The 57,671-nt window shown below is 42.5% G+C and carries 58 protein-coding genes, 1 riboswitch and 2 other annotated features (2 of these 61 cut by a window edge); of the genes, 7 read left to right on the plus strand and 51 right to left on the minus strand.

Annotated elements, in window-relative coordinates; translation table 11 throughout:
* The 6 genes from tgt to SB660_RS09075 all read right to left on the minus strand — a co-directional run.
* Positions 1 to 999, minus strand: the 5' portion of a protein-coding gene (gene tgt / locus SB660_RS09050) for a tRNA guanosine(34) transglycosylase Tgt (RefSeq protein WP_003216540.1). It extends 147 nt beyond the left edge of the window; the window shows 999 of its 1,146 coding nt (coding positions 1–999); the start codon lies at positions 997 to 999; its stop codon lies beyond the left edge, outside the window.
* Between the two features lie 30 nt (positions 1,000 to 1,029).
* The gene (gene queA / locus SB660_RS09055) at positions 1,030 to 2,058 is read right to left on the minus strand and encodes a tRNA preQ1(34) S-adenosylmethionine ribosyltransferase-isomerase QueA (protein ID WP_169056884.1); all 1,029 of its coding nucleotides are present in this window, start codon (positions 2,056 to 2,058) and stop codon (positions 1,030 to 1,032) included.
* Positions 2,059 to 2,092: 34 nt separating this feature from the next.
* The gene (locus tag SB660_RS09060; RefSeq protein WP_012010741.1) at positions 2,093 to 2,293 is read right to left on the minus strand and encodes a DUF2905 domain-containing protein; all 201 of its coding nucleotides are present in this window, start codon (positions 2,291 to 2,293) and stop codon (positions 2,093 to 2,095) included.
* Complete coding sequence (ruvB, locus tag SB660_RS09065) at positions 2,286 to 3,290, minus strand: Holliday junction branch migration DNA helicase RuvB (RefSeq protein WP_050943663.1); 1,005 nt, start codon at positions 3,288 to 3,290, stop codon at positions 2,286 to 2,288. The genes SB660_RS09060 and ruvB overlap by 8 nt, the downstream gene beginning before the upstream one ends.
* Before the next feature lie 11 nt (positions 3,291 to 3,301).
* A complete protein-coding gene (gene ruvA / locus SB660_RS09070) occupies positions 3,302 to 3,907 on the minus strand; it encodes a Holliday junction branch migration protein RuvA (RefSeq protein WP_058014551.1) in 606 nt (201 codons plus the stop codon).
* Positions 3,908 to 4,055: 148 nt separating this feature from the next.
* Positions 4,056 to 4,556 (minus strand): intercompartmental signaling factor BofC, encoded by a 501-nt coding sequence (locus SB660_RS09075; RefSeq protein WP_176372696.1) that lies wholly within the window; start codon positions 4,554 to 4,556, stop codon positions 4,056 to 4,058.
* A gap of 238 nt (positions 4,557 to 4,794) precedes the next feature.
* Here SB660_RS09075 and SB660_RS09080 point away from each other — a divergent pair, with 238 nt between their 5' ends.
* Positions 4,795 to 5,439 carry a protein kinase family protein gene (locus SB660_RS09080; protein WP_410582210.1) on the plus strand — a complete coding sequence of 215 codons (645 nt, stop codon included), beginning with the start codon at positions 4,795 to 4,797 and terminating at the stop codon, positions 5,437 to 5,439.
* 33 nt (positions 5,440 to 5,472) lie between these two features.
* Here the strand turns inward: SB660_RS09080 and SB660_RS09085 are convergent, their stop codons facing one another.
* Complete coding sequence (locus SB660_RS09085) at positions 5,473 to 5,655, minus strand: hypothetical protein (RefSeq protein ID WP_003216799.1); 183 nt, start codon at positions 5,653 to 5,655, stop codon at positions 5,473 to 5,475.
* A gap of 192 nt (positions 5,656 to 5,847) precedes the next feature.
* On the opposite strand from SB660_RS09085, the gene SB660_RS09090 reads away from it, so the two are divergent.
* Positions 5,848 to 5,994, plus strand: a complete 147-nt coding sequence (locus SB660_RS09090) for a hypothetical protein (RefSeq protein ID WP_180310435.1) — start codon at positions 5,848 to 5,850, stop codon at positions 5,992 to 5,994.
* Between the two features lie 35 nt (positions 5,995 to 6,029).
* Here SB660_RS09090 and thiC read toward each other — a convergent pair whose 3' ends face one another.
* Positions 6,030 to 7,790, minus strand: coding sequence for a phosphomethylpyrimidine synthase ThiC (thiC, locus tag SB660_RS09095; protein WP_061408803.1), 1,761 nt, complete (start codon positions 7,788 to 7,790; stop codon positions 6,030 to 6,032).
* 128 nt (positions 7,791 to 7,918) lie between these two features.
* Positions 7,919 to 8,027: riboswitch (TPP riboswitch) on the minus strand.
* Between the two features lie 237 nt (positions 8,028 to 8,264).
* Between thiC and SB660_RS09100 the strand changes: the two genes are divergently transcribed.
* Complete coding sequence (locus tag SB660_RS09100; RefSeq protein ID WP_410582213.1) at positions 8,265 to 8,897, plus strand: LysE family transporter; 633 nt, start codon at positions 8,265 to 8,267, stop codon at positions 8,895 to 8,897.
* Between the two features lie 46 nt (positions 8,898 to 8,943).
* Here the strand turns inward: SB660_RS09100 and SB660_RS09105 are convergent, their stop codons facing one another.
* The 5 genes from SB660_RS09105 to nadB all read right to left on the minus strand — a co-directional run bounded on the left by SB660_RS09105 (position 8,944) and on the right by nadB (position 14,637).
* Positions 8,944 to 9,561, minus strand: a complete 618-nt coding sequence (locus SB660_RS09105; RefSeq protein WP_058014548.1) for a YhcN/YlaJ family sporulation lipoprotein — start codon at positions 9,559 to 9,561, stop codon at positions 8,944 to 8,946.
* A 133-nt stretch (positions 9,562 to 9,694) separates the two neighbouring features.
* Positions 9,695 to 10,990: a SafA/ExsA family spore coat assembly protein gene (safA, locus tag SB660_RS09110; protein ID WP_410582215.1), complete on the minus strand. Its 1,296-nt coding sequence runs from the start codon at positions 10,988 to 10,990 to the stop codon at positions 9,695 to 9,697.
* Between the two features lie 131 nt (positions 10,991 to 11,121).
* Entirely contained in the window at positions 11,122 to 12,231 is a 1,110-nt protein-coding gene (nadA, locus tag SB660_RS09115) for a quinolinate synthase NadA (protein WP_410582217.1), read from the minus strand.
* Positions 12,218 to 13,081 carry a carboxylating nicotinate-nucleotide diphosphorylase gene (nadC, locus tag SB660_RS09120; RefSeq protein ID WP_410582219.1) on the minus strand — a complete coding sequence of 288 codons (864 nt, stop codon included), beginning with the start codon at positions 13,079 to 13,081 and terminating at the stop codon, positions 12,218 to 12,220. Before nadC ends, nadA begins: the two co-directional genes overlap by 14 nt.
* Positions 13,063 to 14,637, minus strand: a complete 1,575-nt coding sequence (gene nadB, locus SB660_RS09125) for an L-aspartate oxidase (protein ID WP_410582221.1) — start codon at positions 14,635 to 14,637, stop codon at positions 13,063 to 13,065. Before nadB ends, nadC begins: the two co-directional genes overlap by 19 nt.
* Positions 14,638 to 14,731: 94 nt before the next feature.
* Between nadB and SB660_RS09130 the strand changes: the two genes are divergently transcribed.
* Together SB660_RS09130 and SB660_RS09135 are read left to right on the plus strand one after the other, a co-directional pair.
* A complete protein-coding gene (locus SB660_RS09130; protein ID WP_410582223.1) occupies positions 14,732 to 15,874 on the plus strand; it encodes an IscS subfamily cysteine desulfurase in 1,143 nt (380 codons plus the stop codon).
* A 3-nt stretch (positions 15,875 to 15,877) separates the two neighbouring features.
* Positions 15,878 to 16,420: a transcription repressor NadR gene (locus tag SB660_RS09135; RefSeq protein ID WP_058014543.1), complete on the plus strand. Its 543-nt coding sequence runs from the start codon at positions 15,878 to 15,880 to the stop codon at positions 16,418 to 16,420.
* A 228-nt stretch (positions 16,421 to 16,648) separates the two neighbouring features.
* On the opposite strand, the gene pheA is transcribed toward SB660_RS09135, so the two are convergent.
* The 20 genes from pheA to SB660_RS09235 form a co-directional block, all read right to left on the minus strand.
* On the minus strand, positions 16,649 to 17,527 hold the full coding sequence (gene pheA / locus SB660_RS09140) for a prephenate dehydratase (protein ID WP_410582225.1): 879 nt from the start codon (positions 17,525 to 17,527) through the stop codon (positions 16,649 to 16,651).
* 18 nt (positions 17,528 to 17,545) lie between these two features.
* Positions 17,546 to 17,989, minus strand: coding sequence for an ACT domain-containing protein (locus tag SB660_RS09145; RefSeq protein WP_003216269.1), 444 nt, complete (start codon positions 17,987 to 17,989; stop codon positions 17,546 to 17,548).
* Between the two features lie 55 nt (positions 17,990 to 18,044).
* Entirely contained in the window at positions 18,045 to 19,331 is a 1,287-nt protein-coding gene (gene obgE / locus SB660_RS09150; RefSeq protein WP_012010757.1) for a GTPase ObgE, read from the minus strand.
* A gap of 30 nt (positions 19,332 to 19,361) precedes the next feature.
* Positions 19,362 to 19,946, minus strand: a complete 585-nt coding sequence (locus SB660_RS09155; protein ID WP_058014541.1) for a sporulation initiation phosphotransferase B — start codon at positions 19,944 to 19,946, stop codon at positions 19,362 to 19,364.
* A gap of 255 nt (positions 19,947 to 20,201) precedes the next feature.
* Positions 20,202 to 20,486, minus strand: coding sequence for a 50S ribosomal protein L27 (rpmA, locus tag SB660_RS09160; protein WP_003216586.1), 285 nt, complete (start codon positions 20,484 to 20,486; stop codon positions 20,202 to 20,204).
* Positions 20,487 to 20,498: 12 nt separating this feature from the next.
* Positions 20,499 to 20,837: a ribosomal-processing cysteine protease Prp gene (locus SB660_RS09165; RefSeq protein WP_003216478.1), complete on the minus strand. Its 339-nt coding sequence runs from the start codon at positions 20,835 to 20,837 to the stop codon at positions 20,499 to 20,501.
* Between the two features lie 14 nt (positions 20,838 to 20,851).
* A complete protein-coding gene (gene rplU / locus SB660_RS09170) occupies positions 20,852 to 21,160 on the minus strand; it encodes a 50S ribosomal protein L21 (RefSeq protein WP_003216781.1) in 309 nt (102 codons plus the stop codon).
* Between the two features lie 12 nt (positions 21,161 to 21,172).
* Positions 21,173 to 21,245 (minus strand) — a sequence feature (ribosomal protein L21 leader region).
* Between the two features lie 66 nt (positions 21,246 to 21,311).
* Positions 21,312 to 22,181, minus strand: a complete 870-nt coding sequence (locus SB660_RS09175; RefSeq protein WP_410582229.1) for a M50 family metallopeptidase — start codon at positions 22,179 to 22,181, stop codon at positions 21,312 to 21,314.
* Positions 22,174 to 22,965, minus strand: a complete 792-nt coding sequence (locus SB660_RS09180; protein WP_061408822.1) for a M23 family metallopeptidase — start codon at positions 22,963 to 22,965, stop codon at positions 22,174 to 22,176. The genes SB660_RS09175 and SB660_RS09180 overlap by 8 nt, the downstream gene beginning before the upstream one ends.
* A gap of 112 nt (positions 22,966 to 23,077) precedes the next feature.
* Positions 23,078 to 23,881: a septum site-determining protein MinD gene (minD, locus tag SB660_RS09185; protein WP_003216504.1), complete on the minus strand. Its 804-nt coding sequence runs from the start codon at positions 23,879 to 23,881 to the stop codon at positions 23,078 to 23,080.
* A gap of 2 nt (positions 23,882 to 23,883) precedes the next feature.
* Positions 23,884 to 24,567: a septum site-determining protein MinC gene (gene minC / locus SB660_RS09190; RefSeq protein WP_034661644.1), complete on the minus strand. Its 684-nt coding sequence runs from the start codon at positions 24,565 to 24,567 to the stop codon at positions 23,884 to 23,886.
* A 54-nt stretch (positions 24,568 to 24,621) separates the two neighbouring features.
* A complete protein-coding gene (gene mreD / locus SB660_RS09195) occupies positions 24,622 to 25,140 on the minus strand; it encodes a rod shape-determining protein MreD (RefSeq protein ID WP_034661648.1) in 519 nt (172 codons plus the stop codon).
* Positions 25,137 to 26,036: a rod shape-determining protein MreC gene (mreC, locus tag SB660_RS09200; RefSeq protein ID WP_058014537.1), complete on the minus strand. Its 900-nt coding sequence runs from the start codon at positions 26,034 to 26,036 to the stop codon at positions 25,137 to 25,139. The genes mreD and mreC overlap by 4 nt, the downstream gene beginning before the upstream one ends.
* Positions 26,037 to 26,063: 27 nt before the next feature.
* A complete protein-coding gene (locus SB660_RS09205) occupies positions 26,064 to 27,083 on the minus strand; it encodes a rod shape-determining protein (RefSeq protein ID WP_012010766.1) in 1,020 nt (339 codons plus the stop codon).
* A 90-nt stretch (positions 27,084 to 27,173) separates the two neighbouring features.
* The gene (gene radC, locus SB660_RS09210) at positions 27,174 to 27,848 is read right to left on the minus strand and encodes a RadC family protein (RefSeq protein WP_034662037.1); all 675 of its coding nucleotides are present in this window, start codon (positions 27,846 to 27,848) and stop codon (positions 27,174 to 27,176) included.
* 48 nt (positions 27,849 to 27,896) lie between these two features.
* The gene (locus SB660_RS09215) at positions 27,897 to 28,466 is read right to left on the minus strand and encodes a Maf family protein (protein ID WP_410582233.1); all 570 of its coding nucleotides are present in this window, start codon (positions 28,464 to 28,466) and stop codon (positions 27,897 to 27,899) included.
* A 177-nt stretch (positions 28,467 to 28,643) separates the two neighbouring features.
* Complete coding sequence (locus SB660_RS09220; protein ID WP_180310425.1) at positions 28,644 to 29,663, minus strand: SPOR domain-containing protein; 1,020 nt, start codon at positions 29,661 to 29,663, stop codon at positions 28,644 to 28,646.
* Between the two features lie 168 nt (positions 29,664 to 29,831).
* The gene (locus tag SB660_RS09225; RefSeq protein ID WP_410582235.1) at positions 29,832 to 30,551 is read right to left on the minus strand and encodes a prepilin peptidase; all 720 of its coding nucleotides are present in this window, start codon (positions 30,549 to 30,551) and stop codon (positions 29,832 to 29,834) included.
* A gap of 147 nt (positions 30,552 to 30,698) precedes the next feature.
* Complete coding sequence (locus SB660_RS09230) at positions 30,699 to 31,997, minus strand: bifunctional folylpolyglutamate synthase/dihydrofolate synthase (protein WP_180310781.1); 1,299 nt, start codon at positions 31,995 to 31,997, stop codon at positions 30,699 to 30,701.
* A gap of 71 nt (positions 31,998 to 32,068) precedes the next feature.
* Entirely contained in the window at positions 32,069 to 34,711 is a 2,643-nt protein-coding gene (locus tag SB660_RS09235) for a valine--tRNA ligase (RefSeq protein ID WP_180310423.1), read from the minus strand.
* Between the two features lie 58 nt (positions 34,712 to 34,769).
* Positions 34,770 to 34,999 (minus strand) — a binding site (T-box leader).
* A gap of 168 nt (positions 35,000 to 35,167) precedes the next feature.
* Here SB660_RS09235 and SB660_RS09240 point away from each other — a divergent pair.
* Complete coding sequence (locus SB660_RS09240) at positions 35,168 to 35,356, plus strand: hypothetical protein (RefSeq protein ID WP_003216497.1); 189 nt, start codon at positions 35,168 to 35,170, stop codon at positions 35,354 to 35,356.
* 46 nt (positions 35,357 to 35,402) lie between these two features.
* Here SB660_RS09240 and ysxE read toward each other — a convergent pair whose 3' ends face one another.
* The 8 genes from ysxE to hemA form a co-directional block, all read right to left on the minus strand.
* A complete protein-coding gene (gene ysxE / locus SB660_RS09245; protein WP_058014531.1) occupies positions 35,403 to 36,434 on the minus strand; it encodes a spore coat protein YsxE in 1,032 nt (343 codons plus the stop codon).
* 37 nt (positions 36,435 to 36,471) lie between these two features.
* Entirely contained in the window at positions 36,472 to 37,740 is a 1,269-nt protein-coding gene (locus SB660_RS09250; protein WP_410582239.1) for a LysM peptidoglycan-binding domain-containing protein, read from the minus strand.
* A gap of 136 nt (positions 37,741 to 37,876) precedes the next feature.
* Positions 37,877 to 39,166 (minus strand): glutamate-1-semialdehyde 2,1-aminomutase, encoded by a 1,290-nt coding sequence (gene hemL, locus SB660_RS09255; protein WP_268496776.1) that lies wholly within the window; start codon positions 39,164 to 39,166, stop codon positions 37,877 to 37,879.
* 27 nt (positions 39,167 to 39,193) lie between these two features.
* Positions 39,194 to 40,165, minus strand: a complete 972-nt coding sequence (hemB, locus tag SB660_RS09260) for a porphobilinogen synthase (RefSeq protein ID WP_034661673.1) — start codon at positions 40,163 to 40,165, stop codon at positions 39,194 to 39,196.
* On the minus strand, positions 40,162 to 40,953 hold the full coding sequence (locus tag SB660_RS09265; protein ID WP_410582241.1) for a uroporphyrinogen-III synthase: 792 nt from the start codon (positions 40,951 to 40,953) through the stop codon (positions 40,162 to 40,164). The genes hemB and SB660_RS09265 overlap by 4 nt, the downstream gene beginning before the upstream one ends.
* Positions 40,950 to 41,885 carry a hydroxymethylbilane synthase gene (hemC, locus tag SB660_RS09270; RefSeq protein WP_180310419.1) on the minus strand — a complete coding sequence of 312 codons (936 nt, stop codon included), beginning with the start codon at positions 41,883 to 41,885 and terminating at the stop codon, positions 40,950 to 40,952. Before hemC ends, SB660_RS09265 begins: the two co-directional genes overlap by 4 nt.
* A 41-nt stretch (positions 41,886 to 41,926) precedes the next feature.
* Positions 41,927 to 42,757 (minus strand): cytochrome c biogenesis protein, encoded by an 831-nt coding sequence (locus tag SB660_RS09275; RefSeq protein WP_058014526.1) that lies wholly within the window; start codon positions 42,755 to 42,757, stop codon positions 41,927 to 41,929.
* Between the two features lie 7 nt (positions 42,758 to 42,764).
* On the minus strand, positions 42,765 to 44,132 hold the full coding sequence (gene hemA, locus SB660_RS09280; protein ID WP_058014525.1) for a glutamyl-tRNA reductase: 1,368 nt from the start codon (positions 44,130 to 44,132) through the stop codon (positions 42,765 to 42,767).
* A gap of 242 nt (positions 44,133 to 44,374) precedes the next feature.
* Between hemA and SB660_RS09285 the strand changes: the two genes are divergently transcribed.
* Positions 44,375 to 44,860 carry a hypothetical protein gene (locus SB660_RS09285; RefSeq protein ID WP_044139987.1) on the plus strand — a complete coding sequence of 162 codons (486 nt, stop codon included), beginning with the start codon at positions 44,375 to 44,377 and terminating at the stop codon, positions 44,858 to 44,860.
* A gap of 43 nt (positions 44,861 to 44,903) precedes the next feature.
* Here SB660_RS09285 and yihA read toward each other — a convergent pair whose 3' ends face one another.
* The 10 genes from yihA to SB660_RS09335 all read right to left on the minus strand — a co-directional run.
* On the minus strand, positions 44,904 to 45,491 hold the full coding sequence (gene yihA / locus SB660_RS09290; RefSeq protein WP_003216344.1) for a ribosome biogenesis GTP-binding protein YihA/YsxC: 588 nt from the start codon (positions 45,489 to 45,491) through the stop codon (positions 44,904 to 44,906).
* On the minus strand, positions 45,488 to 47,812 hold the full coding sequence (gene lon, locus SB660_RS09295; RefSeq protein WP_169056868.1) for an endopeptidase La: 2,325 nt from the start codon (positions 47,810 to 47,812) through the stop codon (positions 45,488 to 45,490). Before lon ends, yihA begins: the two co-directional genes overlap by 4 nt.
* 171 nt (positions 47,813 to 47,983) lie before the next feature.
* On the minus strand, positions 47,984 to 49,645 hold the full coding sequence (gene lonB / locus SB660_RS09300; protein ID WP_012010784.1) for an ATP-dependent protease LonB: 1,662 nt from the start codon (positions 49,643 to 49,645) through the stop codon (positions 47,984 to 47,986).
* Between the two features lie 137 nt (positions 49,646 to 49,782).
* Positions 49,783 to 51,048, minus strand: coding sequence for an ATP-dependent protease ATP-binding subunit ClpX (gene clpX / locus SB660_RS09305; RefSeq protein WP_058014522.1), 1,266 nt, complete (start codon positions 51,046 to 51,048; stop codon positions 49,783 to 49,785).
* Positions 51,049 to 51,299: 251 nt separating this feature from the next.
* Positions 51,300 to 52,574: a trigger factor gene (tig, locus tag SB660_RS09310; protein ID WP_410582246.1), complete on the minus strand. Its 1,275-nt coding sequence runs from the start codon at positions 52,572 to 52,574 to the stop codon at positions 51,300 to 51,302.
* Between the two features lie 239 nt (positions 52,575 to 52,813).
* Positions 52,814 to 53,833, minus strand: a complete 1,020-nt coding sequence (ddcA, locus tag SB660_RS09315) for a DNA damage checkpoint antagonist DdcA (protein ID WP_410582248.1) — start codon at positions 53,831 to 53,833, stop codon at positions 52,814 to 52,816.
* Positions 53,834 to 53,958: 125 nt separating this feature from the next.
* Entirely contained in the window at positions 53,959 to 54,558 is a 600-nt protein-coding gene (gene leuD / locus SB660_RS09320) for a 3-isopropylmalate dehydratase small subunit (RefSeq protein WP_060596899.1), read from the minus strand.
* Positions 54,559 to 54,571: 13 nt separating this feature from the next.
* Entirely contained in the window at positions 54,572 to 55,987 is a 1,416-nt protein-coding gene (gene leuC / locus SB660_RS09325; RefSeq protein ID WP_034661700.1) for a 3-isopropylmalate dehydratase large subunit, read from the minus strand.
* A 40-nt stretch (positions 55,988 to 56,027) separates the two neighbouring features.
* Positions 56,028 to 57,125, minus strand: a complete 1,098-nt coding sequence (leuB, locus tag SB660_RS09330; RefSeq protein WP_410582250.1) for a 3-isopropylmalate dehydrogenase — start codon at positions 57,123 to 57,125, stop codon at positions 56,028 to 56,030.
* Positions 57,126 to 57,143: 18 nt separating this feature from the next.
* A protein-coding gene (locus SB660_RS09335) for a 2-isopropylmalate synthase (RefSeq protein WP_058014518.1) crosses the window boundary here: on the minus strand, positions 57,144 to 57,671 show its 3' portion. Its footprint extends 1,026 nt past the window's final position; only the last 528 of its 1,554 coding nucleotides appear in the window; the start codon falls outside the window, past its right edge; its stop codon occupies positions 57,144 to 57,146.

The following is a 57,671-nucleotide window of genomic DNA, read 5'->3' on the forward strand; positions in this document are numbered from 1 at the left end:
AATTCCGAACGTTTCATTTGTTTTGATTAAATGTCTAATATAAGCGCGTGTGTAGTTTTTACATGTGTAGCAGTCACAATTTTCATCGATTGGTCTGAAATCACGCTCATATTTTGCATTTTTCACAACAAGACGTCCTTCGCTTGTCATGAGCGTACCGTTTCTGGCAATTCGCGTTGGCAGCACGCAGTCAAACATATCTACACCGCGAATGGCACCGTCAATTAAGGAATCTGGCGAGCCGACACCCATTAAGTACCTTGGTTTGTCTGCTGGTAACAATGGCGTTGTGAACTCAAGTACACGGTTCATCACATCTTTTGGTTCCCCAACAGATAAGCCACCGATGGCGTAGCCTGGGAAATCAAGTGACACGAGATCTTTTGCACTTTGTTTACGAAGCTCTTCGTATTCTCCGCCTTGGATAATTCCAAACAGCCCTTGATCCTCTGGACGCTGATGCGCTTCTAGACAGCGTTCTGCCCATCTGCTTGTCCGCTCTACTGAACGTTTCATGTAATCGTATTCTGCTGGATATGGCGGGCATTCATCAAATGCCATCATAATATCAGAGCCAAGCGCATTTTGGATGTCCATAGCCTTCTCAGGAGAAAGGAACAGCTTATCTCCATTTAAGTGATTACGGAAGTGGACGCCTTCTTCTTCAATTTTTCTAAACTCACTCAAAGAGAATACTTGAAATCCTCCTGAATCGGTCAAAATCGCTCGATCCCAGTTCATAAATTTGTGCAGACCGCCTGCTTCTTTCACAATGTCATGACCTGGACGGAGCCATAGATGGTACGTATTGCTTAAGATGATGCCTGCTTCCATCGCCTTTAGTTCTTCAGGTGCCATCGTTTTAACTGTAGCCAGTGTACCTACTGGCATAAATACAGGTGTGTCAAAGGAGCCGTGCGGTGTATGAACGCGCCCTAGTCGTGCACCTGTTTGTTTGCATGATTTAATGAACTCATAACGTATCGGTAATTGCGACAAAATGAGCCCTCCTGTCTTTGTTGTATGATGTTATTGAATCAGCATGGCATCGCCAAAACTGAAGAATCGGTATTCCTCTTTTACAGCCTCATTGTACGCCTTTAAGACATGCTCTCGCCCAGCTAATGCGCTGACAAGCATGATTAACGAGGATTTGGGCAGATGGAAATTCGTGATCATGCCATCAATTGCCTTGAATGTATAGCCTGGGTAAATAAAGATTGACGTCCAGCCGCTTGACGCTTTGAATTCGCCATCATACGCACTTGCAATGGTTTCTAGCGTTCTCGTTGACGTTGTCCCCACTGAAATAATCCGCCCGCCTTCCTTGCGAACGCGATTAAGCTCTGCCGCTGTTTCTTCATTCATTTCGTAAAATTCCGCGTGCATTTCGTGTTCTTCAATACGATCTGCACTGACCGGACGAAAAGTACCAAGCCCCACGTGCAGTGTAATGAATGCGATGTGCACTCCCTTTGCTTTCAGCGCATCCAGAAGCTCGTTTGTAAAGTGAAGACCAGCAGTTGGAGCAGCAGCGGAGCCGACTTCTTTCGAATACACGGTTTGATAGCGTTCACGATCGTCAAGCTGTTCTTTAATATAAGGAGGCAGCGGCATTTCACCAAGGGATTCAAGTACTTCATAAAAAATGCCGGTATACTGAAACTCAACTTTTCTTCCGCCATGTTCTAATTCTTCTGTACATACTGCTTGAAGCCGTCCATCACCAAATGTGATCACTGTTCCTTTTTTCACCCGTTTGGCTGGTTTTACAAGTGTTTCCCATTTGTCGCCTTCCTCTTGTTTCAAGAGAAGCAGTTCAACTTTTGCACCTGTATCCTCTTTCATTCCAAACAACCGTGCCGGCAGAACGCGTGTATTATTTAAAACGAGACAATCCCCCGTTTGAAAATAATCGGTGATTTGTGAGAATGTATCGTGTGTCATCTCACCCGTTTGTTTGTTTAAGACCATCAGTCTTGATGCGTCTCGTTTTTCAAGCGGTACTTGTGCGATCAATCTTTCTGGTAAATCAAAATCAAATAGTTCTAACTTCATTTCCTTCACCTATTCTGTAGTTAACTAGTTAACGTTATTTCATCCGTCCAAAGATATTCAGTAATATCGTGAGCACGATGCTAATGACAATGCATGTGATCACAGGGAAAAAGAACGTCACATTTCCTTTTTTCACAAAAATATCACCTGGAAGCTTACCAACCAATTGAAATACTAATCCTGCGGCAAAAAGGACACCACCTAAAATCATCAATATTTTAGGGAATTCAGTCACGAATCGGAACCTCCATTTGAAAATGTTCATACGCTTCTCTTGTGACGACCCGTCCTCTTGGTGTTCTTTGCAGGAAACCAATTTGCAGTAAATACGGTTCGTACACATCCTCAATCGTATGTGATTCTTCTCCTATTGTCGCTGAGATTGTATCAAGCCCAACAGGACCGCCTCTAAATTTTTCGATCATACTTAAAAGCAGCTTGTGATCGATATGATCAAGACCAAGCTTATCGACTTGAAGGCGCTCAAGGGCATCTTCCGCAATGTCCTCGGTAATCGCATGATTCCCAAGCACCTGCGCAAAATCTCTTACTCTTCTGAGCAGACGATTGGCAACCCTCGGCGTACCGCGGGAACGTCTTGCGATCTCTTCGGCTGAGCGAAGATCGATCCCAATCTCGAACAGCTCGGCTGTTCTTGAGACAATGTGAGCCAAATCTCTTTGCTCATAGTATTCCAATCTTGCATGTACCCCAAACCTGTCACGAAGCGGCGCTGTTAAAAGCCCGACACGGGTCGTGGCTCCTACAAGTGTAAATGGCGGTAAATCAAGCCGTACAGAGCGCGCTGTATCTCCTTTGCCAATGACGATATCTAAACAAAAATCCTCCATTGCCGGATAAAGCACTTCCTCAATTGAGCGCTGTAAGCGATGAATTTCATCTATAAACAACACATCGCCTGGCTCAAGAGACGTTAAAATCGCCGCCAAATCACCAGGACGTTCAATTGCTGGTCCAGATGTCGTACGCAGCTGAACATTCATTTCATTGGCAATAATCGACGCAAGCGTTGTTTTCCCAAGTCCTGGCGGTCCGTATAAAAGGACGTGATCGAGCGTTTCCTGCCTCATACGGGCAGCTTCAATAAACACGCTGAGGTTATCCTTTACTTTTTGCTGACCGATATATTGGCTAAGTGTCTGAGGCCGCAGACTTTGCTCAATGGCTGATTCATGGTTGTCTGCTTCAGTTGAGACGAGCCGTTCATCCATGAGACATCACCCTATTTCAACATTTTTTGTAAAGCTTTTTTCACATATTGATCGGTTGTGAGATTCTTTTCTTCTTTTAACAACGGAAGAACCTTTTTAATTTCACGATCACCGTATCCGAGAACAGTTAAGGCTTCAAGCGCTTCGTCTAATGCCGTTTGCTGCGTTTCGACCTGAATATGGTCCTCGTGATTAAATAGATTGCCAATCATTTCCGGAACGACATCAGCTAGCTTTCCTTTTAGATCGAGAATGATTTGGCGAGCTGTCTTTTTGCCAACGCCAGGAAACTTAATCAGGAACGCTTCATCTTCACGTTCTATCGCTGAAATGACAGCGCCAGGATCACCGGAAGCAAGAATCGCTAGAGCCCCCTTCGGCCCAATCCCTGTGACATTTAACAGTTTTGTGAACAGCGCTTTTTCTTCTCGTGTTTGAAATCCATATAACGAAAAAGCGTCTTCCTTTATGTAATGATACGTATAAATCGTTTCTTGTTTATTGATTTGATAGATAAACGGGTTTGGGCTATAGACTTGATATCCTACTCCGCCGTTTTCTATGACAACATATTGCGGGCACACATAATCAATGGTCCCTTTTACAAACTCTATCACCGTTTTCACCTCTTTGACTGTTCTTCATTGTAACATAAATCGAGAAGAAAACCGCAATAAAAGTTAACATACGTTCGCTCAATCCATTTTTACGATGACACCACGAAAAACAGCTTGCGGCCTTCACACCAGCAAGCTGTTATACGCTTTAAAACGATATTTCATTTCGGTAAGGCTTCATGACTTCAAGCACATGCTCAAATTCATCCTTTGTTCGAAAAGGAATGCCTTGCTCAAGCTGCTCCTCCACATGACTTTCTAAACGGGACGTATCAATTTGAAAAAAGAGATGAATGGGCTCCGCCCAGCCGTCAGGCCTTCCATGAAATGTAGAAATGACACCGTCCTCTGATAATCCGATATATCCATTTGCTTTGCTTAATGGAGAGATATCATCAATTTGCTTTCTAAAAAGCGCAAAATCCTCTTTCTGTTCTACTAGCGTCCAGCCTTTATACTGCGACCAGAATGTGTCTTTGTCTTCTAATGATGCACGGTGTCTTTCAATACTCACATCTCCGTCTAGATAGACTTTTTCAAGCTGCACGGTGATCGAGTTTGACTGCTTTTGCAAGTGTTCTTTTCCTTCCATATCCGCAGCGAAAAAAAGCACACTTGTCATGATAAGTCCTGTAACGAAACATTTCATCTTCACTTTCACTATTTACACCTCTTTAAAACATGAGATCGATGCATGACATATGTAGTTTGACCCATTTTTCTAAACATTAACCAAATGGATGACATGAATATATGGGAAGAGTCTTTCGTTGTATCCTTCATTCGTAAATGGTATGTTTTATACAATCCATTGCTTTATCGAATGCTCGGTTTTTTCATCATTCGTTTTTCAGCCGCATAAACTGAAACCAAAGAAGGTGAAGTCAATGTCAGAAGTCAAAAAATTAGCCGAATTGATTCAGTATCATGAGGATAAACGTCTTCATAAGCTTGCCTTTAAACCGGCAGAGCTTGAGCTGTGCGGCAAAGGAAGAAGTGCCTATGTCTTTTCATACAAAAAAAACGGCAAGAAAATGGCGTTAAAAGTCTTTTTCCCTTCTTATCAGCATATTGCCCGCAAAGAAGCCGCTATTTATGAAAAACTCTCTGGTTCGTCTTACTACCCTGAGATTTATGAATCTGGGGATCAGTATATTTTAATGGAATATATTAAAGGATATACATTCTATGAATGCCTCACAAAAGGGATTCCTATTAAAAAACAAATGATTGAACAAGTCGATGATGCGCTAGAAGAAGCACGCGAGAAAGGATTGAACCCTTCCGATATCCACCTAAGGAATCTGATCTTAACGAAGGAAGGACAGGTCAGGGTCATCGACGTTGCCCGTTTCACACAAACAAAAGCATGCCATCAATGGGATGACTTAAAAGCCGCTTACGCTTATTATCAAAAACCTTTCTTCCCGAAAAAAGCACCGCGTCTATGGCTTGAAGTGATTGCTTATTTATATAAAAAGAACTGGCTGTCCCGCGGTCAGCTTAATAATCGGAATGATTTTTCTGCATAATGAAAGCCGCTCTTACCGAGCGGCTTTTCTGTGTCAATCTGTTTCAACATGGATGCTATTCACATTTAATAAGTTAATGATTTCATTATTCAGCTTAAACCAATGATTGGCTTCTTCAATTTTCTTATACACATCATAGGTAGCTGGACGTTTTAGCTCGAAATCAAGCACTTCCCCATTGTTCATATGAAATGTTACCTTAAATACTTTCATCATAAGATCACCTTCCACTCTCTCTTGTTAGCTGGCCGAATAGATCGGCTCTTTTCATTCATTCTCTACTTAACTCGTTTCCCCTCCTTCTTTCCTTTCAAACACAAGAAGTTTAAATTTTGTTTAAATTCAAACAACATCTCTATCTCCCCTTCTTTGCAAAGAAGTATATTGTTTAAAAAGGGGGTTTTCTTTATGAAACGGAAAAAGAAACGAACATCACCAGAAAAACAAACAGTCTTGTTTCATTTAACAGATGCCCTCATTCCGAGTCTGGACATGATAGGGGTTGCATTAAAGGCATTTTTCCACCTCTTAAGAAAAGCCTTTTCCGCGATCTGATAAAACCCCGCACAACATGCGTGCGAGGTTCTTTTTTAGGATGAATATATTTGACTTCCTTGACTGATAAACTCCTTCGCCTTCTTCTCCATCTCTTTTTTCACTTCTTCTGATTGATTGCGAATATCATGGGAAATTTTCATGCTGCAAAACTTCGGTCCGCACATCGAGCAAAAATGGGCAGTCTTAGCGCCTTCAGCAGGCAATGTTTCATCATGGAACGCCATCGCTCTTTCTGGATCAAGTGACAGGTTGAATTGGTCCCGCCATCTAAATTCAAACCTTGCTTTCGATAAAGCATCATCGCGCTTTTGAGCAGCAGGATGTCCTTTTGCTAGATCAGCAGCGTGTGCAGCAATTTTATAAGCGATCACACCTTCTCTTACATCTTCTTTGTTCGGCAGCCCTAAATGCTCCTTTGGCGTCACATAGCATAGCATCGCTGTTCCATACCAGCCAATCATAGCTGCGCCGATGGCAGATGTAATATGATCATATCCCGGAGCAATATCTGTTGTAAGAGGCCCTAATGTATAAAATGGTGCCTCTTTGCAAATCTCCATTTGCTTGTCCACATTTTCTTTTATTTTATCCATCGGAACATGTCCAGGTCCTTCAATCATCACCTGAACATCATGTTTCCAAGCGATCTCTGTCAATTCACCTAACGTCTCCAGCTCTGCAAACTGCGCTTCATCATTGGCATCAGCTATTGATCCTGGTCTAAGCCCATCTCCAAGTGAAAAGGCAATATCATACGTTTTCATAATCTCACAAATATCTTCGAAGTGGGTATAAAGGAAATTCTCTTGATGATGAGCAAGACACCACCTTGCCATAATGGCACCGCCTCTTGAAACAATACCAGTCACTCGATCGACTGTCAGCGGAATATACCTTAAACGCACACCCGCATGAATCGTGAAGTAGTCTACTCCTTGCTCTGCTTGTTCAATTAACGTGTCTCTGTACACGTCCCACGTCAAATCTTCTGCTACGCCATTCACTTTTTCAAGCGCCTGATAAATGGGAACAGTTCCTACTGGGACCGGGCAATTCCGTATGATCCATTCCCTCGTTGTATGAATGTCCTTTCCTGTAGACAGATCCATCATGGTGTCTGCACCCCATCTGATCGCCCATGTCATTTTTTCAACTTCCTCATCAATTGATGATGTCACAGCTGAATTGCCAATGTTCGCATTGATTTTGACATGAAAATGCCTTCCGATAATCATCGGTTCACTTTCAGGATGGTTAATATTCGCTGGAATGACGGCTCTTCCGCTCGCTACTTCCTCTCTCACGAACTCAGGGCTTAACTCTTCTCTTAACGCGATGAACTCCATTTCAGGCGTTACAATACCTTTTTTTGCATAATGCATTTGCGTTACACAGGCACCTTTTTTTGCGCGAAGCGGCTCATGATGAAAATCAGTATGAACATGTTGATGAGACGCTTTCTCTTTGGAGCGATATCCGTTATCTTCAGGTTTTACATGACGTCCTTCATACCTTTCTATATCCCCTCTTTCTTCGATCCATGCAGCTCTCAGACGGTTAAGCCCCTTTGTCACATCGATATGGGCACGCTCATCGGTGTAAGGTCCACTTGTATCGTACACACGAATCGGTTCATTTTGAATGTTTCCCGCCTGCGTCACGGTTTGCGTGAGGGCAATTTCTCTTTTTGGCACTAAAATGTCAGGTCTTGACCCTTTCTCATACACCTTTCGGCTGCCATCAAAGCTTGATAATAACGATTGAGTTGTTGGAGTATTTTCCTTTTCTTTCATTTGCTGTTCTCTCCTTCTCTTCTTGTCACCGGACAGGATGGAATCAGCACCAGCAAAAAACCAGGCTCTATGAAAAGAACCTGGTTTCGTCGTTAGAAATAAACATGAATGTCATCCATAAATGACACATGTATCATCTTCAACTTCCCCACGCTGGTACGAGCCAGATCAGGTCCAAAGGGTTAAGAAGCTTATACTTCTCTCTCAGCCCAGCCGCGGGCACCCCTAGTCACATTTATTTATTTCCACAACAGTGTAGCATAGAGATGCCATGAAAAAAAGAAGTTTTAGGAAAATAGTTCCTTTCCACTACAAAAGAGATACAGCGAGTTTAATATACACCTTTATATACATCATCCATCCCAAACGTTTAAATAAAAACTGAAATAATCATTGATCCTTTTCTCCTATTATGTATAATTAATCTAAACGGAGAATTTTTATACAAACTTTTTCAAAGGAAGTTCTAGTCGATTGCAAACATTTCTCACATTTATCGTCGTAGGATTCTCAATTGCTCTGCCAGTTGGAGCGATCACGGTTGAAATGACAAAACAGGGATTAAAAAACGGCTTCTTTCATGGTTTAACTGTAGGAGCAGGCGGCATGACCATCGATCTCCTGCTTATTTTGGCTTTATATGCTGGATTTGCTCAGTTTTTATCACTGCCATTTGTCCAAATCCCGCTCTGGCTGATCGGAGCTATCTTCTTAATGATTCTCGCATACGATTCCATTAAGCATGCGGATCAAGACATCCATTTAGCTGGCGAAAAAGTCAATAAATCTTTCGCAAAAACGTACAGAAACGGCTTGCTTGTTGCGGTTTCTCCTGGAAACCTTGTGTTCTGGGTTTCTGTATTCGGAGCTGTACTGGCAGATGCATATACAAAAACAGATTCATCTGAATTTATGCTGGCATCAGGCGGTATTTTGGCAGGGATTCTCCTTCATGACATCGGTCTTCTCACCCTTGTATCCTTAACAAGAAAAGTGATGAATCGAACGATGATCAAATGGACATCCATTATTGCTGGTATTTTATTACTTGGGTTTGGCTGTTATTTCTTTTACGAATTCTATATAGGCATTAAGGTTTATTTTTAAGAAAAGGCTAAAGTTCTTGAGGAACTTTAGCCTTTTTATTCTCTAACTATCGAGTCATGCCTGTTTGACCTGTTTCAAATTGTGTTCTTCTCATATCTCTAAAGCGTGTGAAAGCCCCCTCATCTTTAATGACTTGGACAGCTCTTCCATCCGCATAACGAGTCGCTGCTTCTTCCACTTGTGATACGCCCTCTGATGTCAGACGTCCATCTGATTTAATGGCAATATACACGTTTTCATCTGTTACCATCACCTGTGAGTCTGCAACGTGGTTCATTTTATTGACGCGATTGGCAATTTTTCTTGAACGCTGCACGTTCTCTTGTTTATCGTAGCCAGAGAACGACATTTGGTTATGATAGTTCATATCTCCATGACTGTAGCGTCCATCTCCACCTGCGAGAGGCGTTCGATCATCTGCTTGAGGACGGGTGCGATAATCAACATTCGTTGTATTCCCACCGTTCATTCCCTCCATGAGTTCAGAAACTGGCCCTTGATGATCTTGGTGATTGTCATCCGCTCGGTTATTCGAATGATATCCGACTGGCTGACCTGATTGATTATGACGTGTATCTACACCTGCATTGTCATTTGTACCACATGCCGTTAATCCAATAGGAAGAAGCACTAATGCGATCGTTTTTTGCCATTTTTGTCTCAAACGAAAAACCCCCTCTACAAATTCAATCTCATGAGCGCGAAACAGGCTCTGTTTTAGCATGTACAGTTTGAGAAAAAATCAAGCTGTCAGTTATAAACAAAAAAAGGAACGATTGAGATCGCTCCTTCTGTTATTACTCTTCTTCGTCTTCCTCTGGTCTTGCAAAAACAGATTGACCTGGATATGGCTGCATATAAGGCTGAGCTGGATAAGCTCCCATTTGGCCATAAGGTACAGGATTCGGGTAATGTCCTGGCCACGGCTGATGCTGCTTCATGCCATCATCACATCCGCAGTCTTCCTTGCCATAAGCTTCATTTGAAACATTTGGATAAAAGCCTTGATTCACGTTCGCATTGACGTTGGCGTTGGCATTGGCATTTGGATGCATATGGTGGTGCCAGTGATGCCCGTCGTTTGCATGATGTTCATAATGTTCTCCGTAATAAGCTGGCGCTTGATACGCAGGATAATACGGCTGCGCTGGGTACGGATATGGCATCATGTGATGGTGATAATATGGCTGGACAGGATAGCAAAGACCTGACCCTGGTAAAATTGGCGATGCTGGCACCATTTGCTGCGGATATGGATACATTGCCGGCATGTAATGCCCATGACCATAATAAGGATCATATGCGTCATGATGCTGGTGATGGTGATGATGTTCCTTATTCTCAGCCATTCCCCCTACCGCTGCGCCTCCTACATTCGGCATTTGCGGGAGATTAGGAAGGTTTGGGTAATTGCTGTGCTCCATATCTTTTCCCTCCTCCTTTTGATGCGGAATATGAATAAACGGATCATATCCCTTTGCCACTTCATCTTTTAAATGACCTTTATTTTCATGATGGAAATGGTCCTTGTTATCTTGATAGCCCTTATTTTCATGATGGAAATGGTCCTTGTTATCTTTATGCCCCTTATTTCCATCATGAACATGATCTTTATGATCCTTTTTGTCATGAACATGATCTTTCTTTTCATGAACGTGATCTTTTTTCTCATGATGTTCTTTTTTGGGAGGAGGCGTAAATGGCTGGTAGAGATTGGTCTGATAATAGTTCACATCGACTTGCGGAAAAACTGGCTGCTCGATCTTTGGCACTGGCGGTACATAAGGTACAGGTTCGTTTGGCTTTTCTTTCGGCTTCGTATCTTGCACTTGCACGACATCTTTTGGCTTTTCTTTCACATACGGATGTTCTTTTGGTTTTGGCATTTCTTTTGATTTTGGCATTTCTTTTGCTTTGTGATGATCTGTTTTTACAGGAACACCACTTGATGGAATCTTGATCTTCATACCCGGCATGATCAAATCTGGGTTACTGAGCTGTGAATTTAGTTTTTTCAATTCTTGAAAGTCGACTCCATATTTCTTTGAAATTTTCCAAAGGGAGTCTCCTTTTTGCACAATATGAATTTTCAACGTTTTCCCCTCCTATGCAAAACGTGAACGTAACGGTTATGTCAGAAGTACAATATGTTTCACCATAAATTTATGCCTATTTACAAGCCGATATGATAAAAACTTGTTTTCTGATAGGAGGGGCTGATTTATTATTTAATAGCGAGCATTTTATTCAGTGCAAGTAAAGCGTCTTTTGTTGTGTCTTCATTGACTTGAATCAAACCGACCGGATCACCTTTCTCTATGCTTTCTAGTGACCATAGCAAATGAGGGAGATCGATCCGATTCATCGTCAAACATGGACACATATCCGGATTGAGGGATTCAATTTGTTTATCTGGATGCTGATCTATGATCCGCTTGACCAAATTCATCTCTGTTCCAATCGCCCATTTGCTTCCTGCTGGTGCTTCCTTGATCGTATCAATAATAAATTTCGTTGAACCTGCAAGATCAGAAGCCCTGACGACCTCATGGGTGCACTCTGGATGGACAAGGATTTGAATGTTCCGGTCTCTTTTTCTCGTTTCTTCAATATTTTGCACCGTAAATTTCTCATGGACAGAGCAGTGGCCTTTCCATAAAATCATCTTGATGCGGGAAAGCGGCTGATCGGTGATGAGCCTTTCTTCTATTTGATCCCAGACAGCCATTTCTTCAAGTGAAATGCCTAAATCAAAGGCCGTATTACGCCCCAAATGCTGATCAGGGAGAAACAGAATCCGCTCTTTTTGTGTGAGCGCCCACTCCAGCATTTTCTTAGCGTTTGATGATGTCACAGTTGCTCCGCCATGTTTGCCAACAAATGCTTTAATATCAGCTGTTGAGTTGACATACGTAAGTGGAAGGATCGTCTCCCCAAACAGATCAGTCAGCTGCTCCCATGCTCTATCCGTTTGTTTCATGTTCGCCATATCTGCCATTGAACAGCCAGCTCTCATATCTGGCAAAAGAACCTTTTGATTTTTTTTTGACAGCATATCAGCTGTTTCAGCCATGAAGTGAACACCGCAGAACACAATGTACTCCGCTTCCTGATTGTCTGCAGCTATTTGTGCGAGCTGCAATGAATCTCCTGTTGCATCAGCAAATTGGATGACTTCATCCTTTTGATAATGATGCCCTGGTATAAAAAGCTTTGATCCAAAGGCACGTTTAATGTCTACCACACGCTGCTCCATCTCATCAACTGACCGGTGTTTATATTCTTCTGGCATCATCGCTGCATGTTGATTCGCGAGTACATCAAGCAGTGACATGAGTGGTTCCCCCTTTATGACTGAATTCCATATTCATACTAAAATCAAATGCTGGGGCAGAATGTGTCAGAAAACCGAGCGAAATAAGGTCGACACCTGTCCCTCTGTAACTTGGCAATGTCTCTAGCGTGATGCCTCCTGAAGCCTCAGTCAGAATTGTCTCCGGCGTCATTTGTTTAAAACGTTTTACTTCGTCCGGAGAGCAGTTGTCAAACATGATGACATCGGCTTTTGCATCAATGGCTTCCTTTAGCTGCATTTCTGATTCAATTTCTACTTCAATTTTCACCATATGACCGGCATATGCTCTTGCTTTCTCTACAGCTTCACGAATAGAGCCGCATGCGGCAATATGATTATCTTTGATCATCACCCCATCTGATAAGCCAAAGCGATGATTCTTTCCCCCACCTGTTTTCACAGCGTATTTCTCTAACATACGCAAGCCGGGCGTCGTTTTTCTCGTATCACAAATTGTAATCGACGGGTCCGCTAATCGCTGCACTGCTTCATGTGTTAAAGTGGCGATACCTGTCATGCGCTGCAAGACATTTAAAATGACCCGTTCTCCTTTTAATAAGTCGCTGACTGGTCCCTTTAATTTCGCCAGCACTTCCCCTGAATGAATCCAATCACCTTCTTCAAAAAACAACTCAGCCTCAATCTGTTCATTCAGCAGGCGGTACCCTATGTCAATGACTTGAGAACCTGCTAATACACCCGATTGTTTTGCGATGATATAGGCTGTTCCTTTCTTTTCTCCAAAAATGCCATCAGCTGATACATCTCCAAAACCAATATCTTCTGCGAAAAAATGAGTCAGCATTTGTTTTAACTGTAAACGTTCCATTTAGCACCGATCCTTTCATTTTTCATCATGTGAATGTGACCTTTTTCATGGACAATTTGCACACCCCGCCATAATGCATCATTCCGATTTGGATAATCCATTCGATAATGACCACCTCTGCTTTCTGTACGAAGTAATGCAGACTTCACAAGACAAATCGCTAATGTCCATTGATTGCTTAATTCGATCTGTTCACTTGTGATATCCTTCACATTCATTTGCTGATAAGGGACTTGCTGTAATGTTTGAAGCAAGGTTTTCAGCCCTTTTTCGTCTCTTACAATTGCGGCATATGTCGTCATCCATTGTCTCAACTGATCCTCTGAAATCGCTGGCACAGGCCATATTTCTTGAATTGAGAAAGAGGAGATTGTTTTTTTCTGTTCAGGTATTTCTTCAATTCTCCGTGCCGCTTTGTTTCCTAAAACGAGACCTTCCAAGAGAGAATTACTCGCCAATCGGTTCGCTCCGTGTAAGCCTGTACAGGCCGCTTCTCCGATAGCAAAAAGAGATGGAACCGTCGTTTCTCCATATTCATTCACGCAGATTCCGCCCATTAAAAAATGCATACCAGGGGAAACTGGGAGCCTGCCGCTTGCTATATCAACACCTGCCCGCTCACACATTCCAGCAATTGCTGGAAAACGAACTGAGAAATGTGGAATTTCGCTGATATTGAGATACAGCTCATGACCTAATTGCTGCTCATGAAAAATAGCTCTAGAGACGATATCTCTAGGCGCTAAATCAGCTTGTGGGTGAATGCCTTTCATGATTCTCCTGCCTGTTTCATCTTCTAAATAGGCTCCCTCTCCTCGGACTGCCTCTGAAACGAGACCGACTGCTTTTCCAGCGATCGTCAAGAGGGTAGGATGAAATTGAACAAATTCGAGATCAGTTAATTGTGCACCGGCTCGATAAGCCATCATCAGTCCGTCTCCTGTTACAGAAGGGTCATTTGTGTTTGTTTCATAAAGGGAGCCGCAGCCGCCTGTCGATAAGACAACGGCATCTGCGGTCATGGTATGTACGTGACCTTTCTCATCTTTCCATACCACACCTATGCAGGTTCCTTCATGAACGAGTAAATCAATGACATGGTGATATTCATATAAATGAATATGTGAGCCAAGCTGATTTTTTAAATACTGAACGAGGGTTTTGCCTGTTTGATCTCCTCCTGCATGCAAAATGCGATGAGTCGCATGTGCCCCCTCTTTACCTAATTGCGGCACGCCCGTCTCCGTTTGATCAAATGGACAGCCTTCTTCTACGAGCTGCTCCACCATATGTTTTCCAAGACTGACGATCTCTTGTACCGCCATTTCATCATTGTGATCACAGCCGGCAGCTAATGTGTCTTGTACATGCTGATGAACAGAATCTTGTGCTGAAAAGGCAGCAGCGATCCCTCCTTGTGCAAGCATGGAATTGCTAGAGGAAAATTGTTTTTTTGTCATCATGATGACTTCGCAGCTTGCTGAAATGGTTTTTGCAAAGGAAAGTGCTGCAATACCTGATCCCACCACAATGATTTTTTTAATTGATGACACCATTGCCCCTCCTGTCATTTACACCTGTCTTGACACATATCATTACACAACACTACAATAAATACAAGAAAAAATTTTCACATAGGAGATGGATGGATTGGTTTATTTAGATTACGCAGCTTCTACACCTGTTTCGGAGGAGGCACTGCATGTTTTTCAGCAGCTAAGTAAAGATTGCTACGGGAATGCAAGCAGTCTTCATGATGCAGGCGGAAGAGCAAATGACATACTGACCTACAGCAGACAATCAATCGCTGCCATTCTTGAGGGCGAACCAGACGGTATCTACTTTACAAGCGGCGGAACGGAATCCAATCTTCTTGCGATTCAATCGATGGCAAATGGTCTGCCAGCACACAAGCAGCATGTCATCACAACTTCTGTAGAGCATCCTTCTGTTCATCATGCGGTTAAAAGCTTAGAGCGTCTTGGCGTGAAAGTCACAATCATTGAACCGAATCAAGATGGGATCATCACTCAGGACATTCTCAAAAATGCATTATTACCTGAAACAGGACTAGTATCTATTCAGCATGCTAATTCAGAAACAGGAATTATCCAGCCGCTCGCTGAATTAGCACCCATTTTAAAAGAAAGGCACATTCTTTTTCATACAGATGCCGTGCAAACTTTCGGAAAGATTCGTGTGTCCATCAAGGAGCTTGGGGTTGATGCTGTATCCATCTCTAGCCATAAAGTGTATGCACCTAAGGGCGCTGGTGCTGTCTATATGGGCACTCAAGTTCCTTGGAAGCCTTTATATTCAGGTGCAGTTCAGGAAAATGGCTTCCGCCTTGGAACAGTGAACGTTCCATGTATCGGTGCTTTTGCTGCTGCGAGCGAGCAATTGATGCTTAAGCTAGATGAGCAAAAGCGGCAAAATGAGCAGCTTCGTGATTATTTTCTTCAGCAGCTGAAAATGAGACAGCTTCCTGTTCGTACACTTCACAACAATAGCAATCGCCTTATGCTGCCTCATATTATTGGTTGTTTTTTTGAAGGGTTTGAAGGACAATATGTAATGTTAGCATGTAACCGGCATGGGATTTGTATATCGACTGGAAGCGCATGTGCTTCTGGTTATCATCATCCTTCCCCGGCTGTGAAGGCATTGCACGTATCAGATCGTGATGCTTTTCAATTCATTCGACTATCATTTGGATCGAAGTCATCAAAAGAGGACATCAATCAGCTTTTGCATACATTTGAACAATTGCAAAAGGAGAAGAAAGGAGCATAAGACGTGGAGCAAGAGAGGAAACTCATTGGCGAAGAGAGAAGAAACGCCATTTTAGAGTGGCTGAAAGAAACAGATACCCCACTCACCGGGAGCTTTTTGGCTAAAAAGGCGGCTGTCTCTCGACAAGTAATTGTGCAAGATATCTCACTATTGAAAGCAAAAAACGAACCCATTATTGCCACAAGTCAAGGCTATGTGTATATGGCATCTCAGCATACGCCAGAAAGAGAAATTGAACAAATCATCGCCTGTAAGCATGATCCTGTTCGGACAGAAGAGGAACTGACTTTAATCGTAGATTTTGGGGTGACGGTAAAAGATGTGATCATAGAGCATCCTGTTTACGGTGAACTAACGGCCTCTATTCGCGTCAGCACTCGCAAGCAAGTAGCTGATTTCGTTCATCACATTTCTAACACGGGCGCCTCCTACTTGTCAGAACTAACAGACGGCGTGCATTTACATACACTCACTTCTTACAGTCAAAAACAGCTTGACCAAGCCATCCAAGCGCTTGATGAAGCTGGCTTTTTAATTAAAGACTAAAAAAAATAGTGTCCTGTAAGGGACACTATTTCAGATTGTTGACAAAGGGCTAAAATATACTTGATTTTAGCCCTTTGTCTTCTTTTCAGCGTGATAGAAAACCTTTGAAGTCTAGGAAGGACGAGCACTGGCACGGAGCGAATTTGACATTCGTGAGTACCAGCGCGCAGGACTGACACCGAATGCGAGGGTTTGTCTACACGCTGAAATAGTGTCCTGTAAGGGACACTATTTTTCATTCGTTAGTTCATATGTTTGATAGCTGCCGAGCAATTTGACTTCACAGCCAATCGCTTCTAATTCCTGAATCGCACCAGGGACAAGGACTTCATCCATTTCTTTTTCTATATCTATAATAAACAAATAGTGTCCAAGACCCGTTTTTGTTGGACGAGATTCAATTTTTGACAAGTTGAGATTCCGCCAAGAAAAGGCAGATAACACGCGATGCAATGCACCAGATTGGTCATCCTTTGGCAGACTGACGACAATGGTCGTTTTTGGCTTCGATGAGAACCCAGCATTCATCGGGAACGATGCTTTAGGATCTTTATGTAAAATAACAAAGCGTGTATGATTGTGCGGATAATCATGAATATCTTTTTTTGCAATTGTTAAACCATACGTTTGTGCGGCAATTTCATTGGCAATCGCCCCAGCAGCCTCATCCGGATGCTCACTGATATACTTCGCTGCATAACCTGTTGATTCAACTGGACGATGCGGAATATCTGGGTACTTCTTTTTCAGAAATTGATGACACTGGGCAATTGCATGCGGATGTGATTGGATCACATCTAATGTCTCCCAGCTTTCCGCTCTTGATGGGTGGACAAGCAAATGCTGACGAATCGGTGCTGTCATTTCACCAACAATGGACAGCGCTTCTTCATGAATTAAATAATCAATCGTTAAGTTCACAGATCCTTCGAGTGCATTTTCAAGTGGAACGACCGCCAAATCGACTTCGCCTTTTGATACAGCATCCATACATTGCGGAATCGTTGCATAGGCACGCTGCACTGCATCTGCTGGAAAGCAAGAGCATACGGCCAAATGAGTAAATGTTGCCTCTGGTCCAAAATAACCTACAGTTAATTGCTTCATCTGCTATGATCTCTCCTTTTACGCCCCAGAACCTAGAATTTCAACTTTTTCGACAAATTCAAGTTTTCTTAATTGATTCATGACTGTATTGATATCATCTGCCATACCAGCCGTGCTAATGGATAGGGTGACATTCGCTCTTCCTTGCAGCGGAATCGTTTGGTGAATGGATAGCACATTACAGCCAGAGTCAGCCACAATTTGCAGCAGTCTTGACAGAGCCCCAGACCGATCCTCAAGGTGGAAAAACAATGTGATGATCTGCTCTTTCACCATCGTATAAAATGGAAAAACAGCATCTCTGTATTTATAAAAAGCACTGCGGCTTAAATCCGCTTGTTGAACAGCATCGGCAACTGAATCCGCTTTTTTGCGATCGAGAAGCTTTTTGACTTCAAGCGTTTTCCGCATCGCATCTGGAAGGACATCCTCTCTTACTAAATAGAACGTTTCTTCTTTCACCTGTTTTCTCCCCTTTTAAAAACGGGAGAGCCCATGGACTGGACCCTCCTTTTGATCAATCAATAAATTCAAATTCAAATTCAAGCAGGCGAATGATGTCACCGTCTTGTGCACCACGCTCACGCAAGGCATCATCAACGCCCATTCCGCGCAGCTGTCTAGAGAATCGTTTCACGGACTCATCTCTTGAGAAATCTGTCATCTTAAACAGCCGCTCAAGTGCTTTACCCGTTATGACAAATGTACCGTCAGGATCTCTTGTGATCTCAAATGGTGCATCTCCCTCATCAAACCTGTACATCACGCGGTTATCAGACAGTTCCTCTTCATTATAAAGCGGGAATTCCGGTGTTGTTTCAAGCTGATTAGCGATTTCAAATAAAAGCTCACGAAGCCCTTCTCTTGTAATCGCACTAATTGGGAACACTTTATAGTCATCCGTTAATTTTTCTTTAAATGCCGCTAGATTGTCAGCTGCATCTGGCATGTCCATTTTGTTCGCTACAATGATTTGTGGACGCTCAGTCAATCTCATATTGTACTGCTCAAGCTCTTCATTAATCGTCACATAATCTTCGTACGGGTCACGTCCTTCAAGTGCTGACATATCAATGACATGGACAATGACACGTGTCCGCTCAATGTGGCGTAAAAATTGATGACCTAAGCCAACGCCTTCATGCGCGCCTTCGATCAGTCCTGGCAGATCCGCCATGACGAAGCTTCGATTATCATCTGTTTCGACAACCCCTAGGTTCGGCACAAGCGTTGTAAAATGATAATCCGCAATTTTCGGCTTCGCTGAAGAGACAATTGAAAGCAGTGTCGACTTCCCAACACTTGGGAAACCAACAAGTCCAACATCTGCAAGTACTTTTAATTCTAAGATGACGTCACGTTCTTTACCCGGCTCGCCATTTTCAGAAAGCTGTGGTGCAGGGTTTGCCGGTGTTGCGAAACGTGAATTTCCACGTCCACCACGTCCGCCTTTTGCAATGACAGCCCGCTGTCCATGCTCTGTTAAGTCAGCGAGTACTTGTTCCGTCTCTGCATCCGTCACAACCGTACCGGGCGGAACTTTGACAATCATTTCTTCCGCATTTCGGCCATGCTGGTTTTTACTCATTCCGTGCTCGCCGCGATCCGCCTTAAAATGACGCTTATAACGAAAGTCCATCAATGTTCTGAGTCCTTCGTCTACTTCAAATACCACATCTGCGCCATTTCCACCGTCGCCGCCAGCCGGCCCGCCTTTTGGCACATATTTTTCACGACGGAACGCCACCATACCGTTTCCGCCGTCACCACCTTTAACATACACTTTAACCTGATCTACAAACATAACTTCCTCCGTTTCTCTGCATCACATATCTCATTCTTGCCTCAAACAAAGCTCAATCATCGACTCATGACTTGTCACATGAAATTGAACTACACTCATACATGGATAGTTTGCGTCATGAAACGCATTTAACGCATCCAAACTTGTTAATTTTCCTTTGAAATCAAAATATAAGACCACATCATTCTCTTCATGATCTGTTTGGAACGTGACCGTTAAATGATTTTCAGTTTTTTGGCAAACTGATTGATCGAATATCGAAAACAACTCCTGTGATACCGATAGCAGCTGCGATTCATATGCTGATAAGTCTCGGGTTTCACCAAGCACTTCATATTCTAGGGTGATAAAATGCGACTCCCAATTAAATGTTAGAAAGTAATAGGCCAATTGGGGAATTTTTAAATTTGAGAGTTTGGATTCATGCTGTGCTTCAATGACCATTTCTTCTATAATTTCAAACACACGGTCATATTTTTCTAATGTCAAGTTGCCCTTGATCAGCTGCAATTTATTCATCCAGTCATGTCTTGAACGACTGAGCAGATAGATCAATTCATTTGTTAATGCAACGTGAGTTAATTTTTCGTTTTGTTTACTTGATATCTCTTCCATTATCGCACTCCCAATCGTTTGGTCTCTCTTTTAGGAGTCTTATCATCACTATGTCTCCCTGAATTATAACAGAGAAGACAGCATAGAAAAACACTAGTTATGTGAGGAAAGGTTGTTTTTTCTGATCTATAGGAGAAAATGAGGCAAAGTCAGCAAACGTTCTTTGATATTGATGGAGTGCATCTTCTTTTTCATCTTCGATACTACTTGTAAAAAGTGAAAAAAACTCCAGTCAATGACCGGAGTTTTTAGCAATTATTGTGCCGCAGGATATACGCTCACTTTTTTACGGTCACGACCGAAACGTTCGAATTTAACTGTTCCGTCGATTTTAGCGAAAAGAGTGTCGTCGCCTCCGCGTCCAACGTTTTCACCTGGATAGATTTTCGTTCCACGTTGACGATAAAGGATAGAACCACCAGTTACGAATTGACCATCAGCACGTTTAGCGCCTAAACGTTTAGACTCAGAGTCACGTCCGTTCTTTGTAGAACCTACCCCTTTTTTAGATGCGAAAAATTGAAGATCTAATCTAAGCATGAAGTTCACCTCCTATTTTTTTGTAGATATTCTCACATAATCGTGATAATCTCGTTCAATTGTTTCTAAGGAAACGACCATGCCTTCTAAAAGCAACTGGGCTTTTTCAAAGGATACTGGATCTGTATCAGCTGGCAATTCAAAAGAGAAATAGCCACCTTCCTCACCAATATCGAGCAGAGGGTCCAATCCTGTCAGTGCAATAATTGAATTGACTGAGCCGAAAACAACAGCAGATACTCCTGCACAAACGAGATCCTGACCTTTTTCAGCAAACTCGGCATGTCCAGTCATCTGAAAAGACGTAATGCTTTCATCTGCTGCCGACCGAGTAATGGTTGCTTTGATCATATCACTCACACGCCTTAAGCGTTGATTTTTTCGATAACAACTTTAGTGTAAGGTTGACGATGACCTTGTTTCTTGTGGTTGTTTTTCTTCGGTTTGTACTTGAACACAGTAATTTTCTTACCGCGACCTTGTTTTTCAACTTTAGCCGTTACTGTTGCTCCAGCAACTGAAGGGTTACCCACTTTGACAGTGTCTCCGCCGACAAACAATACGTTTTCAAAAGTTACTGTTTCACCTGCTTCAGCAGCTAGTTTTTCAACATAAACAGTTTGACCTTCTTCAACTTTTACTTGTTTACCACCAGTTTCGATAATTGCGTACATCTCTGCACCTCCTAATAAACTCAGACTCGCCGAATACAGGGGGCCTTAGGCTCTTTACACCTGCTTCGCGCGGTTGTAGCACGGGTGCTACATATCCATAACATTAAAAAATATATCAAATTAGACGCAGAATGTCAACGTATTTTCATCACTAGTACGGCAAAAGAAGCTCTTCCATGGAGGAGGTAGTTCTTCGATCTGAAAAATATGCATGAAGCAGTTCATTTTCGTCAAGCTGGCTCATTTTCACGCCATCTCTTTCAATAATAATCGGATGCTTACAGCCTCTTTGAAATCGCGCCATGACTTCATATACTTTTTCCTCAGCGCTCGCTCTCAGCGGAATCAGCTTTTCTACCTTTTGCTCTTTTTTACCGTAATAGCGTTCTAGTAAAAAGCGGACCCTGACATAATGCCGCTGCCGGTGCTCCATCACGAGTGAATAGGCTAAAAAAGTGAGCAGCACCCAGCCGTTGAATTGAAGCGGCGCAAACAAAAGTAATCCGACTGTCAATAGACTGAAAAAGACAAGGGAGCCTTTTATGGTAAGAGCATGTGCTCGTTGGAAAGGGTAATATGCTGATAAGAGCAAAAAGAATAATTTTCCGCCATCTAGCGGCCAAATCGGCAAAAGATTCACAAGGAAAATTGCCATATTATAAAAAGTGAACATCGTAAAAATGTCGTGTGAAATAAAAGAAGCTTCCATGAAAAACCATGCCATAAGCTGGAGCGGTACATGCTGAAGCGGCCCGCATAAAATGACCGCCAGCTCTTCCTTTAGCGGGCGGTTCCCATGCTCTTCTACTTCTACCGCTCCGCCAAACGGGAGTAGAAAAATCCGCCGAATGCGCCAATGATAATAGCAAGCAGCCGCTGCATGTCCAAGCTCATGGACAAAGACGATAATGAGCAGACAAAGCAGCGGCTTGATTTGACCAGAGAGAATCGCAAACGCCATCACAATCCACAGCAGCGGATGAATGTGAATTTTCGTCAGCATGACCATCCATCTATTCAAAGGTCATCACCTGAATAGGGTCGATAAACTGTTCATTCTGCTTAATGGCAAAGTAATATGTGCCCTTTCCTTGATCATCGAGTGAGATCTGGCCAATTTTCTCACCCTTATCGACAAAATCGTATAAGGCCACATCGGCTTTCTTTAATTGACCGTACCAGCTATAGCTGTTATCTGCATGCTGCACGACCACTGTCAGACCTGTGTCACTTTTCTTTTTCACTTCTACTACATAGCCTTCCTTCATGCTGTCAATCGCTTCAGCCGATGTTTCGACTTTGACACCTGCTCCGTTTTGCGTAAAGGATTCCTGCACTTTTCCAGAAGCAGGTACAGCCAGTTCTTGGTTCGCTTGTACATCTTTTTGGTCTTCCTTTTTGCCCGTTAAAAAGGCAAGGGGGTTTCCAACTGTTTTCTCAAACCAGCGATTAGCAGCAGCAAATTGAAAATCTTGCTCAAAGGTCTGCGTAATGATCGGCTTCAGCTGCTGAAACGGCCCTGCCTGACCTTTAAACGAAATGGCTGTAATCAACACAAGGGATGCAGATAATAAACATTTCAGCACAAAGGCATTGGGGTTAAATAGCGGATGCTGATATTTCTTCGGCTGATGAGACGACGATTCAAAGGAAGACGACCCTGAATGCTTTTCTTCCTCTGTCAGCATGACCCATGGAGGGATATCCTCTTTTTTCTTGAAAGTCGTCTTCTTAGATGGAGCAGCTGACTGCTTCGTTTTGCGGCGCTGCGCGATTTTCTTTCGGTACTCGTCCACACTTTTCATGAGATCACCCTTTACATACAAACAGTTTGTACATTTTATGTGGCGACCTCATCTGATATGCAACAAAAAGACCGATTCTGATCGAATCGGTCTCATCTTACCTGACTGTTTATTAAGCTCTTACACCAAAAAATGCTTTCAGCTTAGCAAACATTCCTTTGTTTTCATCTTCAAATGATTGAAGTGGAACAGATTCGCCTAGTACGCGGCGGGCAATATTACGATACGCAATCGAGACTTTATTTTTAGCATCCATGACAATCGGTTCCCCATTGTTTGAAGCCTTAATCACGTCATCATCATCAGCAACAATGCCAAGAAGATCAATCGATAAGTGATGGACAACTTCATCCACATCCATTGAATCGCCACTTTTCGCCATGTGTGTACGAATACGGTTGACGATCAAACGAGGTGGTTCGATATCTTCTTGTTCTAACAAGCCGATGATACGGTCGGCATCTCTTACAGCTGAGATCTCAGGCGTCGTCACGACAATTGCCTTATCTGCACCAGATACAGCATTTTTAAAGCCTTGCTCAATTCCAGCAGGGCAATCAATGACGACATAATCAAAGTCTTGTTTCAATGATTGAATTAATTCTTTGATCTGCTCTGGCTCTACAGCCGTTTTATCGCTTGTTTGAGCAGCGGGTAAAAGATATAAAAGATCCTCGAAACGCTTATCTTTTACAAGCGCTTGATGAATTTTACATCTTCCTTCTACTACATCGACTAGATCATAAATAATGCGGTTCTCAAGCCCCATCACGACATCTAAATTCCGAAGGCCAATATCGGTATCAACTAGACACACTTTTTTCCCTTGAATTGCTAGTGCTGTGCCTAAGTTTGCAGATGTTGTTGTTTTGCCAACGCCGCCTTTTCCTGAGGTAATCACAATAGCCTCGCCCAATTTCACATTCCTCCCTCAAGCCTTGTCAGATTAGGTCTTATATGAGCCAATTGCTGCAGGCGTTCAATGATCATGTTGCCATCTATATCTAAATAAGCACATTCCATTTCGTTTCCATCTTCTTTTTGATCTGGTGCACGGTTAAACACTTGTGCGATGCGAAGCTGTGTTGGAATCATACGAGATGCCGCAATGACAGCTTGTTTATTCCCATTACATCCAGCATGCGCCACACCTTTTAAAGCACCGAGCACAAAAATATTTCCCCCTGCACGAATCGTTCCGCCAGGATTGACATCTCCTATTAATAAGAGATCTCCTTCAACATACAGTACCTGTCCAGAGCGTACAATTTTCGCTACAGAGGTAATTTCGGCCTCTGCTTTTAATCGTCTCGCCTCTTCAGTAGACATGACGTCACTTTCAATAGAGTGAATGACGAGATGTTCATTTTCAGAGACTGCTTCAGTCAAACGCATTTCCTGATCCTCTGTTAAATACCGAAAACCAAGCTTAATATGCACATTAACCTTATGTCCTTCCCTTCCATCTGTATATTGCTCAAGTAAAAGAACCTCTCGCAAGCCAGAAAGAAGGTCATCAAACGAACAGTCATCATTTAACTGTAATGTTAATCCATTTTTTGTACCTTTTATCGTCACATATTGCTGTTTTTGAGTTTTCAAGATGCTCACCTCAACAACATACTCATTTCGCCGTAATTGGACAAACTCCTGCTTTTATTCGTCGATCAGTCCTTGTTTCATATTGATGAAAAAGAGCCTAAGCGGCACAACAAGTATGAGAGACGCAGCAGTATTTAAAAGAATCGTTGGAATAAAGCGTTCGATGACATACGTATTAAACGGCATAATCCCTGGTTGAATTGTCGCTTGAACGCCGTACACATAAAACTCCATCACGGAAACAGCAATAATCGACAGAAAGACGACCACTAACATATTCGTTTGCAAAACTTTAAAGGCTTTCGCTAGCAAATAGCAGAGCGCTCCAAAGCCAAACATATGAACACCAAGTATGCCCGTATACGAAATATCATATAAAAGTCCAAAGATAAAACCGAAAATCACACCATATTTTTGATTCACAAAAGCCGTCATAAATACAAGTGCGAGTAAGATGAAATGAGGAGCTAAAATTTGATTGTCTGAAACAAATGGGAGCTTCACTAGATCGACAAAAATACTGTCAAATACGAAGATAAACAACATGACGAAAGCAAGAAGGACACGTCTCACGAGCCTTCCTCCTTCGTCAATTCAGATGCATCTCCCGTACTTGAGCTGCGATTCACCACAATCACGCGGTCTAAATTGTTGAGTTCAGCCGCTGGTTCTACATAAATGATTTTTGTCAGGCCGTAATGATCTGGCTCGATTTCACTTACCTTACCAATCGTCAAGCCTTGAGGGAATACGCCCCCTGCTCCAGATGTTTCAACAAGATCTCCTTTTTTGACATCTCCATCTGCATCAGATTTCAGAATATTCATTGTCAGCATTTTTTTCTTACTGTCATAGCCGTTAATAATTCCGTTGAGTTCTTCTTTGCCCTTTTTCGCAAAAATTTTCGTTGAAATTCTATTATTTTGGTCAGTAGAGCTTAGCAACCTTACAGTCGAAGTAAAATTGTTGAGCTTATCACTTTCAATCTTCCCAATTAACGCACCACTCTCATTTGTGACCGCCATATCTTTGTCAACGCCTTGTTTTTTTCCTTTATCAATCATCACAAAGCTATCCCAAAGGGACGGGTTTCTCGCGATAACCGTTGATAGAATTGGCGTATAATCACGAATAGAGTTCACATATCCGAGCTGCTTGCGAAGCTTTTTGTTCTCGTCTTCTAGTTCTTGAAGTTTCGCCTCATATTGGGTTTGTCCATCAAGTTTTTTTCGAAGACGTTCGTTTTCATCGTATGTGTTCTTTAAGTCTTGAACATTTCCATAAATACCGGCAATAAATTGTGATGGTTTATGAAAGACACCTTGAAAAAAGCCTGTCGTATCCCCCACTAATTTTTCCGGCCATGAAGCACCTCTGCCGCTTTTCACTGAAAAACCAATCATGGCCACCAGTACGATGACACAGACAAGGAGCAACATTAATCTTTTATTCATAAAAAACTGCGGCATGTCTTACACCTCTTTATTTACGCCCGATTATCGATTATCTTTTGATTTTCCTTTGAACAAATGAATATGCTCTAGCGCTTTGCCTGTTCCGATTGCCACACAGTCAAGCGGGTCTTCCGCAATAATGACTGGCATCTTCGTTTCATCACTAATGACTTTGTCAAGATTACGAAGCAATGCACCGCCGCCAGTTAAAACGATTCCGCGGTCCATAATATCTGCTGCCAGCTCAGGCGGAGTTTTTTCAAGTGTCATTTTCACCGCATCAACAATTGTTTCCACTGTATCGCGAAGCGCTTTTGCAATCTCATCTGCTGTAATCGAGATCGTTTTTGGCAGACCTGTTAAAAGGTCACGGCCGCGAATATCCATTTCGTCATGTACATCAGGCTGCGCAGAACCGATTTCCATTTTAATAGCTTCTGACGTACGATCACCGATCATCAGGTTATACGTTTTACGGATGTAGCTGCTGATGGCATCATCCATTTCATCTCCTGCCACGCGGATTGATTGTGATGTCACAATGCCGCCAAGAGAAATAATGGCTACCTCTGTTGTACCGCCGCCAATGTCTACAACCATACTTCCTGTTGGCTCCCATACAGGCAGGTTAGCACCGATCGCCGCAGCAAAAGGCTCTTCAATCGGGTATGCGTCACGTGCACCAGCTTGTCTTGTTGCATCAATGACTGCACGCTCTTCTACAGCTGTAATACCAGATGGTACACATACCATCACGTAAGGTTTACGAGCAAAAAGCCCTTTGCCTTTTAATGCTTGATTAATGTAATATTTCATCATTGTTGCTGTCGTCTCGTAATCTGCAATGACTCCGTCTTTCATCGGGCGTAGTGCCACAACATTACCAGGTGTACGACCAATCATATTTCTAGCATCATTTCCGACTGCCACTATAGACTTCGTATCAGTTTCCAAGGCTACGACCGAAGGTTCTCTTACAACAATGCCTTTTCCTTTAATAAAAACAAGCGTATTCGCTGTTCCAAGATCTATTCCAAGGTCTTTTGTACCAATTCCAAACATATGTATGTATCTTCCTTTCTTAAACCAAAATTCCCTTTAGGGAAAAACTCATAAACTCTATTATATCGTAAAACATTGAAAAAAAAAGTGTTACAAATACCCTTTTTCCTTCAAACTCACAAATTTTTGATCACCTATGACTAGATGATCAAGCAGCTGTATTCCAATCAGCTTTCCACATTCAAAAAGTCGCTGTGTCACTTCAATATCTTCCCTGCTGGGCGTCGGATCTCCAGATGGATGGTTGTGCACACATATAAATGAAGCGGCCGAACGTTTAAAGGCCTCTTTGAAAATTTCACGCGGGTGAACGATCGATGAATTCAGGCTTCCAATAAACACGGTATGTTTATGAAGAACTTGATTTTTTGTATTAAGATAAAGACAAACGAAATTTTCCTGTGTCAAAAACCTCATATCTTCCATCACAAAGTTCGCTCCGTCTTCTGGTGTGCGGATCACATAGCGGTTATCCGTCGTTTGATGGTGTAATCTAGTGCCGAGTTCTAAAGCAGCTAAAAGAGAAATCGCCTTCGCCTTTCCAACTCCTCGAATCTTCGACATTTCTTCAATTGAGGCTTCTTTTACAGAGCGAAGACCGCCAAATGTTTGCAAAAGTCTTGCGGAAATTTGGAGAACTGATTCTTTTTTCGTGCCTGTTCTTAGAAGGATCGCAACAAGTTCATGATTTGACAAACTGCTGGGCCCGTATTTGATAAATCGTTCTCTCGGTTTTTCATCATGAGGGAAATGCTTTAGCAGCATAGGGAAATCGTTCAGGATGACCACTCCTTTTAGAATTCCTTCCTGTCTTCAAAAAGGGGTGATTCCAAAGGTTTCAAGCACTCTGACTGTTTTCGCAATAGGTAGACCGACAACGGAAAAATAATCACCATCTATTTTTTGAACAAACAGTGCGCCTTTCCCTTGAATGCCATAGCTTCCCGCTTTATCAAGGGGTTCGCCCGTCTCGATATAGCGGTCTATTTCATTTTGAGTCAGCGTCCAAAATGTCACTTCTGTCTGTTCATAAAATGTTTCTTTTCTATTCTCTAACTGAACCGTGACACCCGTCAAGACTTGATGTGTCTTTCCTGATAATAATTGAAGCATAAAAGCCGCTTCTTTCTTGTCTTTTGGTTTCCCAAGACATTTACCGTGAATTGCAACAATTGTATCTGCACCAATGACCACAGCTTTGGGATTTAATCTTTGAATATCATTTGCTTTTTGTTCTGCCAACCATTGGACGTTCTCAGCAGGGGAAAGGTTTCGATTTATTTCTTCTTTTAAATGACTTGCTTGAATGTCATAAGAAAACCCTGCTAGATCAAGCAATTCTTTTCTTCTAGGTGATTGCGATGCGAGAATCAATTGGTTCATGTTTGTTCATCCTTTCAGGGTTTAGCCTAAGAAGTAAGATACCCATTCATCCTAGCAAATGTACATCTTACCGACAATTTACGAAAATTCATTTTTCATGTACCTTCATCATTATGTTGGATGCAAAAGAAAAAAACTAGTCATTTTTTGACTAGTTTCGTTTCTTAAAAAATGATTTTACGTATTTAATTGATCAAGCAATGCCTGCTGAGATTTCCAGCCGTTTTCAGCAGTTGGGTCATTTAATAGCTGCACAGCTTTCAGCAAACCGCTTTTAGCCGGTGCGTCCTCTGTTTTGGCACTTTCAAGCTCAGAAATTAGCTGCGTGACTTCTTTTTGATCTACTTCATCGCCTGCAATCACTTTGGATGATAGTACAGATGCCTTTTCTATTAAACTAGTCAGCTCATCTGGCACTTGAAATGAGAGCTCCTTTCCTCCCCATGCCTCAAAGTGCTGATCAATCAATTTCTTCCCTACAGCGCTTGTCATCCCCTGCTCTGTCGCAAGCCCGGCAATGACATAATATCCATCATCCATGGAAACCTTTTTCCCTGCATACCCTGCATCTTTTAAACTGCCAACTAAGTCATCTGCTCCTTTTTCAGAAGAAAATTTCCCAGCCTGTACAACAAAGGTTGATAAACTACCAGAGGCACTTTTTTCATCTTTGTTCTCTTTTGATTCATCTGTAGTACCTGCATGCGGCTCATCCCCGCCGGCTTTCATCGATGATTGATTTCCAGAACCAGATGCCGAGACACTGATATCTCCACCTGAAGGATTTGATGTACCATCTTGACTTAAACTAAGCGCAAACACCCCAAGGCCTGTCCCAAGAACGACCGCAAACACAATCGTTGTCATCACTCTCTTAAACGGGCCGCGATTTTTACCGAACTTCTGATCAAAGGAGCTTTTTTTCTTTTGATAAGGTGTGACGACTTTTGGATCAGAATGATAAATATGATCAGCAGCATCATCCCACTGGAAATCTTCTTCTTTCGGTTTAGACGAATCTTCCTGAGAAGCCGCTGTCTCCTGTTCCGAATGTCTCTTTTCTTCCCAATTCGAAAACGTCACTTGATCTTCTTGCTGTTTTGGCGGCTGATGATCATCTTCATGTACGATTTCTTCCTTGCCATTAATATTGACCTTTAGCCCTTGTTTTTTTGCCTGCCTCTTTTTCACTGTCATTCCCCGCTTTCTGACATGTTTGTAAGAAAGACCTTTCTGTCCAATGAATTAGTGCGAATTTAACCCGTCCTTCTTTCTGTTTCACACTTTAACATAGCAGGAAAAAAAAAGAACAAGACTTTTGTCGGCAGGGCAAAAAAGTGTTCGCCAATTTTTTCAACCCTTCGACTAGCCAAATAGAAACAAGACAGGGGCACCACAGAGATACAGCAGAAAAGAAAAAGCGATCGAAGGAACAAAAGGGAATGGCTCGTTTAATCGAAAGGAAAAGACCTTTGCATAAACCATTCCAGCAATACATGAGAGAAAAAGCATAAGAAGGAACGGCTTGAAGCCAAAGCAAAACGCAAGCACACTGAACAGCTTCATATCAGCTCCGCCCATACTATTTGGCTTAAAATAATCTAGACTAGAAAACAAAAGAATGCAAAAAATGAGAGAAGCCGCCCCTTCCCACCAGATCAGAAGCGGTTCCAGCGTGCGGTATATGACGAAAAGAGGGAAAAAGAAGAGAAATAGCTCGTTCGGCACCCTCATATAGAGAAGATCACTCACGACAGCAATCACGAATAAACTACAAAGAATCACAAGAAAAAGACCTTCAAACGAAAAACCAACGATCCTATAAATGAGTAAAAAAAGACCGCCTGACAGCAGTTCAACCATTGGGTATAGCCAAGATAGACGAATGCCGCAATGTTTACAAGACCCCTTCCATACAGCATAAGAAACGAGCGGGATCATGTCGTGCAGGGATAGCGGCTGTTTACAGGCTGTGCAGTGAGAACGCGGGAAGAGAATAGACCGCTTCACCGGCAGCCTTTCGCCTACGAGATGAAAGAACGAACCCATCGTGATACCTGCAAGAAACAAAAAACTCTCAATCATATGTGGAACTCCTTCCGGGAATAAGATAGACCGGATTTTACCATGACCCTATCCACTAAAGCATCTAGTGAAAATATGATTTTCCCCCTCTTCTACATATAAAAAGAAAAAGACGCAGGAGGCATCAAAGCCATTTGCGTCTTTTCGTTACCCGATCATACGATTTCGTATATCTGAAATAAAATAAAGGGAGCCTGTCACAAGGATCACCGCTAAAGGATCATCACTTTTTTTCTGAATGAACTCAAGCACTGCACGAGGGTCATCGTCATACGATTTTGCCTCTAACTGACTGCACGCATAAAGCTTTTCCGCTGATTCAGCTCTTGGAAAATCAAATGAAACAAAATGGATAGAGGAACTAACGGCTTCAAGTTTTTGAATCATTTGCTTGTACGGCTTATCTTTTAAAGCACTAAAACAGACATGCACTTGTTTACTAGAAAAATGTGCTTGTACCGTTTCAATTAAACGGTCGATTCCTTCTTCATTATGAGCGCCGTCTAAATAAACTGGTGGATGATCTTTAACCTTTTCAAATCTTCCAGCCCAAACTGCATGCCGAATACCTTCATATATCTGCTCTTTTGTCACGCTAATATAACCTTCTTGCTCCAGCCATTCAATGAGTAGAACAGCAAGGGAAGCATTTTGCCGTTGATGCGTTCCGATTAACCCTGTTTCAAGCTGAGGATACTGCCTTTTTGGTGTGCTTAACGTAAATTGTTCGCCTGTTTCTGTTGGCTGCTGATGACTGAAGGTACAAGTATCCTGTAATGAAATGCATTCCGCCTTTTTTTCTTTTGCGATGTTTTGAATGACCGCAAGTGCTTCCGGTTGATGAACAGCAGTGATCATCGGAATACCCACTTTGATAATGCCTGCTTTTTCAGATGCAATTTGTTCAAGTGTATCACCTAAAATCGCCATATGATCATGACCGATCGACGTAATCGCTGTTAAGATAGGGACAGCAACATTTGTTGAATCAAGTCTTCCGCCAAGGCCTGTCTCTAATAGGACAAAGTCTACTTGCTGCACATCGGCAAAATAAGTAAATGCACATGCGGTAATGATTTCAAACTCTGTTGCTGCGCCAAGCTCTGTTTGATCTAACTCATCAACAAAAGGCTTGATTTTATTGACCAAACTCAGCCATTCTTCATCCTGTATAGGTGCTCCATTCACGCTGATTCGTTCATTGAAAGTTAAAATAAACGGGGAGGTGAAGGTGCCGACTGAATAGCCTGCTGCCTGTAAAACGGAACGAGTAAACGCAATCGTTGAACCTTTTCCGTTTGTACCTGCAACATGTACTGCTTTTATGCGTTGTTCCGGATGGCTTAGTTTGTTCATCAGCCACTTCATTCTTTCAAGACCCGGTTTTACACCAAAGGCCAATCTACTGTGAATCCACTCAATGGCTTCTTGATAGGTTGTAAACAATGTCATCTCTCATTTCATCCGAAATTTTCAAAAAAGACGACTCCTTTTTGTTAGGAGCCGTCTTTTCAACCTTATGCTTTCAGCTCTTCAATGCGCTTTTGAACAGCTTCGCGTTTTGCGACATAGTCACGTTCTTTCGCACGCTCTTCTTCTACGACACTTTCAGGTGCTTTTTTCATAAAGCCTTCGTTGCCTAGCTTTTTCTGGACGCGCTCAACTTCTTTTGTCAGCTTATCCAGTTCTTTTTGCAGACGAGCGATTTCCTCATCTAAGTTGATTAAGCCTTCAAGCGGCAGAATGAGCTCTGCTCCAGAAATAACAGCCGTCATCGCTTTATCACTAGCTGGGACGTTTGTGCCAATTTCAAGTACACTTGGGTTCGTAAAGCGCTCGATATATGAACGGTTTTTCTCTAAGCGTTCCTGCACATCAGATGTAGAGGCTTTAATGTAAAGCTCTACCTGTTTGCTCATTGGCGTATTCACTTCACTGCGGATGTTACGAACAGAACGGATGAGCTCCACAAGCAGTTTCATATCAGCAGACGCTTGTTCGTTTGAAAGCTCCGGTTTCACCTCAGGCCAAGCCGCTACAGTAATCGATTCACCTTCGTGCGGAAGATGCTGCCAGATTTCTTCTGTTAAGAATGGCATGAACGGATGAAGAAGTCTCATCGTCTGATCTAATACGTACGCAAGGATGGAACGAGTCGTTTTCTTCGCTGCTTCATCTTCTCCATAAAGCGGAAGCTTCGCCATCTCAATGTACCAGTCACAGAAGTCATCCCAAATGAAGTTGTATAAATGTCTGCCCACTTCACCAAATTCATACTTGTCAGCTAGCTGTGTAACACTTTCAATCGTTTCATTTAAGCGGGTTAAAATCCATTGGTCAGCCACTGATTTTTCTCCAGTCAAATCAAGCTCATCATACGTTAAGCCATCCATGTTCATTAAAGCAAAACGCGATGCGTTCCAAATTTTGTTCGCGAAGTTCCAAGTGGATTCAACCTTTTCAAAGCTAAAGCGAAGATCCTGACCTGGTGAGCTTCCAGTTGCTAAGAAATATCTTAATGAATCTGCACCGTACTTGTCGATGACCTCCATTGGATCAATTCCGTTTCCTAGCGACTTACTCATTTTACGTCCTTGCTCGTCACGGATCAGCCCATGAATAAGAACATCTTTGAACGGTTTTTCTCCAGTGAATTCAAGACCTTGGAAGATCATGCGAGAGACCCAGAAGAAAATGATGTCATAGCCTGTAACAAGCAGGTTTGTTGGATAGTAGCGCTTGAAGTCTTCACTATCTGCATTCGGCCAGCCCATTGTAGAGAAAGGCCAAAGCGCTGAACTAAACCATGTATCAAGCACATCGTTATCCTGTTCCCAGTTCTCTAAATCTTCTGGTGCTTCCAGTCCAACATATACTTCTTTCGTTTCTTTATGATACCAAGCTGGAATGCGGTGTCCCCACCATAGCTGACGAGAAATACACCAGTCACGGATATTTTCCATCCAGTGTAAATACGTCTTTTCAAAGCGGTCTGGAACAAATTGAACTTGGTCATCTCCATTTTGAAGGTTGATGGCTTCGTCTGCCAGCGGCTGCATTTTTACAAACCATTGTGTTGATAAATAAGGTTCAACGACAGCTCCGCTTCGCTCACTATGACCAACTGAATGCATATGGTCCTCAATTTTGAATAAAATCCCCTCTTCTTGCAAGTCTTTAACAAGCTGTTTACGGCATTCAAAGCGGTCCATTCCTTTGTATTGCAGTGCATTTGCATTCATTGTGCCATCTTCATTCATGACAAGAATACGCTCTAAGTTATGGCGGTTTCCAAGCTCAAAGTCATTCGGGTCATGAGCAGGTGTAATTTTCACAGCTCCTGAACCAAACTCCATATCGACATAGTCATCAGCAACGATTGGAATCTCGCGTCCTGTAATTGGCAAGACCACTGTTTTTCCAATCAAATGCTGATAACGTTCGTCATCAGGATGCACAGCAACGGCTGTATCTCCGAGCATTGTTTCAGGTCTTGTCGTCGCAATTTCAATTGAACCCGTGCCATCTGAAAGTGGATATCTTAAGTGATAAAACGCGCCTTGAACATCTTTATAAATGACTTCAATATCAGAAAGTGCCGTTTTCGTCGCTGGGTCCCAGTTAATGATGTACTCTCCGCGATAGATCAGCCCTTTTTCATACAACTGGACAAACACTTGGCGTACCGCTTTATTCAGACCCTCATCTAATGTAAAACGTTCACGCGAGTAATCAAGACCAAGTCCCATTTTCGCCCACTGGCTGCGAATAAAGTCCGCATATTCTTCTTTCCACTTCCACGTTTCTTCCACAAATTTCTCCCGGCCAAGGTCATAACGGCTTACGCCTTCTTCGCGAAGCTTTGCCTCGACCTTTGCTTGTGTCGCAATACCGGCATGATCCATTCCTGGAAGCCATAGAACGTCATAGCCCTGCATCCGTTTCATACGTGTCACGATGTCTTGAAGGGTCGAATCCCATGCATGCCCAAGGTGCAGTTTTCCTGTCACGTTTGGTGGAGGAATGACGACTGTATATGGATCTTTCGTTTTGTCATTTTGTGCTTCGAAGAATTTTCCTTCAAGCCAGTACGTATAGCGGTCTTTTTCTATCGCATTTGGGTCGTACTTTGTTGGCATTTCTTGATTATTTGTTTCCATTTATGTAACCTCCACATTTTTTCGGCTGATGAAACATAAAAAAGCCTTTTCATCCTTATAAAAGGACGAAAAAGCTTTTTCGCGGTACCACCTTTTTTCATGGAACACATAGACGTGTCCCATACACTCTAAAGGATAACGGGGTTCTCCCGAATTTCTCTACTTGTTCATTCAAGAAATTAAGCTCACAGGCGACCTTCCAAACAAGTACATCCTAGGAAACCTTTCAGCACATGGTCTCCCTCTCTTTAGGGTCTTGCTCGTACTCTTCCTGATCCACGCTTACGATATATCACGTTCATCAGCACATACTCATCTTTTATTTATATTACTAAATGCCTTTTGTTTTCGTCAATCATCTTTTCCGCTTTTCTTCTTCTTTATACAAATTAGGCAAGCACCCTTTGCCTCTTTGCCCATATGATAATAACAAAATGAAGAAGGAGGGCGTTTGCTTTGAAAAAGATCAATCCTTACACACTTCCCCCCTGGCTGAGACAAATTCGGGCAGTGGCCTCCCAAGTCGTTCTCCCGATTGCGATATTTCAAGGGTTTCGTACGATCATTTTCCCCACAACATTTGACGTCCTCATCTTAGGTATTCTCATTTTTCTCGCCTGCGCCTTTCACCTTGATTGGTTTTAAACACTCGCGCTTATGTACCAGCCAATATGAACACAAAATAACCTCGTCATTCCGCTGATGACGAGGCACTTTGTTCTTCTTCAAGCCGTCTAGCCTGCTCAATCTCGTGTATCTTCATGACGGTCGGCTCTGAATTTTTCATCTGCCAATACGCTCTTAACAGCTGTTGACAGCTTTCCATCTCATCCTGCCCGCCTGCTTCATAGGTTTTAACTGTATCAAACAGACCTTGCGGATAAGCAAGGTAACTAAGGAACAGATGAAGCTCTTCCTCCCGAAGAGGATTTCCTTTTTGGTACGTATAAAACAAGGAAGTGCATTCAGGACAAGACGTGGGATAGGTTTTGAATGTCCGAAAGTAAAAGGTCAGAAGATCGTAAATGGGGGCGGCTTTTTTAGACCGCTCAAAATTGGTGAAATGTCCTGTGCCTACATCATTATACAAAAAGTGATGAATCGACAGCTGCCCATGATTTAAGACAACACGTGTTGTTTCTTTATCTTTCATTTCTTCATGCCAATCTTCTAATCGTTCAAGGGCAAATTCGCTGGCAGACATCGCCTCTGAAAAATACATCGCAGCAGTCAGTTCAAATGGCGACATATACCAAGTCTGCTCTGCCCGCTCTATGAATCGTTCATACATGTCTTTCTCTGTTTCCCATTTGGTCTTGATTTGTGTGTAGTGCGCTTCGATCTCTTGCTCTGTGATATCCATCATCACTTCAGTCCGCTGATGAAGTCTTGCAATCTCTTGAAACAAATATTCATGTTTATCGTCCTGCTCTTCTCTCTTTTCATTCGTCAGCCAAGGCATGAGATAGTATGCGTACTGACTTTCACGATGACTTGAGAAAAAAGAACCGCTCTTCGTCCGATAAATCGGCACAAAAGAGCGATAGCCCTTTGATTCTAGTTCAAGCATTTGCTCTGTAAACTGCATATGTCGACTGGCTTTTACTCGCTTTAAGGCAAACACGCCCTGCTTTGTATATACTTTGACGACAGCAGGACTGACAGGTTCAACGTATTCCGCCTCAAGCCCGTATTCGTATAGGACAGATTGGATCTCATCCACGTTCACTCACCACATTTTCTCGATCGGTCATCTCTTGTTATGCATTGCTTTTTTGATATTCAGGAATATAAAGAATCTGCCCTTCTTCAAGCTCCGCATCCACCGATAATGAATTTGTGCGAAGAAGCTGCTGCACATTCAACTGATATCGCTCACAAATACGATCGACCGTATCTTCTTGCTGAACTATACATATTTTCATGCGAGAAAAATCTTCCTCCTCCTGCTTAGCAAACAGCTTTGTTAAATAAAGAGAGTTCTCACTGCCCGACGTTTCTCTCACGTCATCTTCAAATGCCTCTTCTTCTTGAGCTGACTCATATACTTTTGGTGCTTCTCGTTCATATAACCGTCCAAGCTGGTACGTGTCGTCCCGCGCCTCTTCCTCTTCCACGTGATAAGCGGGTGATTCAAATACAGGATATGGCTGAACCGTTTCTTCCTGCTCTTCGGTTATTTCCGGATCTTTTCTCACTTCTACTTCAAAAAACGTGTCCTGCCGTTCTTCTTCATCTAAGAGCTTAGGCGGTTCAAAAAATGGTGGTTCTTGCACCTGAGCTTCAGGTAAGGAGCGATAACCAAGCGCCACTTCTTCTTGGCTCCCCGTTTCCTCCTGTTCTTCTAGTTCTTCGGTTTCTTCTTCCCTACTCACCAGCTCTATCTCAATTTCTTCTTGCTGCTCTTCTTCCTGTTCCTCTTCTTCGGCGCGCGTGTCATGCTGTAATACAGCCTGATCCTCATCAATCTCACGTTCATAGTCTTGTAGCTCTTCTTGCTCTTCATCTTCTGGCTGCAGCTGATAATCGTAGGTCACGTCGCCATATTCTTCTTCAGAACGATGAACAAATTCATACGGCTCCTCTACAGGCGCTTGAGGCGTTTCCTCGTCTAAAAGACCCTCAATCGCTAGATCAGCTTGAATGGTGAGCAAACGATTTTCTGTCAGCTGGTAATCAAACGCATCAATAAACACAAACACATCATTTAAATGACTGATTTTGTTTTTAGGAATCGTGATATCGACTGGGAATTGATGCAGAAGCTCCGCCGTCCCGTCTTCTCTGACCTTCACCTCATCAGCTTCTCTGTATGATGCATAGGAACTCAATTCACCCAATAGCTCCTCTTGATTTATGTTGTATTCTCCTGTTAGCTCGAGTGAACCTCTAATCGAAACATAATCATTCACTTCTTGAACGAGAATGTCAGGATCGAGAGAAATAGACAGCAGCTCACTGACTTCCTGTCCGCTTTTGAAATAGATGGATTCTTCTACTGAAAACTGTAATCGATTGTTTTGAGACAAGTCGGTGTCCTCCTTTCATCTAATCCTTCAAAATAAAATTAGATGTCAATACAGATGTATGTGAGCGGCGGTGAAAATATGATTGGTTTTCAGCAACACAAAAAAGCCGATATATCTCCATATCGGCTTTCGTTTATTAACGTAGTTTTTGAAATACTTTTTCCACTGTCTCAATCGTATATTCGATGTCTTCATCTGTGTGGGCTGTTGATAGGAACAGTCCTTCGAATTGAGAAGGTGGAAGGAAGATGCCGTGATCGGCCATTTCCTTATAAAATTCAGCAAATAAAGCGAGATCAGCATTTTTAGCTTTGTCATAATTGACCACTTCTTCATCTGTAAAGAAGAATCCAATCATCGAACCTGCACGGTTAAACGTTAATGGAATTCCGTGTGCTTTTGCTGCATTTGAAATGCCTTCTTCCAGCCGGTCTCCTTTTCGTCTAAACTCTTCATAAGACTCAGGTGTCAGCTGTTTTAAGGTTTCCAGACCTGCTGTCATCGCAAGTGGGTTACCAGATAACGTTCCTGCTTGATAAATTGGGCCGCTTGGCGCAATTTGTCTCATAATATCCGCTCTTCCGCCATAAGCACCGACTGGGAGACCGCCACCAATCACTTTACCAAGACACGTCAGATCAGGTGTGATGCCAAAGTAGCCTTGTGCGCAGTGATAATCCACACGGAAGCCTGTCATGACCTCATCAAAAATGAGTAAAGCTCCGTGTTGCTCCGTGATATCTCTCAGCCCTTGTAAGAAACCGTCTTGCGGAGGGACAACGCCCATATTTCCTGCAACTGGCTCGACAATGACACCTGCAATATCGTCTCCAAACTCCTGAAAAGCAACTTGAATGCTTTCTAAATCATTGTAAGGCACTGTGATCGTATTGCTTGCAGTCCCTTCAGGTACACCTGGACTATCTGGAAGCCCAAGCGTTGCGACGCCTGAACCTGCTTTAATGAGCAAAGAATCGCCATGGCCATGATAGCAGCCTTCAAATTTCACAATTTTATTTCTGCCTGTAAAGCCTCGAGCTAGACGAAGCGCACTCATGGTTGCCTCTGTACCAGAGCTGACCATACGAATGACTTCGATAGAAGGAACCCGCTCTGATACAAGCTTAGCTAATTCATTTTCAACTAATGTCGAAGCACCAAAGCTTGTCCCCTTTTCTGCAACTCGCTGAATGCTTTCAACCACACGGTCATTCGTATGCCCTAAAATAAGCGGTCCCCATGATAAGACATAATCGATGTATTCATTTCCATCAATATCATAGATCTTGGCGCCTTTGCCTCGTTCCATAAAAATCGGATCTGTGTTCACTGATTTAAATGCACGTACAGGGCTGTTGACACCACCAGGCATTAAATGCTGCGCTTCTTCAAATGCTTGCTTTGATTTTTCATAGCTACGTCCCATTTCAACGTCCTCCAGTCTATCCGTTCTTTATTCTGAGAGCCATTTTGCTGCATCTTTTGCATGATACGTAATGATAAGTTCTGCTCCTGCACGTTTCATGCTTGTCAGCATTTCAAGAACAAGCTCTTTTTCAGAAATCCACCCATTTTGAGCAGCGGCTTTGACCATTGCATATTCTCCGCTCACATTGTAAGCAACAACAGGCAGTGTAAATTCATTTTTGACATCACGCATAATATCTAAATAAGAAAGGGATGGTTTGACAATGAGGAAGTCAGCTCCCTCTTCTACGTCAGATTGCGCTTCTCTTAATGCTTCTAAACGGTTTGCAGGGTCCATTTGGTATGTTTTACGATCTCCAAACTGCGGTGTGCTATGCGCCGCATCACGAAACGGACCGTAAAATGCACTTGCATATTTCACAGCATATGACATGACAGGTACATGAATAAAGCCAGCTTCATCAAGCGCCTCACGAATGGCAACCACAAATCCATCCATCATATTTGAAGGCGCAATGATATCTGCACCTGCGCGCGCTTGACTAACAGCAGTTTTCGCTAATAGCTGAAGAGATTCATCATTTAAAATTTCACCATCTTCAACGATTCCGCAATGTCCATGATCTGTATATTGGCATAAGCAAGTGTCTGCAATGACCACAAGCTCTGGGAAATGCTTTTTGATCTCAAGCGTTGCTCTTTGCACAATGCCATGGTCGTGATATGCTTCACTGCCCACATGGTCTTTATGATCTGGAACACCAAATACAATAATTGATTTGATGCCTAGATCGACAAGCTCTTGGACTTCTTCTTTTACAAGGTCCACTGAAATGTGATAAACACCCGGCATTGAAGGGACTTCTTTTCGGACATTTTCGCCCTCTACAAAAAAGATCGGATAAATGAAATCAGATGGTCTTAAAAAGGTTTCTCTGACTAATTCTCTCATTCCTGCGCTTGTCCGCAGTCTGCGGTGTCTGTTAAATTTCATCATTGATTCAACTTCCTTTCAGATAAACGGCACATCAATTCAAGCATTCCGTCTATCGTATAAGTATCTGGGGTTTCAGAAGAAATCCCGTATTGAAGCAGTGCCTCTTTTGTCAGAGGACCGATCGTCACAAAACAGGTGTCAGAAGCAGCCAGCTTCGCTGCATCTGCCTCCATGGCATGCATAAATGAATGGACAGTCGATGAGCTCGTAAATGTAATAAAATCAAATGATTGCTTCGCCATTGCCGTTTTAAGAGCGGCAATCCCTTCCTCATCCTTAACCGTTTCATATAAAATCCATTCTTTTATTTCTATGCCAAGTGGCACAAGCGTTTTCTTCACGACATCTCGAGACAGGTGTCCTTTTGCTACAAACACACGCTCTCCCGGATGCACATGGTCAAGCAGCGCATCTGCAAGCTCTTCCGCTATGAATCGTTCTGGTACTACGTCCACCTTCAAGCCGTGCTGCTCAAGATAGGCAGAGGTTTTCTCACCTACCGCAGCTACTTTCAAATGGGATAAACTTTTATGTAAATGATGGTCCTCTATGTAGTTCAGAAAAAAAGACGCACCATTTACACTCGTGAAAACAAGCCATTGGCTATTTTCTAAGTCCTTTAAAAAGGCCTGCGCTTTTTCATTTGTGAGCGTAGGCTCAAACCGTATAAGAGAGGTTAAAACAGCATGGCCGTTCAGCTCTTCAATCTTCTGCTGAAACACACCCGCTTGACGTTCATTTCGAGTGACAAGCACCGTCTGTCCGTGAAGCGATTGGCCTATGGTCATTGGGAGGACAGATCCTTTTTCACCTTGTCGATTAAATCCTTTGCTCCCTTATCAGCCATCTGCTTCGCACATGCTGTTCCAATTGCCTCAGGGTCAGTGCCTGATACAGTTTCTCGAATAATCGTGTGTCCATCAGCAGATGCCACAAGACCCGTCAGTTCAATTTCATCACGCTCATTCATCGTTGCATAGCCAGCAATCGGCACCTGACAGCTGCCATCCATTTGTTTGAGGAAGGCTCGTTCAGCGAGAACCGTTTTCTTCGTGTATTCATTCGTAAATTGAGCGAGGAGCTGCAATAGCTCTTCATCATCTCCGCGGCACTCAATTGACAAAGCGCCTTGGCCAACTGCGGGCAGGCAAGTCTCAGGAGATAAAAATTCAGACACGACATCTTTGCTCCAGCCCATTCTGGACAGACCGGCAGCCGCTAGAATAATGGCATCATATTCTTCATTTTTGAGCTTTTCCAATCGTGTATCAATGTTTCCTCGAATCCATTTAATGTTCAGATCTGGTCTTTCTTGAAGAAGCTGGGCACTGCGCCGCAAGCTGCTTGTTCCCACAATAGCACCATTCGGCAGCTCGTGAAGACGCAGATGATCCTTCGAAATAAGAGCATCCCTTACATCTTCACGCTCAGGAATACAGCCAATGACTAACCCTTCAGGAAGAGCAGCCGGCATATCCTTCATACTGTGAACGGCCATATCGATGTCGTGATTCAGCATCGCCTGTTCAATTTCTTTGACAAACAGTCCTTTTCCGCCAACCTTTGATAAGGTTACATCTAAAATTTTATCACCCTTTGTCACAATCTCTTTTATTTCAAAAGAATAAGAAGGGTTTAGTTCAGACAGCTTTTGAATGACCCATTTTGTTTGTGTAATTGCAAGCTTACTTCTTCTAGAACCTACTTTAATTGTACGCAATTCGTCTTCCTCCCGACAATGCCCTTAAGACTCATCATTATTTATTGAAACCAATGAAAGGTTGATAAGCTACCAAGCAGAAAATAATTGATCATCAGCACAAGGAATGAACCGACATTCCACAGTGCCACGACTTTGCCCTGCATATTTCTCACCAATCTGATATATAAGTAAACACCATATAAAAACAGCATAATAAACGAACCAAGCACCTTTGCATCTGTCCAGTACAACGTATCATACGAAATATACGCCCAAATGATGCCAAGAATCAAACTAAGTAAGAGCATCGGCACGCCAATAATGTTTAATACGTATGCCATATGATCAAGCTTCGATAAATCTTCAATTCTTAGAAGCCATTTTCCCCATTTTTTCTTTTTCAGCAAACGATATTGAAAGAGATAGAGAAGAGAGAAAGCAAATGAAAGTGAAAAGGCACCGTATGATAAAATCGCCATCGTAATATGAATTACAAGCAATTCACTCGTCAGCTTCCCTGTTAGTTCTGCTGAGTGAAGATCAGATGGTGTAAAGGTGTGAATTGCCATCAAGGAAAAACCGATGACATTTGTAAAAAAGACGATAAATTCAACACGCAAGACCTTTGTGAGAACAAGTGAAAGTGTCACAAGCACCCACGTATAAAAATATAACCCCTCTGCTACATTCAACACAGGGAATCGGTCTGTTTCCATCATAATATAGAACATGTAGACTGTTTGCAGCAGCCAGACAATAGAAAGCAACCAGAAAGCTATTTTTCCAGCCTTCCGGTTGTGTTGAAGAAAATCTATGAAATAGAACAAGACACTTAGTGCATAGATCAAGGTCGTCGCTTCGCCTAGTCTCGCTACAATGGATTCCATCATCGCTTAATCACTCACTAGCAACTGTAGCAAGGCCTTGTGCCATATTTGGTTTAAACAGCTGAAATGACCCTTGCTCCACCTGCATAGGCTCCACCTTTTGCTCTTCATCTTCAACCTGTAAATCAAAGATTTCTTTGAAGAGTAAAAGTTTTTCCTCTGCATTCGGCTCTGCGGCAATTTCTTTTGCCTTTAAGATAGGATCTTTCAGCATTTGATTGATAATGCTTTTCGTATGTTTATTTAATAGCTTCATTTCACGGTGTGTGAGATTCGGAAGCTTTCGCTCAATACTCTGCATCGTATCCGCTTGAATCGTCAGCGCCTTTTCTCTAAGTGCAGAAATGACAGGAACCACACCAAGCGTATTCAGCCATTGCTTAAATTCCACAATTTCTGCTTCAATGAGGAGCTCAACCTGCTCAGCCACCGCACGGCGTTCTTTTAAGTTAGCTGCCACGATGCCCTCAAGGTCATCAATGTCATACAAAAAAGCACCTTCTACTTCAGAAATGGCTGGATCTAAATCACGAGGCACAGCAATATCCACCATAAATAGTGGTCTGCCTTTCCGCTTTTTATTCGCACCTTCGACCATTTCTTTTGTAATGACAAATTGTTTCGCACCAGTGGAGCTTATTAAAATGTCCGCTTCAGATAATGTTTTTTCCAATTGGTTTAAGCTTTTAGGCTCTCCTGAAAAACGGCCTGCCAATTCTTTTGCTTTCTCATATGTTCGATTGATAACCGTTACTTGACCAATCCCTTGACCTTGAAGGTTTTGAGCCGCTAGTTCGCCCATTTTACCCGCACCAAGAATCAGGACATGTTTATCAGAAAGACGTCCAAAGATTTTTTTCGCAAGCTCGACAGCTGCATAGCTGACAGACACGGCATTAGACGCAATGTCTGTTTCCGCATGAGAGCGTTTTGCAACGGTGACCGCCTGTTTGAATAAATAATTGAAAACGGTACCAATGGTCTTCTCCTCTTGAGCTACTTTAAAGCTAGAGCGCACTTGACCAAGTATTTGTGTTTCGCCAATCACCATGGAATCAAGTCCACAGGCCACACGGAATAAATGCTCGACCGCTCCATCATTTTCATAGAACTTCAAATATGGCGAGACATCTTCCTTTTCTAAACCAAACCAATCAGCTAAAAATCTTTTTATATAAAACCGTCCAGTATGAAGCTGATCTACCACTGCGTAGATCTCTGTTCGATTACATGTTGAGATGACGATATTCTCTAGAATGCTTTTTTCTTCTTTAAGCTTGGACATCGCTGTTCCGAGCTCGCTCGGTTCAAAGCTCAGCTGTTCCCGTATCTCAACAGGGGCTGTTTTATAATCTAAACCCACAACAAGAATATGCATAACTTCAGCTTGCACCCCCAACGCCCTGTCTAATTTATAATAATTACAATATAGAATTTATTATTTATAATGATTATAACATATATTCATTTTTAACTGGATGAAAATTGTGAACAGATTTCAAAAATGTTGTGATATAGTAGAAAAATGTTCGACACCGATTATGCCATATCATCACTTCAAGCAATTTACCAGATTTGGCGCGTGCGGACAAATGATCTGCTTAAAAGAAGGTGACATCTTTGAAGAAGAAATCCATTTTGCTGCCGCTCACTTTGCTGGCTGTAGCGCTATATGCCATTCTCTCAGGAGGTCAATTTGACATTTGGAAGGATCAAGAGAAATGGTATACACTCGTACTGCTTTTTGGCCTTGCTTTCTTATATCAAGGAAAGAAGGAGCAAGAAAGCGCTCATGTGTTTATCGGTATGCTGATGACGGGCCTTTCGCTACACTTTATTCTTCAGCCAAAATTGGACTACTGGCCAGACACATTTACGATGATCGTATTCATCGTTGGACTTGCTCTTTTTGTGAAATCATCTCAGAAAAAAGAATATCGTATTGAAAGTGTTGTTCTCATTGCACTCGGTCTGTTCCTTTATTTCTTTCAGCAAATTACAAAGCAGCTAAGTTCCCTTTCGATCCCTACTTCCGGTTTTGAATTGTACTGGCCTTATGTACTGATTGCTGTCAGTCTCCTCTTATTATTTTTAAAAAGGAAATAACTTATACAATAAAAAGGCATCTGCTCATGACAGATGCCTTTTTTTAGTTATTAATCTTCGCAAGAATGGCATTCCAGGCTTCGTCTTTTCCCTTTTTTGTTTCAGAAGAGAATAGGACTAGTTCATCAGATGGGGCAATATCAAGCGTCTGTTTGACGACTTTCGCATGTTTTTCCCATTTGCCTTTTGGAATTTTGTCCGCCTTTGTTGCGATGACGATCACAGGAACTCCGTAATATTTCAGGAATTCATACATGTTCACATCATCTACTGATGGCTTATGACGCAGGTCCACAATTTGGACGACTGCTTTTAATTCTTCACGCATTGTAATATACGTTTCGATCATTCTACCCCAGGCTTCACGCTCTGTTTTTGACACTTTAGCAAAGCCGTAGCCTGGAACGTCCACAAAATGGAGCATATCATTGATGATGTAGAAATTAAGCGTTTGAGTCTTACCTGGTTTAGAAGACGTACGCGCTAAATTTTTACGATTAATCAATGAGTTGATGAACGAGGACTTCCCAACATTTGATCGTCCAGCAAGAGCGATTTCAGGCAGTCCCCCGCTTGGGTACTGCTCTGGTTTTACCGCACTAATGACGATATCTGATTTTGTTACTTTCATCTTCCCTCTCCTACCAACGCTTTCTCAAGCACCTCATCTAAATGCGAGACCGGAATAAAGGTTAGTCCTTCTCTCACACTTTCAGGAATATCATCAATATCCTTCTCATTGTCCTTTGGAAGAATAATGGTTTTCAGTCCTGCACGATGTGCGCCTAATGCTTTTTCTTTTAGTCCGCCAATTGGAAGCACTCTTCCTCTTAACGTAATCTCTCCTGTCATACCAACCTCTTTTGACACAGGTCGTCCTGTGAGGGCTGATACAAGAGCCGTCGCAATGGTGATACCAGCTGATGGCCCGTCCTTAGGAACCGCACCCTCTGGAACATGGATATGAATATCATGCTTTTCATTAAAATTAGGATCAATGTTCAGTTCATCTGCCTTCGAACGAATATAACTGAATGCCGCCTGTGCAGATTCTCTCATGACATCACCAAGCTTACCTGTTAACAACAGCTTGCCTTTACCCGGAGAAAGTGATACCTCAATTGACAAGGTATCTCCGCCAACAGTGGTATACGCAAGTCCTGTGACAACACCCACTTGGTCTGTCGTTTCAGCCTGACCATAACGGTAAAGTCTTTTTCCAAGAAATTCAGATAAGTTCTTTTCCGTCACCGTGATACGTTTGCGGTCTTCAGCCACAATTGCTCTTGCTGCTTTACGGCATATCGCCGCAAGCTGACGCTCTAATCCACGAACACCCGCTTCTCTTGTGTAATAGCGAATCGTATCATAAATCGCTGCTTCACGAAGCTGCAAGTTCCCTTTCTTTAATCCGTGCTCCTTTAGCTGCTTCGGCAGAAGATGATCTTTCACAATTTCTGCTTTTTCAACCTCTGTATACCCTGCAATCGTGATAATCTCCATTCTATCACGAAGTGGACCTGGAATGGTTGCTAAATTGTTGGCAGTAGCAATAAATAACACTTGAGACAAATCAAATGTTTCTTCAATATAGTGATCGCTAAAGTTATGATTTTGCTCTGGGTCTAAGACTTCGAGCATCGCAGAAGATGGATCACCTCTAAAATCAGAGGACATCTTATCGATTTCATCTAAAAGGAAGACTGGATTCATCGTTCCTGCCTTGCTCATTCCGCGAATAATACGGCCTGGCATCGCACCTACATACGTTCTTCTATGTCCACGAATCTCAGACTCATCGCGCACACCGCCAAGGGAAACACGAATAAACTTTCGGTCAAGTGATTTGGCAATCGATTTAGCAAGTGACGTTTTCCCTACTCCAGGAGGTCCTGCTAAACAAAGAATCGGTCCTTTTAGTGAATTGGTCAGCTTCTGTACAGCAAGATATTCAAGCACCCGTTCTTTGACCTTTTCCAGCCCGTGATGCTCATCATCTAAAATTTCACTTGCAAGCTTTAAATCGAGACGATCTTCTGTATAGATGCCCCACGGGAGGCCGATCAGCCAATCAATATAATTTCGAATCACAGAGCTCTCAGCAGAGCTTGAAGGAATTTTTTCATAACGATTCAATTCTTTGAGCGCCGTTTCACGAACAGAATCTGGCATGCTCGACTCTTCAATTTTAGACATTAAAGAACTGACTTCCCCAGTTTTCCCTTCTTTGTCTCCAAGCTCTTTTTGAATAGCTTTCATTTGTTCACGTAAATAATATTCTTTTTGCGTCCGTTCCATTGAACGTTTCACGCGCTGCCCGATTTTCTTTTCAATCTCGAGTACTTCTTTTTCATTGTGAATTAAGCTGATGACCCGGTTCAGCCGTTTTTTGACATCCACTGTTTCCAGCACTTCTTGTTTGTCCTTTAATTTGAGCGGCAGGTGGGAAGCAACGATATCTGCCATTCTCCCAGGTTCTTCAATATCCGTCACTGTTGCATATGTTTCAGCTGAGATTTTCTTAGAAATTTTTATGTATTGATCAAAGTGATCTAACAATGTACGCATGAGTGCTTCTGCTTCTGCGTCCTTTAATTCTTCTTCTGCCAATTCTTTAATGTCGACAGACGTATAGTCCTCAAGCTCCACATACGATTCGATCTGCGCTCGATTTAAGCCTTCAACGAGTACACGAATCGTTCCATTTGGCAGCTTCAGCATTTGTTTAATTTTTGTGTAGGTGCCGACTTTGAAAATTTCCTCTTCACCTGGTTCATCTATTGAAATTTCCCGCTGTGTTGCTAGAAAAATCATATGATCGTTCATCATCGCCTGTTCTAATGCTTGAACAGACTTTTCGCGTCCAACGTCCAAATGCAAGACCATTGTTGGATAAACAAGCAAACCTCGCAATGGAAGGAGCGGAACATTCTTTTTGATTTCATCTGCCATGTTGATTGACACCTCCGTCACTAGTATGAATCATTATAATATACCTGTTTCAGTCTTGTACAATGTAAAAGACTTGAGAAATGTTGATCTTACCGTAGTATACCCTTTCTTTTTATCTTGAAAAAGAAAAAAAGATCTATTTCACTAAAAAATCCCCATATATGATGGGGATTAAACAGATTTTCTTTTCATTTCGTCTTCTAGTCCATCTTTCTTCTCGTCTGGCGGGTTGACCAGACACTGATCCAGCACCTCTTGGAAGTGCTTCACAGGCACAATAGTGACCCCTTCAATCTCTTTTAAGATTGACTGCTGGTTGTCATAAGGAATAATGACAGTTGTGGCACCAGCCTGCTTCGCTGCCTTAATCTTCGGTATCACACCACCGATCGGCTTCACCTGACCTTGCAATCCGATTTCACCCGTCATGGCTGTCAGATGATCAATCGGAATTTGATGTATGGCTGAGAAGATTGCGGTCGCCATGGCAATTCCAGCAGACGGTCCATCAATTGGGGCACCGCCTGGAAAATTAATATGGATGTCATATTCATTTGTCCGAATGCCTAAATTTCGAAGCACCGTTAATACATTTTCAACTGACCCTTTGGCCATACTTTTTCGTCTAATGGATTTCGATTGATTGCCAATGCTTTCTTCTTCTGCAATCCCTGTAATATTGATACTGCCTTTTTCAAGCGCCTTACAGATATTCACTTCAATCTCAAGCAGGGCACCGCTGTTTGGTCCATACACAGCCAGTCCATTGACTACTCCGACTTTTGGCTTTTCCGGTACTTTTTGTTCATATCTTGGTGTCAGCTGGCTTGAATGAATGACCCATTCGACATCTTCAATCGTAATGTCTTTCCGGTTTTCTGTGACCGCCATACCCGCGGCAATCTGCACCATGTTGACCGCTTCACGTCCATTTTTCACATAGGAGGTTAACAGGTTGAGCCCTTCGTCACTTAATTCCTTTTGAATTTTTTGGACAGCCTTAGCAGCGACGATTTTCAGTTCATGCTGGTCAAGGTCTTTAAAGAAAATTTCCAGACATCTTGACCGAATCGCTGGTGGAATTTCGTCAGGTGTTCTTGTCGTGGCACCAATCAATCGAAAATCGGCCGGAAGTCCATTTTGGAAAATATCATGAATGTGATTCGGGATTTGGGTATTTTCTTCACTGTAGTAGGCACTGTCTAAAAAGACTTTCCGATCTTCCAGCACTTTGAGCATTTTGTTCATTTGGATCGGATGCAGCTCGCCAATTTCATCGATAAATAAAACACCGCCATGAGCATGTGTGACGGCTCCTTGTTTTGGCTGCGGAATGCCTGCCTGCCCCATTGCTCCAGCCCCTTGGTAAATGGGGTCATGCACAGAACCAATAAGCGGATCTGCAATGCCTCGTTCATCGAATCTCGCGGTTGTGGCATCGAGCTCTACAAAGACCGCATCTTTTTTAAACGGAGAATCAGCGTGACGCTTCGCTTCTTCCATCACAAGACGGGCAGCGGCTGTTTTACCGACTCCCGGTGGTCCGTAGACGATGACATGCTGTGGGTTCGGCCCGCATAGTGCCGCTTTTAGTGCACGAATGCCGTCTTCCTGCCCCACAATATCTTGAAACCCCTTTGGCCGGACTCTCTCTGATAAAGGTTCACTCAGCTTGATTGACCGCATCTTTCTGAGTGCTTCCATTTCTTTCTTTGACTCCTTGTCTATCGTCACCTTTTGTGTGCGCTGATTTCGCAGTAAGTTCCAAAAGTACAGCCCGATGACGATACCAAAAAACAGTTGTATGAATAATACGATTCCTGTCCAGCTCAATCCGTGCTCCCTCCTTCATCTATCGTATGTATTGGTTTCTGTCTGCTAGTATTTCCTAGAGCTGGACGGAATAAACACAACTTCCCACGATAAATAAAAAACTCCTGAATCAAAAAGATTCAGGAGCGAGACCACTCTTATGCAGATGTTTTCGTATCTTTATTGACGACTGTGCCGTCCTTTAACACAAGACGCGGCGACTCGCCATCAGCAACCGTTGCACCAGTGATGACACATTTTTCAATATCGTCACGTGATGGAAGATCAAACATCACATCAAGCATGATGCCTTCAATAATTGAACGTAGACCACGAGCTCCTGTTTTACGCTCAATTGCTTTTTTCGCAATTTCGCTAAGAGCATCTTCTTCAAATTCCAGCTCTACATCATCAAGCTCAAGCATTTTTGTATACTGCTTAACGAGTGCATTTTTAGGCTTTGTCAAGATCTCTACAAGCGCTTCTTCATCTAATGGCTCTAGGCTTGCAATAACCGGCAAGCGGCCGATGAATTCTGGGATTAAACCGAAGCGAAGCAAGTCTTCTGGGAGTACTTTTGATAAAAGAACTTCTTTTTCAAGATCTTCGATTTTATTTTCTGCACCGAATCCAATGACTTTTTGACCTAGGCGGCGTTTGATGATCTGCTCAATGCCGTCAAAGGCTCCACCACAAATAAAGAGGATATTTGTCGTATCGATTTGAATGAATTCTTGATGAGGATGCTTACGTCCACCTTGAGGCGGTACACTAGCGACAGTTCCTTCAAGAATTTTCAATAGTGCTTGCTGAACACCTTCCCCAGATACATCACGAGTGATAGAAGGGTTTTCTGATTTTCTTGCTACTTTATCGATTTCATCGATGTAGATAATGCCTTTTTCCGCTTTTTCTACATCATAATCAGCTGCTTGGATCAGCTTTAGTAAAATATTCTCTACGTCTTCACCAACATAACCTGCTTCAGTTAGTGATGTTGCATCTGCAATCGCAAATGGCACATTTAAAATACGAGCAAGCGTTTGAGCAAGTAATGTTTTACCGCTTCCTGTTGGCCCAATCATAGAGATATTACTTTTCGAAAGCTCAACGTCATCAATCTTGCTGTTGGAATTGATCCGTTTGTAGTGATTATAAACCGCTACAGCTAAGGATTTCTTCGCATTTTCTTGACCGATGACATATTCATCAAGAATCTCCCGAATTTCATGAGGCTTCGGAACATCCTTGAATTCAACTTCTTCCTCAGTGCCGAGCTCTTCTTCAACTATTTCCGTGCAAAGCTCGATACATTCATCACATATATATACGCCAGGTCCTGCGACCAGTTTACGCACTTGATCTTGCGTTTTTCCGCAAAACGAGCATTTTAATTGACCTTTTTCCTCGTTGAATTTAAACATTCTTTCACCCCTTATTCTTCTTCACTTGCCTGTAGCTAACAGTCAGCTACCTTTCTGGGTCCAGTATGTATGCATTTTACCATACTTTCCTAAAAGACGGTAATGATGTGTTTCTAACACTGCACATTGAGATATGTATAACAGAAAGATGTGACTTACACTATCGTTTCCAAAAGAAGCGATGATAAGTCAAAAATTGTACAAAACAAGGCACGAGTCACTCGCGCCCTGTTTTATTATTATGCACCATATTAACGGTTTTCTACAAGAAAATCAATTGCTTTACGAACTTTTAGATCTTCTTTCATTGCGTCAGTAGATCCAATCGCTTGTTTAATATTTTCAATTGGCATGTTGTATGCTTCAGCCATTTTTGAAAGCTCTTCTTCTACTTCTTCATCAGACACTTGTAAGTTTTCTGCAGCAGCAATTGCTTCAAGTGTTAGGTTAGATTTCACGCGTTTAGCAGCATCTTCTTTCATTTGCTCTTTCAGCGCATTTTCATCTTGTCCTGAGAATTGGAAGTAAAGCTCAAGGTTCATTCCTTGCATTTGAAGGCGTTGTTCAAATTCTTTCATCATACGGTCTAGCTCTGTGTCAACCATCGCTTGTGGGATGTCAACTTCCGCATTTTCAGAAGCTTTCTCAACTAGCTCTTCACGAAGTTTACCTTCTGCTTCGTTTTCTTTCGCTTCTTCAAGACGTTTCTTTGTTTTTTCAGTTAGTTCAGCAAGAGTTTCTACTTCTTCATCAACATCTTTCGCGAACTCATCGTCAAGAGCTGGAAGTTCTTTTGCTTTGATTTCGTGAATTTTCACTTTGAATACAGCTGGTTTACCTGCAAGGTCTTCAGCGTGGTATTCTTCTGGGAAAGTGACTTCTACGTCTTTTTCAGCGCCTGCTTCAAGACCAACTAACTGCTCTTCGAAACCAGGGATGAATGAACCAGAACCTACTTCAAGAGAGTAGTTCTCAGCTTTTCCGCCTTCGAATGCTTCTCCATCAACGAATCCTTCGAAATCAAGAACAACTGTATCGCCTTCTTCAATTGCGCCTTCTTCTTTGACAACAAGCTCAGCTTGACGGTTTTGCATGCCTTTTAACTCTTCTTGTACATCTTCATCAGTGACAGTAGCGTCATCTTTTTCTACGTTAAGACCTTTGTAGTCACCAAGTTTCACTTCAGGCTTCACTGTTACTTTTGCAGTGAAGATTAAGCTTTCGCCTTTTTCGATTTTCTCAACATCGATTTCAGGGCGATCAACTGGCTCAATACCAGCTTCGTCGATTGCTTTTGGATACTCAACTGGAAGAAGAATATCTAATGCATCTTGATAAAGAGATTCTACACCAAAACGCTGTTCGAAAAGACCACGTGGTACTTTCCCTTTACGGAATCCAGGGATCGATACTTGCTTAACAACTTTCTTAAACGCATCATCAAGTGCTTTGTTAAATGTTTCAGCATCAACTTCTACAGTTAAGACGCCTTCGTTACCTTCTTGTTTTTCCCATTTTACTGACATGTGTGTTTCCCTCCAAAAATCTATTCAGATTGTGCGTTGTTACATTCTAAAGCATCATAAAGACTTCGTCCAATTAAAAACCACGCACGCCGCTAAAGAAGCGGTATTATGTATACAACATTTGACTTGATTATACATATCGTCTTTCAACCATTGGAATCGACAACTGCACGATATATGCACAAATACAACCATTATATTATAACATAACAAGTCCGTCTTTCAACTAAATCGACAAATTACAAATAAGAAATTTCTTCAATATCTTTCAGCATTGTGCAAGCTTCTCTCAGCTCTCGTTCATCAAATTCATACAATAGATGCAATTCTTCGAGGTCAATCTCGATCCCATGCATTTCATAGCCGACTTTATGAAGTGCTGCTGCCCAGAGATTCGGATCTGTGTATTTAGGAAGAAATGGATATAGGACAAATAAGTGCCGGCGCCATAACTCTTCCACGCCTTGGTAAAGGGTTGGGTTCTCATTGCCGAGTGTGTCATCGAGCTTACGAAGGACTTGCTGAAGCAGCGGCATCTGCTCTGGCTTTACAGCCTCAGAAGGAATAAGGGTTAACGAATCACCGAACTTCGTCACATGAACCGGCTTTGCCACATCATGATCTGACAGAAGCTGCAGGATCAATGATTTCACCAAAGGGTTTCCATCAGGCTTTTGTAGGATCGTATTTAATAGACCCATGTGCGGCGTGATGTTTCGGTCTTTCAGCGAATGGATGAACTGCACCTGCTCCTCTGGCCGCTCGAGCATATCATCTATATTGATTTCACCGCCGTCCTCTTCATCTTCATCTTCATCTTCATCTAAAATCTGTTCAGGCGATTCGATCATTTTTCTACTAAATTCGAGCAGCTTGTAAAAATGCTCTGCGCTTTCTGCTGGAAGATGGTTTTCCTCAAGTACCGCCTCAATTGTCTGCTTCACTTCTTCATATTCTTTCAGCTGAATCAAGATTGTCATATACACTTGAAGCACGGTGAAGTAATGACCATATCCCTCATGCAGCATCTTTTCACACACACGCTTTGCATCCTGCAGCTCGCCCAGCTCCAGAAAACAAATCGCCATACCGAGATGAATATCGGATTCTTCATCGTCATCATAAGATTTTGCTTCTGAAAACAAGTGAAGCGCCTCTTGATACTGTTTATCTTTTAATGCTGCCATTCCTTTTTCAATCAGTCTTTCTTTCAGACCAGGAAACAAAATGACATTATCTTTCTTCTTGTCATGTTTCATGCTTACGTTCCTTTCGGGCGCATATTTTTTATCAGTTTACCAACGAAGGTTAGTAAACACAAGTAACGAGAGGTTTTCATGCAAAAAAGAAGCCGTCACACCTCGGGCGGACGGCTTCTTGTTGTTTACGCACGCAGCCAGCTGCTGCGCTTATCTTCAAATGCTTGAATGTCATCTTCTAGTAGTAAAGTTAATGAGATCTCATCATAGCCATTCAGGAGCATTTCTCTCCAGTGAGGATCCACATCAAAAGGAGTGATATTCCCTTCGTGATCTTCTATTTGCTGTTTTTCAAGATCAACCGTCATCTCATACCCTTTGTTCTCATATGACGCAGCGAATGTTTTCCACACATCATAATCAAGACGAATCGGAAGCATCCCATTTTTAAAGCAGTTTTGGTGAAAAATATCTGCGAATGATGGTGCGATGACAATTTTGAAACCATAATCATCAAGTGCCCAAGGGGCATGTTCCCTTGATGATCCGCAGCCAAAGTTTTCTCCTGCGATCAAAATGGATGCTCCTTCATAAATCGGCTGATTCAGTTCGAAATCAGGATTAGGGCTGCCATCGGCTAAGTACCGCCAGTCGAAAAAGGCAAACCGGCCATATCCTGTTCGTTCAATTCTTTTCAAAAATTGCTTCGGAATAATTTGATCTGTATCTACGTTGATACGGTTAAGCACAGCGGCTTTTCCTTTGTGTGTGACTAAAGGCTCCATCTATGACAACTCCTTACACGACTGTTTTCTCTTGATTAAACTTCCTGACATCGACAAATCGGCCATGTATTGCAGCCATTGCAGCCATTGCCGGGCTGACAAGATGCGTTCTCGCACCTTTTCCTTGACGCCCCTCAAAGTTACGGTTTGATGTAGATGCGCAGCGTTCTCCTTCTGGTACCACATCGTTATTCATGCTGAGACACATACTGCAGCCAGATTCTCTCCATTCAAATCCTGCTTCAAGGAAGATTTCATGAAGACCTTCTTCTTCTGCCTGCAATTTGACGCTTTGAGAGCCAGGCACGACAATCGCTCTGACATGATCGGCTACCTTTTGTCCTTCTATCATAGAAGCTGCTTGGCGTAAATCAGTCATTCTTGAGTTCGTGCATGAGCCAATAAACACATGCTCAATCGTAATATCTTCAATACGCTGATGAGGATGAACACCCATGTATTCGTACGCACGAATCGCTTCTTTTTGATCATCTTCTTGCGCAAAATCTTCAGGTCCTGGGATGGATGCATCTACAGGCAGCACCATTCCTGGGTTAATTCCCCATGTGACCATTGGTGAAATCTCATTCCCATCTAAAACAATCGTTTTATCATAGGTTGCACCCGGATCTGTTTTAAGTTCTTCCCATTCTTTAATCGCTGCTTCGAAGTCTTCTCCCTGCGGTGCATATTTGCGTCCGCGGCAATATTCAAAGGTGACTTCATCAGGTGCAATCAATCCTGCTCTTGCGCCTGCTTCAATTGACATATTACAAACGGTCATACGTTCATCCATCGTCATGTTTCTGAATACTTCCCCAGTGTATTCAATGACATAACCTGATCCAAACTTCACGCCATGCGCACCAATGACTGCTAAAATGACATCTTTGGCCGTTACCCCTTTTTGCAGCTTTCCGTCTACTCTAATTTCTAATGTTTTCGGACGCTGCTGCCAAAGTGTTTGTGTGGAAAGTACGTGTTCGACCTCACTTGTACCGATTCCAAAAGCAAGTGCGCCAAATGCGCCATGAGTGGATGTATGACTATCTCCGCAAACGATTGTTTTTCCCGGAAGTGTCAAACCAAGCTCTGGTCCAACGACATGGACAATTCCTTGGTCTACACTGTGTAGGTCAGCTAGACGCACACCAAATTCAGCACAGTTACGCTCTAGAGCACTCACTTGTTTTTTAGCAATCTCATCTTTGATCACAAATCGATTCACAGTCGGGATGTTGTGATCCATCGTCGCAAACGTATTTTGAGGTCTTCTCACCTTGCGCCCTTTTTGTCTTAATCCTTCAAACGCTTGAGGCGATGTCACTTCATGCACCAAGTGCAGATCAATATATAAAAGGTCTGGTTTCCCCTCGCCGCTTTTGACAACGTGCTGATCCCATATTTTTTCGATGATTGTTCGAGGCATAACCCTTTTCCTCCCTCTACCTAATTCCACAAGATTCTATTTATACAATTGTTTTCACGCGCTGCTTAAGTGCGTCTACAACTGCGTGAGTGATGTCTTCAGTTGTTTGATACGTTCCCTCTTTTGCCGATAAATCCTTTGTTCTTTTGCCTGAGGCAAGAACAGTTTCTACAGCTTCTTCTATGGCAGCCGCTTCTTCTTCTAACGCAAAGGAAGTTCTAAGCAAGCTTGCTGCCGATAAAATAGTTGCCAGAGGGTTTGCGACGTTTTGCCCCGCAATATCGGGTGCTGATCCATGAATCGGCTCATATAAATGAAGGCCGGTGCTTGATAGACTAGCAGATGGCAGCATACCGAGTGATCCAGTAATCATTGAAGCCTCATCACTTAAAATGTCACCAAACATATTCTCTGTCACAATGACATCAAATTGTGCAGGCTTATAAATCAGCTGCATGGCGGCATTATCAACGAGCATATGCTCAAATTCAACGTCTGAATATTGAGAAGCCACTTCTTCTACCGCATCCCGCCATAGTTTACTAGAAGCCAGAACGTTCGCTTTATCCACAGACGTTACTTTTTTCCGTCTCGTTAACGCCATGTCGAATGCTTCTTTTAGTACACGGACAATCTCTTCCTTTGTATAAAGAAGCGTATCAACCGCAGCTTCTTTTCCTTCTTCATCTGTATAGCGCTCACTTGGTTCACCAAAATAGAGACCGCCTGTTAATTCACGAACGATGACAAAATCGACTCCGTTAATGTGATCCTGTTTTAACGGTGACGCCTCGCTTAAGCTTTCGAACACTTTGACAGGACGAATGTTAGCAAATAAGTCCAATTGTTTACGAATGGCGAGTAAGCCTTTTTCCGGACGAAGCTCTGGTGGGTTTTGATCCCATTTGGGTCCGCCGACTGCTCCTAATAAAATCGCATCAGCGCTCTTGCATACATCAACCGTTTCTTTTGGGAGCGGATTGTTTTTTTCATCTATTGCGATACCGCCAATGAGCGCCGTTTCGAATTCGAATTCGTGCCTAAATTGAGCCGCTGTCTCTTTGAGGACAGCGACAGCTGATGTCACAACTTCCGGTCCGATTCCATCGCCGGGCAAAAGTGCAATTTTCTTTTTCATGAGGACCTACCTCCTTTCCTATGAGATCGCGTGATGTTTCTCAATTTCAATGAGATTTGATTTAAAGATTAAATGCCTGTTTACTGCATTGACGTAGGCTTTCGCCGATGCTTCCAGGACATCTTGCGCTACACCGCGTCCTGCTGTTTCTTTTCCTTCTATTGAAACAGTGACATATACTTCGGCTAGTGCATCTCTGCCTTTTCCATTTGATTGAATACGGTAGTCTAGCAAATGAATTCTTTCCTCCATACAGCGCTCCAGCGTGTTGTACACAGCTTCTACACTGCCTGCGCCTGTAGCTGCTTCTTGAATGACTTCTTGCGTTTCTTGGTTTTTCAGAGAAACTGTTGCTGTTGGCATTTGTTCTGTTCCATAATGCACTTGAAGACTTTCAAATTCGTAGCCAATTTTTCGGTCTGCTACTTTTTCTTCTAATATAATAGAGATCAAATCATCATCTGTGATTTCTTTTTTCTTCTCCGTCAAGTTCTTGAAAGTCTCAAAGAACTTATTGATTTCTTCTTCTGTTAGTTTAAAGCCTAG

It is taken from the genome of Bacillus sp. SIMBA_005 (assembly GCF_046535585.1).
GTDB lineage: Bacteria > Bacillota > Bacilli > Bacillales > Bacillaceae > Bacillus > Bacillus pumilus.

Bases quoted from the DNA above. Each gene is read 5' to 3' on its own strand.
- yihA (WP_003216344.1), bottom strand. From the start codon at position 45,491: ATGAAAGTAACAAAATCAGATATCGTCATTAGTGCGGTAAAACCAGAG.
- hemA (WP_058014525.1), bottom strand. From the start codon at position 44,132: ATGCATATTCTTGTTGTGGGTTTAGATTATAAAACAGCCCCTGTTGAG.
- nadB (WP_410582221.1), bottom strand. From the start codon at position 14,637: ATGGTGTCATCAATTAAAAAAATCATTGTGGTGGGATCAGGTATTGCA.
- SB660_RS09265 (WP_410582241.1), bottom strand. From the start codon at position 40,953: ATGACCATAGGCCAATCGCTTCACGGACAGACGGTGCTTGTCACTCGA.
- obgE (WP_012010757.1), bottom strand. From the start codon at position 19,331: ATGTTTGTAGATCAGGTTAAAGTGTATGTTAAAGGTGGTGACGGCGGA.
- SB660_RS09205 (WP_012010766.1), bottom strand. From the start codon at position 27,083: ATGTTTGGAATTGGTACAAAAGACCTTGGAATAGATCTTGGAACAGCG.
- pheA (WP_410582225.1), bottom strand. From the start codon at position 17,527: ATGAAGCAATTAACTGTAGGTTATTTTGGACCAGAGGCAACATTTACT.
- rplU (WP_003216781.1), bottom strand. From the start codon at position 21,160: ATGTACGCAATTATCGAAACTGGTGGTAAACAAGTAAAAGTTGAAGAA.
- mreC (WP_058014537.1), bottom strand. From the start codon at position 26,036: ATGCCGCAGTTTTTTATGAATAAAAGATTAATGTTGCTCCTTGTCTGT.
- SB660_RS09275 (WP_058014526.1), bottom strand. From the start codon at position 42,757: ATGATGGAATCCATTGTAGCGAGACTAGGCGAAGCGACGACCTTGATC.
- SB660_RS09075 (WP_176372696.1), bottom strand. From the start codon at position 4,556: ATGAAATGTTTCGTTACAGGACTTATCATGACAAGTGTGCTTTTTTTC.
- leuC (WP_034661700.1), bottom strand. From the start codon at position 55,987: ATGCCTCGAACAATCATCGAAAAAATATGGGATCAGCACGTTGTCAAA.
- SB660_RS09080 (WP_410582210.1), top strand. From the start codon at position 4,795: ATGTCAGAAGTCAAAAAATTAGCCGAATTGATTCAGTATCATGAGGAT.
- clpX (WP_058014522.1), bottom strand. From the start codon at position 51,048: ATGTTTAAATTCAACGAGGAAAAAGGTCAATTAAAATGCTCGTTTTGC.
- SB660_RS09220 (WP_180310425.1), bottom strand. From the start codon at position 29,663: ATGACAGTGAAAAAGAGGCAGGCAAAAAAACAAGGGCTAAAGGTCAAT.
- ruvB (WP_050943663.1), bottom strand. From the start codon at position 3,290: ATGGATGAACGGCTCGTCTCAACTGAAGCAGACAACCATGAATCAGCC.
- leuB (WP_410582250.1), bottom strand. From the start codon at position 57,125: ATGAAAAAGAAAATTGCACTTTTGCCCGGCGATGGAATCGGACCGGAA.
- nadA (WP_410582217.1), bottom strand. From the start codon at position 12,231: ATGTCACTGCTTGATGTACTCGCGAATCAACATGCAGCGATGATGCCA.
- lon (WP_169056868.1), bottom strand. From the start codon at position 47,812: ATGGCAGATGAAATCAAAAAGAATGTTCCGCTCCTTCCATTGCGAGGT.
- queA (WP_169056884.1), bottom strand. From the start codon at position 2,058: ATGAAGTTAGAACTATTTGATTTTGATTTACCAGAAAGATTGATCGCA.
- SB660_RS09155 (WP_058014541.1), bottom strand. From the start codon at position 19,946: ATGGAAGAGATATCAAGTAAACAAAACGAAAAATTAACTCACGTTGCA.
- SB660_RS09225 (WP_410582235.1), bottom strand. From the start codon at position 30,551: ATGATTGAGAGTTTTTTGTTTCTTGCAGGTATCACGATGGGTTCGTTC.
- ddcA (WP_410582248.1), bottom strand. From the start codon at position 53,833: ATGAAACATGACAAGAAGAAAGATAATGTCATTTTGTTTCCTGGTCTG.
- SB660_RS09215 (WP_410582233.1), bottom strand. From the start codon at position 28,466: ATGAACCAATTGATTCTCGCATCGCAATCACCTAGAAGAAAAGAATTG.
- hemB (WP_034661673.1), bottom strand. From the start codon at position 40,165: ATGATGAAATTTAACAGACACCGCAGACTGCGGACAAGCGCAGGAATG.
- SB660_RS09235 (WP_180310423.1), bottom strand. From the start codon at position 34,711: ATGGAAACAAATAATCAAGAAATGCCAACAAAGTACGACCCAAATGCG.
- hemL (WP_268496776.1), bottom strand. From the start codon at position 39,166: ATGGGACGTAGCTATGAAAAATCAAAGCAAGCATTTGAAGAAGCGCAG.
- radC (WP_034662037.1), bottom strand. From the start codon at position 27,848: ATGCTGCTAAAGCATTTCCCTCATGATGAAAAACCGAGAGAACGATTT.
- tig (WP_410582246.1), bottom strand. From the start codon at position 52,574: ATGTCAGTAAAATGGGAAAAACAAGAAGGTAACGAAGGCGTCTTAACT.
- SB660_RS09090 (WP_180310435.1), top strand. From the start codon at position 5,848: ATGAAACGGAAAAAGAAACGAACATCACCAGAAAAACAAACAGTCTTG.
- SB660_RS09180 (WP_061408822.1), bottom strand. From the start codon at position 22,965: ATGAAAAGTGTGGACGAGTACCGAAAGAAAATCGCGCAGCGCCGCAAA.
- thiC (WP_061408803.1), bottom strand. From the start codon at position 7,790: ATGAAAGAAAAGGAAAATACTCCAACAACTCAATCGTTATTATCAAGC.
- rpmA (WP_003216586.1), bottom strand. From the start codon at position 20,486: ATGCTTAGATTAGATCTTCAATTTTTCGCATCTAAAAAAGGGGTAGGT.
- SB660_RS09085 (WP_003216799.1), bottom strand. From the start codon at position 5,655: ATGATGAAAGTATTTAAGGTAACATTTCATATGAACAATGGGGAAGTG.
- leuD (WP_060596899.1), bottom strand. From the start codon at position 54,558: ATGGAGCCTTTAGTCACACACAAAGGAAAAGCCGCTGTGCTTAACCGT.
- nadC (WP_410582219.1), bottom strand. From the start codon at position 13,081: ATGGAACGTTTACAGTTAAAACAAATGCTGACTCATTTTTTCGCAGAA.
- SB660_RS09165 (WP_003216478.1), bottom strand. From the start codon at position 20,837: ATGATCAAAGCAACCATTACTCGGTCGGCAGCAGATGAAAGCATTACG.